Genomic DNA, 55,448 nt, shown 5'->3' on the forward strand with positions numbered 1-55,448 from the left:
TCGTGCCCGTCCGAGGTCATCAAGCTCGATCTCGGCCGCGCGGCCGAACGCCTGAGCGCGGTGCATGCCCCCCATGTTCGGGTGCTGAACTATTCGGGGTCGGGGATCGAGACGACCTTCACCGAGGGCGAGGATGCCTGTCTCGCCGCCATGGTGCCCGCGCTGCCCGAGGCGAACGCGAAATCCCTGCTGATCGCCGGTGCCCTGCCTGATGTGGTCGAGGACCAGATGCTGGGCCTGCTGCGCGCCATGGGAATCGAGGACGTCGCCTGCCTGCCCGCCCGCCGGGCCGAAGACCTGCCCGCAGTGGGCCCCGAGACCGTGGTCGCCCTGGTCCAGCCGTTCCTGGGCGAGACGCTTGCCGCGCTCACCCGCCGCGGTGCGCGCCATGTCGAGGCGCCTCTGCCCTTCGGCGACGAGGGGACGACCGCCTGGCTCTGGGCCGTGGCGCGCGAGATGGGCGTCGACGCCGACACCTTCGCGCGGGTGACCGAGGCGCCGCGCGCCCGGGCCCGGCGCGCCATCGCCGCGGCGTCCGAGACCCTGAACGGCAAGTCGGTCTTCTTCTTCCCCGACAGCCAGCTGGAAATCCCCCTGGCGCGGTTCCTGACCCGTGAATGCGGCATGGACGCGGTCGAGGTCGGCGCGCCCTTCATTCACCGTGCCATCGTCGGCCCGGACCTCGACCTGCTGCCCGAGGGACCGACGATCAGCGAAGGCCAGGACGTGGACAAGCAGCTGGACCGCGCCCGCGCCGCGCGGCCCGACCTGACGGTCTGCGGGCTGGGCTTGGCCAACCCGCTCGAAGCCGAGGGTCTGACGACCAAGTGGGCCATCGAGCTCGTCTTCACGCCGGTCCATTTCTACGAACAGGCGGGCGATCTCGCCGGTCTGTTCGCCCGCCCACTGCGCCGCAAGGAAAAGCTCCGGCTGGAGGCGGCGGAATGACCCATTCCATCACTGGTCTCCAAATACTCGACGCGAGCCGCACGCCATGAAGCTCAGCGTCTGGACATATGAAGGCCCGCCCCATGTCGGGGCGATGCGCGTCGCCACCGGGATGCGCGGTCTGCACTATGTCCTGCACGCGCCCCAGGGCGACACCTACGCCGACCTTCTGTTCACCATGATCGAGCGGCGCGACCGCCGTCCGCCGGTGACCTACACCACGTTCCAGGCGCGCGACCTCGGCTCGGACACCGCCGACCTGTTCCGCACCGCCTGCGAGGACGCCGTGGCGCGCTTCCGGCCCGAGGCGATAATCGTCGGCGCGTCCTGCACGGCCGAGCTGATCCAGGACGACCCGGGCGGCATGGCAGAAACCATGGACCTGGGCGGGATCCCGGTGATCCCGCTGGAACTGCCGTCCTACCAGCGCAAGGAAAACTTCGGCGCGGACGAGACGTTCTACCAGGTCGTCAAGCGGCTCGCCCAGCCGATGGAGCGCACGGCCCGTCCCACGGTCAACATCCTCGGGCCCACCGGGCTGGGCTTCCGCCACCGCGACGACGTGGCCGAGATCACGGGCCTGCTGGCCGACATGGGGATCGAGGTGAATGTCTGCGCCCCCATGGGCGCCACCCCCGCGGACATCGCGCGACTGGGCGCGGCGCATGCCAACGTGCTGCTCTACCCGGAAACGGGCGAGACGGCCGCGCGCTGGTGCGAGAAGACGTTGGGCCAGCCCTTCACGAAAACGGTGCCGATGGGCGTCGGCGCCACCCGCGATTTCATCGCCGAGATCCGCGCAATGCTGCCCGATGCGCTCGCCCCCAGCGAGGCGGGGCTGCGCCTGCCCTGGTACTCGGCCAGCGTCGACAGCACCTACCTGACCGGCAAGCGCGTGTTCCTGTTCGGCGACGCGACCCACGTGATGGCGGCCGCCCGGATCGCCCGCGACGAGATGGGGTTCGAGGTCTGCGGCATGGGCTGCTACAACCGCGAATTCGCGCGGCCCATGCGCGCGGCGGCCAAGGAATACGGGCTGAGCGCGCTGATCACCGACGACTATCTCGAGGTCGAGCGCGCGATCGAGGACGCCGCGCCCGAGATGATCCTCGGCACGCAGATGGAACGGCATATCGGCAAGCGGCTCGGCATCCCCTGCGCCGTGATCTCGGCCCCCGTCCACGTGCAGGATTTCCCCGCCCGCTATTCGCCCGTCATGGGGTTCGAGGGCGCGAACGTGATCTTCGACACCTGGGTGCACCCGCTGGTCATGGGGCTGGAAGAGCACCTGCTGCACATGTTCCGCGAGGATTTCGAGTTCCACGATGCCGCCGGCCCGTCGCATCACGGCGGCAAGGCCGTCGCGCGGGCCGAGGACGCCGGGGGCCAGCCCCCGGACCCCCGGAGTATTTCGGGACCAGTGATGGAAGAGACCGGCGCGGACGTGGTGACGTGGCTCGCCGAGGCCGAGCGTGAACTGAAGAAGATCCCGTTCTTCGTGCGCGGCAAGGCGCGCCGCAACACCGAGACCTTCGCGGCCGAGCGCGGCGTGCGCGAGATCAGCGTAGACACGCTTTACGAGGCGAAGGCCCATTATGCGCGATGACCTTGGCCATATCGACGCGGGCTACCGCATCGCCATCGTGACGCTGGACGCCCACGCCGCGGGCCCGGCCGCGCGGGTTCTGCCGCGCATGTCGCGCGACTTTCCGGGCCTGTCTGTCAGCGTGCACGCGGCCGCCGAATGGGCCGAGACGCCCCACGCGCTGGACGCCGCGCGCGAGGCGGTGCGCCATGCCGATATCGTCATCGTCACCCTGCTGTTCCTGGAAGAGCATATCTCGGCGATCCTGCCGGACCTGAAGGCGCGGCGCGATCATTGCGACGCCATGATCGGCATCGTGGCCGACCAGCAGATCGTGAACCTGACACGCATGGGCAGCCTCGACATGGCCAAGCCCGCCTCGGGCGTCATGGCGATACTGAAGAAGCTGAAGCCCAAGGCCGGCAAGCGCGCCTCGGGCGAAGGCCACATGAAGATGCTGCGCCGGATCCCGCGGATCCTGCGCTACCTGCCCGGCAAGGCGCAGGACCTGCGCGGCTATTTCCTGACGATGCAATACTGGCTGGGCGGCTCGGACGACAATGTCGAACAGATGCTGCGGCTGGCGATCTCGCGCTATTCCAGCCAGCGTGGCTGGCGTGGCGCAGCGGTGGCCGACCCGATCGAGTATCCCGAGGTGGGGCTTTACCACCCCGACCTGGCCGATCACCGCATCACCACCGAGGCCGCCGAATTCCCCCGGCCGGAGGGCGCGCGCGCCACGGTCGGGCTGGTCATCCTGCGCAGCTATGCGCTGGCCTCGGACACCGCGCATTACGACGCCGTCATCCGCAGCTTCGAGGCGGCGGGCCTGGCCTGCGTCCCGGTGTTCTCGGGCGGGCTGGACGCGCGCCCGGCGATGGAGCGGTATTTCCGCGACGCGGACGGTCACGTCTCGGTGGACGCCATCGTGTCGCTGACCGGTTTCTCGCTTGTGGGCGGGCCCGCCTACAACGACAGCGACGCGGCCGTCACGACGCTGGGCGGCTTCGACGTGCCCTACCTCTCGGCCCATCCGCTGGAGTTCCAGACGCTGGGCCAGTGGTCCGACAGCCGCACCGGGCTGGGACCGGTCGAGACGACCATGCTGATCGCCTTGCCCGAGATCGACGGGGCGACCAACCCCACCGTGTTCGCGGGCCGCCACGGCGCCGATGGCTGCGCGGGCTGCGCCCATCGCTGCCGTAACGGATCTGAGGTGAAAGCCATGGCGCCCTGCCACGAGCGGATCGCGGCCCTGACCGAGCGGGCCGGGCGGCTCGCCCGCCTGCGGCGGCAGGAGGCGGCCGAGCGCAAGGCGGCGATCGTCCTTTTCGGCTTCCCGCCCAACGCCGGCGCCATCGGCACCGCCGCCTACCTGTCGGTGTTCGAGAGCCTGTTCAACACGCTGCACGCCATGAAGGCCGAGGGATACGAGCTGGACCCACCCGAAAGCGTGGACGACCTGCGGCGGCTGGTGCTGGAGGGCAATGCCGCGCAATACGGGCAGGAGGCCAACGTGGCCGCCCGCGTCAGTGCCGACACGCTGGTGCGCCGCACGCCCTGGCTGGCCGAGATCGAGTCGGCCTGGGGCCCCGCGCCGGGCAAGGTTCAGAGCGATGGCAGCGGCGTCTTCGTGCTGGGCCACCGGTTCGGCAATGTCTTCGTCGGGGTGCAGCCCGCCTTCGGCTACGAGGGCGACCCCATGCGCCTGCTGTTCGAGCGCGGCTTCGCCCCGACCCACGCGTTCAACGGTTTCTACCAGTACCTGCGCGAGGATTTCGGCGCCGACGTGGTCCTGCATTTCGGCATGCATGGCGCGCTCGAGTTCATGCCCGGCAGACAGGTGGGCATGGGCGCGTCCGACTGGTCGGACCGGCTGATGGGCAACCTGCCCAACGTTTACCTCTACGCCGCCAACAACCCGTCCGAGGCGACACTGGCCAAGCGCCGCTCGGGCGCGGTCTGCGTCACGCACCTGACCCCGCCGCTGGGGCAGGCGGGGCTTTACAAGGGCCTGGCCGAGTTGAAGGACAGCCTTCAGCGCTGGCGCGCGGGTGACGGCGGTGCCGAGCTCGAGGCGTTGATCGAAAGCCAGGCGGCGGCGGTGGATCTTGGCGGCGTGGCACCCGGCGATTTGTGGCTGAAGCTGCTGGAGTTCGAGGACGCGCTGATCCCCGACGGGTTGCACGTGGTGGGCCGCCCCATGGGCGACGACCAGCGAGCGCGGCTTCTGGACCTGCTGCCCGACCAGTCCGAGGAGGGCCGCGCGGCGCTGGACGCCAAGCTGCGGCAGCAGACCGAGATCCCCGCGCTGATGGCGGCGCTGGGCGGGCATTACATCGCGCCGGTGCCGGGCGGCGACCTGATCCGGTCGCCCCAGATCCTGCCCACGGGGCGCAACATACACGCGTTCGACCCGTTCCGGATGCCGACCGCCTTCGCGATGGCCGACGGCGCCAAGCAGGCGCAGCTGCTGCTGGAGACCCATAAGACCTTGCCCAAGACCGTCGCGCTGGTGCTGTGGGGGTCGGACAACATCAAGTCCGACGGCACGCCCATCGCCCAGGCGCTGGCGCTGATGGGCGCGCGGCCGCGCTTCGACGGCTACGGACGGCTGTGCGGGGCAGACCTGATCCCGCTGGCCGAACTGGGCCGTCCGCGCATCGACGTGGTGATGACGCTGTCGGGCATCTTCCGCGACCTGCTGCCGCTGCAGACCCGCATGCTGGCCGAGGCCGCGTGGAAGGCCGCGACGGCCGAGGAACCGCTGGATCAGAACTTCGTCCGCGCCCATGCCCTGGCCTATGCCGAGACCATGGGATGCGATCTCGAGACGGCGGCTTTGCGCGTCTTCTCGAACGCGGAAGGGGCCTATGGCTCGAACGTCAATCAACTGGTGGACGGGTCCAGCTTCGACGACGAGGACGAGCTGGCCGATGCCTACGAGGCGCGCAAGAGCTTTGCCTACGGACGGTCTGGCAAGCCCGCCGCGCAATCGGCGCTGCTGCAGCGCGCGCTGGGCGACGTGGACCTGGCCTACCAGAACCTGGAATCGGTCGAGCTTGGGGTCACCAGCGTCGATCACTACTTCGACACGCTGGGCGGCATCTCGCGCGCGGTGAAGCGCGCCAAGGGCGGCCAGTCGGCGCCTGTCTATATCGGCGACCAGACCCGCGGCGCGGCCAAGGTGCGCACCTTGCAGGACCAGGTCGCGCTGGAGACACGGTCGCGCAGCCTGAATCCCCGCTTCTACGAGCCGCTGCTGAAGCACGGGGCCGAGGGCGTGCGCCAGATCGAGGCGCACGTGACCAACACGCTGGGCTGGTCGGCGACGACCGGCGAGGTCGAGCCGTGGGTCTACCAGCGGCTGAGCGAGACATTCGTGCTGGACGAGGACATGCGTCGGCGGCTGTCGGAGCTGAACCCGGTGGCGTCGTCGCGCATGGCGGGGCGGCTGCTGGAGGCGTCGGACCGCAACTACTGGCAACCCGACGCCGCGACGCTCGACGCGCTGCAGATGGCGGCGGACGAACTCGAGGACCGGATGGAAGGGATCGCGGCGGAATGACCGGGCGACGCGCATTCGGAAAGGCCGGACCGGGGCTCTGCCCCGGACCCCGGAGGTATTTAGGGAAAGATGAAGGACGGACCGTTCTTCGGGAAGGTGAGCGATGAGCCCCAGAGACGACGTGACCACCCTGCGCAAGGCGGCCGGCGTGCCCCGGCTGGGCGAAGACGGCGAAGGCTCGGTGCAGGTGCACCAGGACGCCAGCATGAAGATCGAGGGGGCGAAGGTCTTCTCGGTCTATGGCAAGGGCGGGATCGGCAAGTCGACCACCAGCTCGAACCTGTCGGCGGCGTTCTCGAAGCTGGGCCACCGGGTGCTGCAGATCGGCTGCGACCCCAAGCATGACAGCACCTTCACGCTGACCGGCAAGCTGCAGCCCACGGTGATCGACATCCTGAAGGAGGTCGATTTCCACGCCGAGGAACTGCGCCCCGAGGATTTCGTGACGACGGGCTTCAACGGCGTGCAATGCGTCGAGGCGGGCGGCCCGCCCGCCGGCACCGGCTGCGGCGGCTACGTCGTGGGCCAGACGGTCAAGCTGCTGAAGCAGCACCACATGCTGGAGGACACCGACGTGGTGATCTTCGACGTGCTGGGCGACGTGGTCTGCGGTGGCTTCGCCGCGCCGTTGCAGCACGCGGACCGCGCGGTGATCGTGACGGCCAACGATTTCGACAGCATCTACGCGATGAACCGGATCATCGCGGCGGTGCAGGCCAAGGCCAAGAATTACGGCGTCCGGCTGGCGGGCTGCATCGCCAACCGCTCGCGCGACACCGACGAGGTGGATCGCTATTGCGATACCGTCGGCTTCAACCGGATCGCGCACATGCCGGACATCGACGCGATCCGCCGGAGCCGCCTGAAGAAGAAGACGCTGTTCGAGATGCCCGACGAGGAGGACATCGTCGCGGCGCGGGCCGAGTACATCCGGCTGGCCGAGAAGCTCTATGCCGGGACCGATCCACTGGCGCCCGCGCCGTTGCCCGACCGCGAGATCTTCGAGCTGCTGGGATTCGACTGATGAACATGCACGCCCCGTCCACCGACCGTACCGCCACCGTGCCGCCCGCGTCCCGCGCGGGTGCAGGGGGCGTGCACGGCGGGGCCGACGGCGTGCATACCGTGTCCACGGGCCGTACACCGCCGGTGCACGGCGCGCAGGGCGGAAGGCCGACGGCGTATGATGCCACGCGCGACCGGGTCGAGCGGTATTTCGACGGAAGTGCCACCAAGGTTTGGGAGCAGCTGACCAGCGATGCCGAGGTCAGCCGCATCCGCGCCACCGTGCGGGCCGGGCGCGACCGGATGCGCGCCGTGATGCTGGGTCAGTTGCCCCGGGACCTGCGCGGCGCCCGCGTTCTGGATGCCGGCTGCGGCACCGGTGCGGGGGCGGCGGCGCTGGCCGCGCGCGGCGCCGACGTGGTGGCCATCGACATCTCGCCCCGGCTGGTCGAAATCGCCGCGCGGCGCCTGCCGGAGGGTCTGCCGGGACAGGTCGAGTTCCGCGCGGGCGACATGCTGTCGGCCGAACTGGGCCGCTTCGACGCGGTGCTGGCGATGGATTCGCTGATCTATTACGGCGAGCGGGACCTGGTGGCGGCGCTGGACGCGCTGTCGGCCCGTAGCCCGCGGCTGGTCTTCACCGTCGCGCCGCGCACGCCCCTTTTGATGGCCATGTGGCAGGCCGGGCGCCTGTTTCCGAAATCCGACCGCTCGCCCAGCATGGTGCCCCATTCGGCGCGGCGGCTGGCCGCCCGCGTATCTGGCGATCTGCGCCCGGTCGAGCGGGTGAGCTCGGGGTTCTACATCTCGCACTGCCTGGAGGTCGCGGCATGAGCCTGAAGCACCTCAGCCTGAAGGCCCTGCCATTCGCGGACGCGGCGAGCGAGGGGCTGCCCCTGGGCCAGCTTCTGCGGTTGTCGCTGTTCCAGGTGAGCGTCGGCATGGCGAGCGTCATGCTGCTGGGCACCCTGAACCGCGTGATGATCGTCGAGCTGGGGCTGGCCGCCACGCTGGTCGCGCTGATGATCGCGCTCCCGGTGCTGATCGCGCCGTTCCGCGCGCTGCTGGGCTTCCGCTCGGACACGCATCGCAGCGCGCTGGGCTGGAAGCGCGTGCCCTACCTGTGGTTCGGCAGCCTTTGGCAGATGGGCGGGCTGGCGCTGATGCCCTTCGCCCTGCTGGTGCTGGGCGGCGACACGGTGCACGACGTGCCCTTCGCGGGCGAGGTGCTGGCGGCGCTGGCGTTCCTGATGACCGGACTGGGGCTGCACATGACCCAGACCGCCGGTCTGGCGCTGGCCAGCGACCGGGCCGATGACGCCACGCGGCCCCGGGTCGTGGCGCTGCTTTACGTGATGTTCCTGCTGGGCATGGGCGCGAGCGCGCTGATCCTCGGGGGGCTGCTGGCCGAGTTCTCGGCTCTGCGGCTGATCCGGGTGGTGCAGGGCGCGGCTGTCGCGACGCTGGTGCTGAACCTGGTCGCGCTGTGGAAACAGGAGAAGGTGCGTGCCATGAGCGCCGCCGAGCGTGCCGAGCCGCGCCCCAGCTTCCGCGATGCCTGGGCCGATTTCGCCAGCGGTGGCGATGCCGGGCGGCTTCTGGCCGTGGTCTTCGTCGGCACCGTGGCCTTCACCATGCAGGACGTGCTGCTGGAGCCCTATGGCGGCGAGATCCTGGGCCTAAGCGTCGGTGCGACGACCGGGCTGTCGGCGGTCTGGGCCGGTGGCGCCTTGCTGGGCTTCGGCCTGGCGGCGCGCTGGCTGGCGCGCGGGCTGGACCCGTTCCGCATGGCGGCGCGGGGCATCCTGCTGGGCGTTTGCGCGTTTTCGAGCGTCGTGTTCTCGGCGCCCATGGATTCGCCCGTGCTGTTCGTTCTGGGCGCCTTCGGCATCGGGCTGGGTGGCGGGCTGTTCGCCATCGCCACGCTGACCGCGGCGATGACGCTGCCCGCGCGCGGCGTGGCGGGCCGGGGCCTGGCGCTGGGCGCCTGGGGCGCGGCGCAGGCCACGGCGGCGGGTGTCGCCATCGGGCTGGGCGGCGGGATCCGCGACGCGGTGTCCGGCTGGGCCGCCACGGGCGCGTTCGGCGATGCCATGGGCGCCTCGGCGCTGGGCTATACCACCGTCTACCACATCGAGATCGCGCTTCTGTTCGTCACGCTGGTGGTGCTGGGGCCGCTGGTGCGGCTGTCCTTCGTTCACCCCGTTCCCGCAACGCAATCGGACGGCAAGCTTGGTCTTGCCGATTTTCCAACCTGAGAGGAGGACATCATGGTCGGTGTCACGTTTTTCGGAAATTTCGATCTGGCCAGTGCCGCCATCTGGGGCTTCTGGCTGTTTTTCGCCCTGCTGGTCTACTACCTGCAGACCGAGAACATGCGCGAGGGCTATCCGCTCGAGACCGAGGACGGCGACATCGCGCCGAACCAGGGTCCGTTCCCGGTGCCGTCGCCCAAGACCATCGAGCTGCCCCACGGGCGCGGGTCCTACACGGTTCCCTCGGCCGAGAACGAGGCCGCGCACCGGCGCGAGAACCTCGCCATGGCCCGCACGGCCGTGGGCGAGGGCTTTCCGCACAAGCCCACGGGCGATCCGCTGATCGACGGGGTGGGCCCGGCCTCGTGGGTGCCGCGCCGCGACGTGCCCGAGCTTGACGGCCACGGCCACCCCAAGATCAAGCCGATGGACGGCATCGACGGCTTCTTCGTCAGTGCCGGACGCGATCCGCGCGGCCTGCCGGTGGTCTGCCGCGACGACAAGGTCGTCGGCACCGTCACCGACATGTGGATCGACGAGGCCGAACAGCTGGTCCGCTATGTCGAGTTCGAGCTGGAAGCCGAGTTCGGCGGCGGCAAGAAGCTGGCGCCCATGACCATGGTGAAGATCAAGCCGCGCTGGCTGGATATCACGTCGCTGGACAGCCACCGCATGGCCCAGATCCCCGGCATCGCCACGCCGGGCCAGATCAGCCTTCTGGAAGAAGAGAAGATCATGGGCTTCTTCGGGGGCGGCAAGCTTTACAGCTGAGCGATGACGGCGCGCGCGGAATAGCCACCGCGCGCGACATCCCGGGGACTGACAGAGGGAGAGACACCATGTCCTACAAGGACGATCCGGACTTCAAGTTCGAGCCCGTGCCGGGCCTGCCCGAAGCCTTGCCCGAGGGCGAGCGCATCCTGTGGCAGGGCCGTCCCGAGACCACCGCGCTGGCGCGGTCGTCCATGGGGCTGACCTGGATCGCGGGGTATTTCGTGCTGCTGTCCTTTGCCCGCGTCGCGGCCTCGTCGGTCGAGATGGGATGGGCGGGGGCCGCGCCGCTGGCCATCCCGTTCCTGGGCCTGGGTGTCGTGGCCTGCGCCATCATCTGGGGGATCGCCTGGGTGCAGGCGCGCGCCACCCTTTACACCATCACCACCCACCGCGTGGCCATGCGGGTAGGCGCGGCGCTGACGCTGACGCTGAACCTGCCGTTCCGCCGCATCGCGACGGCGCAGATCGCGGACGCGCCGGGCGGCACCGGGACCATCGTCTTCGACACCGAGGGCGAGACGCGGCTGAGCTATCTGGTGCTGTGGCCCCATGTCCGGCCGTGGCACATGAAGAAGGTGCAGCCCGCGCTGCGCTGCATTCCCGACGCCCGCGCCGTGGCCGCGATCTTTGCCGAAGCCGCCGAGATCCGCACATCCGAGCCGCAGATCAGCCGCGCGCCCACCGCCGTCGCGGCCGAATAGGGGGACCAGACCATGCCGAGCAACCGTATCGACACCGGCCTGTATTTCGACGCCGAGGCCCGCGAGATGGCCCGCCGCGACCGCGAGATGATCCCGCGCGGCCTGCTGATCGCGATGGTCAGCCTGGCGCTGGGGGCGCTGGCGCTGGCCACTTACGCGTCGGTCACTGACCGCGTCCCCTCGGCCCAGCCGCAGCCCGCCGCGGTCCTGGAAAGCCGCACCTTTTCGCTGGATGGCGACGGCGTGGCCGTCAGCGCCGTCCAGCCCGACGGCACCGTCCTTCTCGATACCGAGAACGGAGCCTTCATCGCCGTGGTTAACGATGCCCTAACGCGGGTGCGTCTAGTCCATGGAATCAAGGGCAATCCGCCCGTCACGCTGTCGCGTCTCGCCAACGGGCGGCTCGTGCTTTCAGACCCGGCCACGGGCTGGAGCGCCGAACTCACCTCCTTCGGGGCGGGCAATGCCCGTCACTGGGCGGTGCTGTTCGACAACTGAGAAAGGGAACCGACATGGGACTTCTGACCAGATACACCGAGACCGCGCCCTGCACGGTCGAGGTGGTGCATAAATTCGAGGAGCTGAGCGCGCATGTCCGGCTGGACAACGGCGCCACGATCAATCCCGGCGACAGCGTGCTGGTGCACGGCACGCCGGTGATGGCCCCCTGGGGCGAGGCGGTGAGCGAACAGCGCATGGCCACCATCACCCGCGCCAGCCTGATCGAGCGGCTGTGGACCCGCCTGACCGGCGATATGGAGTTCATGGAGCTGTGCGAGTTCTCGTTCTCGGACGAGACGCGCGCCACCGGCACCGGGGGGATCGCGGCATGAACGTTCAGACCCAACCCGCAAGCCACACCGCCGATGCCACCACGGTCGAGGAGGGGCTTGCCATCCAGCAGGCCCAGTCGAAGTTCGACAGCAAGGCCGCGACCGACCTGGCGATGCAGAACACGCTGCTGACGCCGCGCTTCTACACCACCGATTTCGACGAGCTCGACGCCATCGACGTCAGCCCGGTCCGCGCGGACTGGGACAAGCTGATGGAGCAGATGCGCAACGACCCCAACAAGGGCCATTTCCGCAAGACCGAGGACTGGGACGCCGTCGACTGGGAAAACATGGATCCCGAGCTGAAGGCCGAGGCGCTGGATTTCCTGATCTCGTCCTGCACCGCCGAGTTCTCGGGCTGCGTGCTTTATAAGGAGATGAAGCGACGCGGCACGAACGAGGACATCAAGGAGCTGTTTTCCTACATGTCCCGCGACGAGGCGCGGCACGCGGGCTTCATCAACGACGCCCTGCGCGAGGCGGGCGTAGCGGTGAACCTGGGCTTCCTGACGCGCGAGAAGAAATACACCTACTTCCGCCCGAAGTTCATCTACTACGCCACCTACCTGAGCGAGAAGATCGGCTACGCCCGGTACATCACGATCTACCGCCACCTCGAGGCGAACCCCGAGCATCGGTTCCACCCGATCTTCAAGTGGTTCCGCGAGTGGTGCAACGACGAGTTCAGCCATGGCGAGGCCTTCGCCCTGCTGATGCGCACCGATCCGAAGATCACCCAGAGCTTTGCCAACCGCCTGTGGATCCGGTTCTTCCTGACGGCGGTCTATTCGACCATGTGGGTGCGGGACCACGCGCGGCCGAAGTTCCACGAGGCGCTGGGCGTCGATATCGACTGGTACGACATGGAGGTCTTCCGCAAGACCAGCACCATCGCGCGCCAGGTGTTCCCGATCGAGCTGGACATCGACAACCCGCGGTTTCGGTCAGGCTGCGAGCGGATGAACCGCGCGGCCATCGCCATGGACGCGGCCAAGGCCCGCGGCGGTGTGGGCGGTCTGCTGGGACGGATCGCGGCGGGGGCCAACGCGGCCTTCGCCTTCGCCAACCTCTACACCATCCCGGTGAAGAAGAACGAGGTGCCCGAGAACGTCCGGCTCGAGCCGGCGTTTTGAGGCGCGGTCCGATCCCTCTGCGGAGGGTCGGACCTGGAAGGAGGAGAGACGCTTGACCAACCCCTGGATCGCCGCGGCCCTGGCGCTGTTCGTCTGGTGGTTTTCCACCGGCGCGATCCTGTGGGCGGTCAAGCGCGCCGACGGGCGCGGGCCGGGCGCCCATGGGCGAGTGGTCCTGCTGGGCCTGCCGCTGCTGGTGGCGGGCGTGGCCGGCGTGATCCTGACGCGCAACAGCGTGGGCGCCCCCGCGCTTTACGGCGGGTTCCTGTCGGCGCTGGCCGTCTGGGGCTGGATCGAGATGGCCTTCCTCACCGGCACGGTCACGGGGCCCGGGCGCGGGCCGCTGCCGTTCTGCATGACCGAGGGCCAACGGTTCCGCGCCGCCTGGGCGGTGCTGGCGTGGCACGAGCTGCTTTTGCTGGCGGGCTTCGTGCTGGTGGCGCTGGCGACCTTCGGCGCGGCGAACGACCTGGCCTTCTGGACCTACGCGGTGCTGTTCTTCGCCCGCATCTCGGCCAAGCTGAACATCTTCCTGGGCGTGCCGCGCATCAATACCGAGTTCCTGCCCGCCCCGCTGGCGCACCTGCCCAGCTATTTCCGGCAGGGGCCGGTGAGCTGGCTGTTCCCACTGTCGATCCTTGTGCTGACGCTGGCCGTCTTCTGCTGGATCGAACGGCTGGCCGTCACGGGCGAGACGCGCTTCGCCCTGCTTCTGACCCTGACCGCGCTGGCCCTGCTCGAACACTGGTTGATGGTGCTGCCGCTGCCCGACGCGAAACTCTGGCGCTGGATGATCCCGGCGCCGCGACCGACTGACGATTTGCCGAAAAGTGAGAAACGCCATGGATTTTGACGCGCTGTTCCGCACCCAGCTGGACGAGTTGAAGGACGAGGGGAACTACCGCGTCTTCGCCGACCTGGAACGGCGCTGCGGCGCGTTTCCCAAGGTGCGCAACCACGGGCCGGGGCCGGACAAGGTCACCGTCTGGTGTTCCAACGACTACTTGGGCATGGGCCAGCATCCGGACGTGGTGGAGGCCATGGTGGACACCGCGCGGAGATGTGGAACTGGCGCCGGCGGCACGCGCAACATCTCGGGCACCGCGCATCACCACGTGGCGCTGGAGTCGGAACTCGCGGACCTGCACGGAAAAGAGGACGCGCTGCTGTTCTCATCCGGCTACGTTTCGAACTGGGCGGCGCTGGGCACGCTGGGCGCGCGGATCCCGAACGCGGTGATCCTGTCGGACGCGCTGAACCACGCCAGCATGATCGAGGGCATCCGCCATTCCCGCGCCGACAAGGTGATCTGGAAGCACAACGACCCCGAGGACCTGGACCGCAAGCTGGCGGCCTGCGGCGACCGGCCCAAGATCGTCGCCTTCGAGAGCGTCTATTCCATGGATGGCGACATCGCCCCCATCGCCGAGATCTGCGACGTGGCCGAGAAGCACGGCGCCATGACCTATATCGACGAGGTGCACGCGGTCGGCATGTACGGGCCCCGCGGCGGCGGCGTGGCCGAGCGCGAGGGGCTGATGCACCGCATCGACCTGATCGAGGGGACGCTGGGCAAGGCCTTCGGCACCTTCGGCGGCTATATCACCGGCTCGGCCTCCCTGTGCGATTTCATCCGCTCGTTCTCCAGCGGGTTCATCTTCACCACTGCCCTGCCGCCCGCCGTGGCGGCGGCGGCCACGGCGTCGATCCGGCACCTGAAATCCAGCGGGGTCGAGCGCGACATGCAGAAACGCCAGGTGGCCCAGCTGCGCGCCAAGCTGGACGCCCACGGCATCCCGCACCTGCCGAACCCCAGCCACATCATCCCGGTGATGATCAAGGACCCGGTCAAGTGCCGCATGATCAGCGACATCCTGATGGAGGATTGGGGGATCTACGTGCAGCCCATCAACTATCCCACCGTGCCCAAGGGGACCGAGCGGCTGCGCTTCACCCCCGGGCCGCTACACAGCGACGCGGATATCGACCACCTGGTCGCCGCGCTGAACACGCTGTGGGGCCAGTGCGCCCTGGCCCGACGGGTGGCGTGACGTCGCATCGCGTTGATCGCCCGCGGGCCGTCTCTAACTCGTTCGTCGTAAGCGGGGCCGCCCGGCCCCCCAAGCCAGATGAAGAGTATGAGGACGTCAATGAAGATTACCCGTCGTAACCTGATCGCCTCGGCCTCGGCCGCCGCCATCCTGTCGCCCGCCGCGCTGCGCGCGCAAAACAGCGAGCCCACGGTCCACGAGGTCGAGATGCTGAACCGCGACCCCGACACCGGCGATATCATGGTGTTCCGGCCGGCCGTCATCAAGGTGAACCCCGGCGACACCGTGCGCTTCGTGGCCACCGACCGCGGGCACAATTCGGAAGCCTTCGACGATGCGGTGCCCGAGGGCGTCGAGGCCTGGAACGGCAACATCAACGAGGAGTTCGAGATCACCCTCGATACCGAGGGCGCCTATGGCTATCACTGCACGCCGCACCTGTCCGCGGGCATGGTCGGCATCATCCTGGTGGGCGACAATGTCGACAATCTCGACGCGCTGCGGGACGTCCGCGTGCGCGGCCGCGCCAGCGCGCGCTGGGAAGACTACATCGCCCGGGCCGAAGAGATGATGGCCGAGACGGCCAGCTGATCGGCGATCGTCATAGATAAAATGACCTGGCGGCGGCGGCGCGATTGCGTCGCCGTTTCCGTTTGTGCGGAAATTTTTCCGGCAAACCACTGGACTTGTGACACATGTACGCCATGCTCTGGACTCGGCGCGTCCGTAAGTCGCGGGCGGCGGCCCCTTGGCTTGCGCCATGGTGGCACCGTTCGGGACGCTTTAGCGTGCATCAGTTCGGAGGATTCCATGAAGACCCACGTCACTACCGTCATTGCCGCGGCATTGCTGTCGGCACCCGCCTGGGCCGAGAGCCATGTCAGCGGCGACGCCGCCGCGGGCGAAAGCGTATTCAACCAGTGCCAGACCTGCCACGTGGTGCAGAACGAGGACGGCGAAACGCTGGCCGGTCGCAACGGGCGCCAGGGGCCGAACCTGTACGGCGTCGTCGGCCGCCAGGCCGGGACCGAGGATTTCCGCTATGGCGACTCGATCGTCGAGGCGGGCGAAGCCGGGCTGGTCTGGGACGAGGAGAGCCTGACCGCCTACCTGCAGGATCCGACCGGTTACCTGCGCGAGTATCTCGACGACAGCCGCGCGCGCGGCAAGATGAGCTACCGTGTGCGGTCCGAAGAGGACGCGAGGGATGTCATCGCCTTCCTCGCGCAGTACGGCCCCGAGGACAGCGGAAGCTGATCCGATCGCACAGCGACACGACCGAAAAGCCGCCCCTCGCCGGGCGGCTTTTTCTTTGGCGCCCGCGCGAGGATCTCAGAAGTAGCTGCGCACCAGCGCGGTCGAGATCAGGGTCCAGCCGTCGGCCACGGCGAAGAAGGCCAGCTTGAACGGCAGCGACACGATGGCCGGTGGCACCATCATCATCCCCATGGACATGAGCACGGCCGCGACCACCAGGTCGATGATGAGAAACGGCATGAAGATGAGAAAGCCGATCTGGAAGGCGCGTTCGATCTCGGACAGCAGGAACGACGGCACCAGCAGCGACAGCGGCGATTGCGGGGTCAGCGGCGCGACGGGCTCGGGCCGCAGGGTCGACAGCGCCTCGAATGTGCGCGGGTCGATGCGCCCGGCCATGAAGTCGCGGAACGGGTTCAGCGCGCGCGGCAGGGCCTCCTCCACCGTGATGGCGCCGTCGACCAGCGGCGTGACCCCGTCGCGCCAAGCCGTGAGAAAGACCGGCTCCATCACGAAATAGGTCAGGAACAGCGCCAGCGTGACGATCAGCATGTTGGGCGGCGATTGCTGCAGGCCGATGCCCTGTCGCAGGATCGACAGCACCGTGACGAGGAACGGAAAGCAGGTGATCATGATGGCGAGCCCGGGCACCAGGCTCAGCACCGTGAGCAGCACCAGGAGCTGCACCGCCCGACCCGCAAGGCTGCCGTCGCTGCCGAAATCGATGCTGACCTCCTGCGCGGTGGCTGGGCCTGCCCCAAGGATGAGGCACAGCACCAACGCGGGCGCCATGAGGGCGATCAGGCGACGGGCAGCGCCCATGTCACAGGCCCGATTTCAAATCGGCCACTTCGGTCAGGCGCACGACGAGCTGCCCCGAACTGCCGCCCTCGAGCTCCTGCAAGGCACCGCGGGCGATGAGCCGGTCCCCGACATAAAGCTCGACCGGGTCGTCCACATGGCTGTCCAGCGGCAGGATCGCATCCTGCCCCATTCGCAGAAGGTCGCTGAGCCGCGGGCGGGCCTTGCCCACCGACACGGTGATTTCTACCGGGACCTGCGTGAACGGATGCTGGGACAGGGGCGTCGCCCCCTTGTCGTCCTCGGCGGCATCCATCGGTTGGATCGCGTCATCCATGGGCCAGTGTCTCCTTGTTGATGGTGTCCAATGCGGCGAAGGCGTCGTCCAGCACGCGGTCGAGCGCGCCGAGATCCAGCCGAAGCTCGCTCTCGGCGCCGAGCCGCAGGTGAAGCTCGCCGGGGGGCAGGTCCGCATCCTCGCGCGGGACGATCGGCAATCCTGCGACATCACGCAGGGATGGCGCCAGCGTCTCGGCCGCGCCGGGCGGCACGAGCAGCGTGATCTCGGGCGCGGCGCCGGCATCGATCAGCGCGTCGATCTCTTCGGCCAGGCGATGGGCCAGCGTCTCGTGCAGTATGCGCGGCAGGGCGTGGGACAGCGCCTGCATCAGGAGGGGCTGGACCGTGCGCATGACGTGCGCGCGCGCTTCGTGGAAGGTGAAGGTCAGGTCCTGCAGATGGGCGGCAAGCTCGGCCTCGGCGCCCTCGATCTCGGCCCGGGTGGCGGCGGCGCCGTCATCCCAACCGGCACCGTAGCCTTCATCGTAGGCGGCCAGCCGATCCTGCTGGGTCACCTCCTGGACCGAGGTCTCGGGCTCGGGCGCGAAATCATCGAAATTCTCGAGGGCAATGGGGCGGGCGGTCACGACTTCACCTCGTCTTCTTCCATCCAGCTGCGCAGGATCTGCAGCGATTCGTCCTGCCGTTCGTCGATCAGGTTGCGCAGCCGTTCGACCGCGCCGGGCGTCGCATCATCCGCGTCGTCGGACCCTCCGCCGAAGTCGGCCAGCGACTGGGTCTCTTTCAGGCTGGCGGGCGTGTCGTCGGGGTCGATCTCACCGAAGAGCGGCGCCGACATGAACGGGGGCGGCTCGAACCCGAGGGCGGGCGCTTCGGGCTCGGGCGAGGCGGCTTTCTGGGTTAGGATCGGGCGCACCACGAACAGGCCGAGGACCAGGGCCACCACGGCCAGGATGCCCAGCTGGATCAGGCGCATCGCGTCGATGGCCAGGCCCGCGCCCATGAGACCGCCGGGCCCGGTGCCGTCGTCGGGCAGGGGCTGGAACTGCATGGTCTGGATCGTCAGCTCGTCGCCCCGCTCGGCGTTGAACCCGACGGCAGCGGCGACCAGGGCGCGCAGGGCCTCCATCTCGTCCTCGGGGCGGGGGGCCCATGCGGGGTCGCCGTCGGGCCCCGGCGCGGTGATCCCGTCGACCAGCACCGCCGTGGTGATGCGGTCGATGGCACCGGGCGCGCGCAGGATCTCGCGTTGGATCTCGGAGACCTCGAAATTGGTGCGTTCGCGGGTTTCCGAGCTTGAGGCCTGGGATTGCTGTTCGCTTCCGCCGTCGGCGTCGCCATCCGGCAGGTTCGACGCCACCGTGACCGATGCGCCGCCCGTGCCGCTTTCGCTCGAGGTCGATTCGGTGCGGTCCTGGCTGATGGCCACGCGGCTGTCGGGTTCGATCCGGCGCTCGGTGATTTGCTCGCGGTCGGTGACGGTCTCGATGTTCACCTCGACCACCGCGTTTCCGTATCCCACCCGCGCCTCGAGCAGCCGTTCCACGTTGCGTTTCAGCGCGGCGGCGCGGTCGGCGGCGTCGCCGGCCGGTGTGTCGCCTTCGGGTCCTGCCAAGATGACGCCGCCATTGGAATCGATCACCGAGACGTTCTCGGGCGCGAGGCCGCTGACCGCCGAGGCGACCAGGAACCGCAGCGCACGCGCGTGGGCCGCGCCCAGCCCGCCCTGCGCCGGTGTGACCGTGACCGAGGCGGTCGGGGTCACGTCCCGCTGGAAGGGCTTGGTGCCCGAATTGGCGATATGGACCCGCGCGGCGGTGATCGCGGGGCTGGCGACGATCGTGCGGGCCAGCTCGCCCTCTTTCGCGCGCCAGTAGGCCGCGTCGAACATCTGGCTGGTGGTGCCGAAGCCGGTCATCCGGTCCAGAAGCTCGTAGCCCTGGCCGGAATTGGCCGGCAGCCCTTCGGCGGCCAGGGTCATGCGCAGCTGGTCGCGCTGGGTCGAATCGACATAGATCGCGCCGCCGCGGACGGAATAGGTCACGCCACGCTGTTCCAGCGCCGACACGACCTCGCCCGCCGCGCTGTTGTCGAGCTCGGCGTAGAGCAGCGCGAGGCCCGGCCGTGTCGCCATGCGCCCCAGTCCGATCACCATGATCACCACGGCCACCAGCGCGAGCGCGGCGACCACACGCTTCTGCACACTGAGGTCCGACCAGGTATTCGCCAATTGCTGCAAGACCGATCTCCTATCACCCGGGCGGCTTCTGCCGCGTCTTGTGCGACCCATTTAGATCGGCGCCGCTTAACAATCGGTTAGTTAAAGTCCGGCTATGCAGGCCCCCGACGAAAGTGATCGCAAAGGGGCGCAGACCATGGCGGATTCGGACGAAACGGCCGAGCAGCCGGCGGGGAAATCGGGAAAGATGGGCCTGATCCTCGGGGTTGTCGGTGCGCTGGCGGCCGGTGGCGGCGGGTTCTTCGCCGTGAGCCAGGGCCTGATTCTCGCCCCTCCTGCGGCCGAGACGGAAACCGCGCCGGAGGAAACGGCGGAATCGCCCGAGGCCGAACCGCTCCCCGATGTGGCCTTCGTCCCGCTCGAGCCGATCATGGTCTCGCTCCAGCCCGGCGGGGGCGCCACGCATCTGCGGTTCCGCGCCGAGCTCGAGGTGCCGGGCGACGGTGCCGCCGCTGTGACCGAGCTGATGCCGCGGGTGATCGACGTGCTGAACGGCTACCTCCGCGCGGTCGAGCCCAGCGTTCTGAGCGCACCCGACGCGCTGACGCGCTTGCGTGCGCAGATGCTTCGCCGCGTGCGGATGGTCGTGGGCGAGGACCGCGTGAACGACCTCTTGGTGATGGAATTCGTGCTGACTTGAAGGGGGCCGGAATGGACCTGATTGCGGATATGCTGTTGATCTTCGGCGCGGCGGGCGTCGCGTTCTACTGCTTCATTCTCTCGCGTCGGCTGACGCGCTTCACCAATCTCGAACATGGGGTCGGCGGCGCCGTGGCCGTTCTGTCGGCCCAGGTCGATGATCTGACGAAGGCCTTGGAGCGGGCGCGGGCGGAAACGGCCGAATCCGGCGCCGATCTGCGAGCATTGACCGAAAGGGCCGAGGTCGTGTCGCGCAAGCTCGAGCTGCATGTGGCGTCACTGCACGACCTGCCGGACGGGGGATCGCCCCCGCAGGCCGCGTCGTCTGCGCACGCGCCCGAACCGCGCTCCGCGCCCACTGCCGCGACGGCGGCGACCCCGTCCTTCTTCGCAACCAAGCGTAGCACGAAGGAGGTGGCGTAATGGGTGTGCGAGCTCGGAAAGTGCGTCGGAGAGGGACAAGGCTGCGCCGCGTGGGCCTCGGCGCGCTTCCGATCCTCGCCGGGCTGCTGATGGCGTCGGGCCTCGTGCGCCTGGGCGACGGTACCGCCAGCGCGGTTCTGCGCGGCCTTGGGGCCGTGGCTGTCGCGGCGACGCCTGAATCACCAGTGCAGGAAGAGGGCGCCGATGCCGGGCCGGACCTGGATGAGATCCTGTCCGCCCTGCGCGAGCGTGAGTCCTTGCTGGACGAGCGAGAGGCCCGATTGGCCGCGCGCGAGGCGCGTTTGTCCGAGCTTGAAGGCCGTCTGCAAGCCCAGATGACCGAGTTGACCGAAGCCGAGGAAAACCTTTCTCGACTTTTGAAGCTGGCGGAAACGGCCGCCGATGACGATCTGACCCGGCTGACGACCGTCTATGAGACGATGAAGGCCAAGGAGGCGGCGGCCCTGTTCTCGCAGATGGAGCCGGCCTTCGCCGCCGGTTTCCTGGGACGCATGCGCCCCGAGGCCGCGGCGGCGATCATGAGCGGGCTCGATGCCGAGACCGCCTATTCCATCAGTGTCATGCTGGCGGGCCGCCACTCGGCCCTGCGCAACGGCGAGTGACAATCGGGCTCTCTGGGGAACACTTCAAATGATCGGAATCATTGGAATCGTCGTGGTGCTGGGCATGGTGTTCGGCGGCTATCTGGCCGCCGGCGGCAAGATGGGCATCATCATCAAGGCCTTGCCGTTCGAGATGATGATGATCATGGGCGCCGCCGTGGGCGCATTCATCCTGTCGAACGACGCGGCTGGCATGAAGCACACGATGAAGGACCTGAAACGGGTCTTTGCCGGACCGAAATGGAAGCACTCGGACTACCGTGATCTGCTGTGCCTGCTTTTCGAACTGGTGCGCCTGACCAAGTCTTCGCCGCTGGAGGTGGAAGAGCACATCGAAAACCCCCAGGGCTCGTCGATCTTCGGCCGGTACCCGCGGATCCAGGCCGACCACGAAGCGGTCGACCTGATCTGCGACACGCTGCGCTCGGCCTCGATGAACTACGACGATCCGCACCAGGTGGAAGAGGTCTTGGAAAAGCGGATCGAGGCGCATTTCCATCACGCCATGCATTCCAGCCACGCCCTGCAGACCGTCGCCGATGGCCTGCCCGCGCTGGGAATCGTCGCGGCCGTGCTGGGCGTGATCAAGACCATGGCCTCGATCGACCAGCCGCCCGAGGTTCTGGGGGGCCTGATTGGCGGCGCGCTGGTGGGCACCTTCCTTGGCGTGTTTCTGGCCTACGGGTTCGTCGGGCCTTGCGCGGCCAAGCTGAAGGCGGTCATCGAGGAGGACGCCCATTTCTACCAGCTGATCCGCGAGGTGCTGGTCGCCAACATGCACAACCACAGCCCGACGATCTGTATCGAGGTGGGTCGCCAGAACACGCCCAGCCACATCCGTCCGGGTTTCAACGAGCTGGAGGAGGCATTGAAGGAGGCCAAGGCGGCATGATCGACCTGAATTTCCTCCGGTTGGGGCTTGTGGTGCTCGGCCTGACGCTGGCCGCCCAGGCGGCGGCGCAGGACGTGTCAGTGCGCAGCGCGGATCACCTGACCTTTACTCGTGTCGTGGTCGATTTCGAGGATGACGCCCCGCGTGACGTCTCGCGTGAAGGCGAACGGATCCTCGTTCGCTCGGAGGGGGGCGAACGTTTCGAACTCGACGGGGTTTATCGCCGCATCCCGCGTGAACGTGTCGCGCGCATCGTCGGTGACGGTCCCGGACAGCTGGTGATAGAACTGGCCTGCGACTGTCCCTTTGAAAGCTTCCGGTTGCCCAATGGCGGCCTGGTCATCGACGTGGCCGACCCGGGGCCGAACGGGCGCCCGCCGGCGATCCGCGAGGCGCGCGCCGAGGTCGCCACGCCGTCCCCGACCCTTGGCGAGGCGCTGGACCTTCCTCCGCCCCCCACATTCCTCCCGGGACTGTTGGCCAATCGCCTTGCGGACGATTCCGCGCCTCTAGCCGACGCTGCGACCGAGCTGCGCGCATCCTTGTCCGAACAGTTCGCCCGCGGTGCGGCGCAAGGTCTGATCCGGGCGGCCGTGCCATCGCAGGGCCCAGCCGACGCCGACACCGCTCCGGCGGCCCCGACGGCACCGGTGCCTGCGCAAGAACTGCCGAATTTGCGGGTGCAAACCCAGGTCGACCGGGACAGCGCTGGGGCAGGGCCATTGGCCGCCCGGGTGGCCTGCCTGCCGGAAGCGGTATCGGATGTCACCTTGTGGGGCGATGGTCGTGAGGCCGGGTGGCCGTCTGCGCCGGTCGACGCGCTTTACGACGATGTCGGTCGGCCGGTGGCGTCGGCGCACGCAACGCGCGCGCGCACCATGCTTTACCTGGGCTTCGGGGCCGAGGCACGTGCGCTTTTGCCCCGCGCAATGCTGGAACGGCAGGAAACCCGCCTGCTGGATGAAATCGCGCGTGTTCTGGATGGCGAGACGCCCGGTGCTCTCCTCTCGGGTCAGGCCGATTGTGACAGTTTTGCCGGGCTATTGGCCATTCTCGATCCTGAACTGTCAGGTGTCGAGGATCCCGATCCCGCACTGCGCCGCCTGGCCGATTTGCCGCGACACCTGCGCGACTTGCTGGGCCCTCGCGTGGCTGAACGGCTGGCGCGGATGGGCGCGACCGAGGCGGCGATCACCGCACGCAACAGCTATGCGCGAGGCACCCCGCCCGATCCCGTGGCCGACGCCTTCGCCGCCGATGCGCTGGATCGCGCGGCGGCGCCCGATGCAACGGCCAACCGCATGCGGCCGGTGGTCGAGACGCGCGCGCCCCGTGCGGCCGAGGCAATGCGCGTTCTGATCGCCGCTGTGGCCGGTGGCGAGGGGGGCGTGCCCTCCGATCTGCTGGAACAGGCTCGCGCCCTCGCGTTCGAGGCGGCGGATCCCGACCGTGCGGCGCTCGAAGCCGAAATCCTGCGGGCCGGCATCGCGGCGGGACGCCTTGCCGAGGTCGCGGACGAAATGGATGCCCTCGCGCGCGCGGGGCGGGGCCCTTTCCCGGCGGTGGAGCGCCTGCTGTTCCGGGCAATCGCAGCGCTGCCCTCAGACGCCGCTTTTCTGCGGGCCATGGTGCCGCTCACCGATCGCCCGGTGGCCGACGACGATACGCGGCTGGCCATCGCGACCCGACTGGCCGATCTGCGCCTGATGCCGGCCGCGGAGCGGGTGATCGACGCGTCGGGCCAAGTGCCCGTCCGGGCTGAACGTGTGCTGCGTGCCCGCATCGCCGCCGAGGACGGCAAGGCGCGGATCGCCGAAAGCTACATCACCGGGCTCGAAGGCCCCGAGATCGCAGCCCTGCGCACCGAACTGGCCGAAATCCAGGCGCCGCCCGCGTCCGAAGCACAAGCCGCGCCGGCCGAGACCGCGGCGGCGCCGCCACCAGCCCTGCAACGATCCGAGATCGCCGATGGCATCGAGACTCTGGCCCGCAGCGCGACCCTACGTGACGAAATCGACGCCCTGCTGTCCGAGGAATGACAGCGCGCTTACCCCGCACGAAATTCCGGGACTGGTCCCCGGACAGGTTTAGAAGGACCGCACATGATCGCCCACTCGTCCCGACCGGAAACTTGCCGCCGTCCCATGTGCCTTCGGATCCGGAAGGTGCGCCGTGACGCTTGACCTGCGCTCGATCTTCCAACCAACGATCCTGCTGGCCCTGGCGCTGATGGCGGTGATCGTGATGATGATCCTGCCCATGCCGGCCCGGGTGCTGGACGCGGGCCTGGCGGCATCCTTCGCGCTGGCCATCACCATGTTCACCACGACGCTCTTCATCGAGCGGCCCCTTGATTTCTCGTCCTTCCCGACGATCCTGCTGGCGTCGCTCATGCTGCGGTTGTCGCTGAATGTATCGTCCACCAAGCTGATCATCGGCGAGGGTCATACCGGCACCAACGCCGCCGGCGAGGTCATCGAGGGCTTCGCCATGTTCGTCATGGGTGGCAGCGTCGTGCTGGGCCTGGTGGTCTTCGGCGTGCTCCTGATCGTGAACTTCATCGTGATCACGAAAGGCGCCGCGCGCATGGCCGAGGTTGGCGCGCGCTTCGCCCTGGACGGGATGCCCGGCAAGCAGCTGGCCATCGACAGCGACATGAGCGCCGGCGCGATCGACCACGCCGAGGCGAAACTGCGCCGCGAGACCGAGCAGCAGGAGACGACCTTCTTCGGCTCGCTCGACGGTGCGTCCAAGTTCGTGAAGGGCGACGCCATCGCAGGGCTGTTGATCACGCTGCTGAACTTGGTCATGGGGTTGATCATCGGGCTGGCGATCCACGGGATGCCGCTGGGTCGCGCTTTCGAGACCTACGCCATCCTCACCGTGGGCGACGGGCTGGTCACCCAGATCCCCGCCGTCATCATTTCGATCGCCTCGGCGCTGCTTCTGGCGCGGGGCGGGGCCACCGGCTCGACCGACCTGGCGGTGGTTTCGCAGCTGGGCCGGCACCCCGCCGCGCTGATTACCGTGGCGGTTCTGCTGGGGCTATTCGCGCTGGTGCCGGGCCTGCCTTTCCTGCCGTTCCTGGCCGGGGGCATGGTCATGGGGTTCGCCGGTTGGCGCGCGGCCCGCGCGCGCGAGGCCGCGCGTGCGTCCCCCGAGACTGACGATGCGGCAAGCGCGGCCGTGCCCACCGGCCCGAGCATGGGGGACGTGCTGGATCTCGACGATATCCACCTAGAATTCGCGTCCGACCTGGTGCCCATGGTCCTGGATCCGGCCAACGGGCTGGACGCGCGGATCGGCAACATGCGCCACCACGTCGCCGCCCGTTTCGGGCTGATCCTGCCCGAGATCCGGCTGACCGACGACGCGGGCCTGCCCCCGGGCCGCTACGTGATCCGGGTTCACGGGGTCGAACGGGTCAGCGACACGCTCTACCCCGAACAGGTCTTGGCGCTCGTGCCGGAAGACTCGGTCACCCTTCCGCCCGGCACCGACGTGGACGAGCCGGTCTACGGCGCGCCCGCCCGCTGGATCGAACCCGGCGACGGCGACGAGCTGGCGACCACGGGCCTGACCATCGTGTCCCCGCCTGAGGTGCTGGCCACCCACCTGCTGGAGGTCATCAAGCAGAACTTCCCGCGTCTTCTGACGCTGAAGGCCCTTCGCCGACTGCTGGACGAATTCGTGCAACCCAGCGATCCCGACCGGGCGGCGGCCAACCGCAAACTGGTGGACAGTCTCGTGCCCGAGAAGGTGCCGGTCGAGCTTCTGTTGTCGGTGTTGCGCCTGCTGCTGGAGGAGCGTGTGTCGATCCGAAACCTGCCGGTGATCCTCGAGGTCGTGGCCGGTGCGCGCGGCACGGCCGTCTCGCCCGAGGCGATCTGCGAGCTGGTGCGTCAGCGCCTGGGCTATCAGATGGTGGCCGAGCTGAAGCGGCCGGACGGAACCGTGCCTTTGGTGCAGATGGCGCCCGAGTGGGACCAGGTCTTCACCGCGCATCAATTGGACGGCGACGAAGCGGGTCTGAACGTCGCCCTGCCCCCCGAAGACTTCAATCGGCTGGTCGAGCATACGGCCGAACGCTTTGCCGCCTTGGCCGAGCAGGGCGTGTCGGCGGCGCTGGTCACGCCCGCGCGGCGGCGGCGGTTCATGCGGATGGTCATGTCCGCCCGCGGAATCACGAACCCCGTGCTCAGCTTCGAGGAACTGGGGACCGAGGCGCGGCCGGCGCTGGTGGGCATGGTCGCGGCATGAGCGAGGACCTCGCCCTTCTGCTCGATACGGCGCGCGCGGCGCTGTGGACCGGGTTCGTGGTGTTCCTGCGCGTGGGGGCGATCATGGCGCTTCTGCCCGCCTTCGGTGACCGGATGATCCCGATGCGGGTCCGGCTGGTCCTGGCGCTGGCCTTCACCGTCATCACCGCCCCCGCCGTGGTGCCGCTGATCGACCCCGCGATGTTCGACCGGCCGGGATGGCTGCTGGCGACCGAGGTGGTCATCGGGCTGGGTCTCGGCGCCGCGCTGCGGCTGTTCGTCCTGGCGTTGCAGATCACCGGCAGCATCGCCGCCCAGTCAGTCTCCTTGGCGCAGATCTTCGGTGGCCAGAGCATCGATCCCCAACCCGCGATCGGCCACGTGATCGTCATCTCGGGCCTCTGCCTGGCCGTGTTGTCGGGGCTGCACGTGAAGGTCGCCCAGATGATCGTGTTTTCCTACGACCTCCTGCCGGCCGGCGACTTTCCGGATCCCGGTGATTTCCTGGCCTGGGGGATTTCGCGGACGGCGCAGGCCTTCGCGCTTGGGTTCACCCTGGCGGCGCCCTTCGTCATCACCTCGCTGATTTACAACCTGGCGCTGGGCGTCATCAACCGGGCCATGCCGCAGCTCATGGTGGCGTTCGTCGGCGCCCCGGCCATCACCGCCGGGGGCCTGATCCTGATGGCGCTGGCCCTGCCGCTCATGCTGCAGGTCTGGCTGCAGGCGATGGATAGCTTCATCGCCGATCCCGGGGGGACGGGTCCGTGAGCGAAGAGGAAGAAGGCGCAGACAAGCCATACGACCCGACGCCGAAGAAGCTCGAGGACGCGCGCGCCAAGGGCGAAGTGCCCCGCTCGACCGACCTCATCACCACCGGCTCCTATGCCGGGCTGCTCCTTGCCGGGGTCGCGGCGGGTGGCAGCGCGCTCGACTCGATGGGGCGGCTGCTTGCGGGCTTGATCGCCCGCGCGCCCGAACTGGCCGCGGATATCGGCGCGGGCGGCGGGCTGCCGATCGTGGGGGGCGTCATGGCGCGGACCGGAACAGCGCTGGCCGCCTTCGTATTGCTGCCCATGGGACTGGCGTTGGGTTCCGTCGTGGCGCAGCGGGCGTTCACAGTGACCGGGTCCAAGCTGCAGCCCAAGCTGTCGCGGGTCTCGATCCTGTCGAACGCGCGCAACAAGTTCGGCCGCAACGGCCTGTTCGAGTTCGCCAAGTCGACGGTGAAGATGACGATCTACACGGCAATCCTGCTGTGGTTCCTGGCGCGTGCGATGCCCGAAATCCTCGCCTCGGTCGCAATGGGCCCGCATCACGCGGTCGCGCTACTGCTGGAGTTATGCCTGCGGTTCTTCGCATTGGTGCTGCTGATCTCGGTCGTGATCGGCGGCGCCGATTTCCTGTGGCAGCGGTCCGAGCATCTGCGCAAGCACCGCATGTCGCACAAGGACATGACCGACGAGCAGAAGCAGGCCGAAGGCGACCCGATGATGAAACAGCAGCGTCGCCAGCGCGCGCAGGACATCGCCATGAACCAGATGCTGGCGGATCTTCCGGGTGCGTCGGTGGTGGTGGTGAACCCCACTCATTTCGCCGTGGCGTTGAAGTGGTCGCGCGCGGATGCGGGCGCGCCGCTCTGCGTGGCCAAGGGCGTGGACGAGGTGGCGGCGACCATCCGGCGCATGGCGGTCGAACACGCGGTGCCGATCCACGAAGACCCGCCCACCGCCCGCGCGCTGCACGCAACCGTAGAGATCGGGCAGGAGATCCGGCCCGAGCATTTCGCCGCCGTCGCGGTCGCGATCCGCTTTGCCGAGGAAATGCGCAAGAAGGCTGCGGACCGATGAGCGGGCGACGCGATGGCAATCTCGCGGGTATGGCCGACCTGGCCGGCATGATCCGGGACAGTGAACTGGCCAAGGTCGCGCGGACGCTGCAGCACATGGCGCGGATCGAGGCTGACATCGCCCGGCTGCGCGACAGCCTGGCCAGGCGGGGCGCCGAGGGCGATCTGGATGCCGCGCGCCAGACGGGGATGGACCTGGTCTGGGCGGGCCAAGTCGATGCGCAGATACGCCGCAAGCTCGGTCAGCTTGCGGCCCTCCGGGCCTCGCATGAGGCGGCTTTGAGCGATGCGCGCCGGGCTTTCGGCCGCGCCGAGGTCCTTTCAAAGCTGTCCGAGGCCGCGCGCCAAGGCAAGAGGCGGTAGGGTGCGCCCGAGCGTGTCGCCGGATGCAGGTCGTCGTGCTTGCCTGTTCCGCCCCCGCGGCTGAGCCACTGTCTTGCGGGCCGGGAGATAGTCATGAGACTAAGCTCCCAGCGGGTTGCGCAGAGATCGCTGGCAGTGCGTCAGGGTACCTGCACCGCAACGCTTGGCCGCTTTCAATAATCCTGTCTGTTGATGTCGAGGATCAGGACATCGTGGATGCCGGCCGGGAAGCTCGCGGCCGCGAAGTCCACGAAGCCGCGGCGCAAGGTTTCCATCGAGCCGTTCGAGGTGAATTGCCCGTCGAATCCGCCGATATTGGCATGATCGAGCATGATCCGCAGGAACCCGTCGCGCAGCTTGGGGATACGCGCGGTCACGATGTCCTTCATCTCGGGCGCGACTTCGATCGTCAGTCGCATGACCACAAGCGCGGTGACCTTGTCGTCCTCGACCACGGGGATCACGAACTGTTCGGGGAACTTCACGAACTCCGACAGCGCCGCCGCCTCGGCCGGGGCCAGCTCGGGTCCTGCGCCGAGGTCGTCCGAGGCTGCGTTCGGGTCGATGCCACAGGGATCGCCCGTGTCGGCCATCGCGCCATCTTCGGGCAGGTTGGCCGGGTCAGGGTCAGGCCGCAAGGCAATGCCCGCCCCCACGCCGGCACCGGCACCGGCCAGGATCAGGACCAGCGGAAGGAGTTTCTTGATCATCGGGGCACCGGTCAGAAGGGAAGGATGATGTCTGCGATCTGCTGGCCATAGCGCGGCTGTTGCACATCGGTGATCTGGCCGCGGCCGCCATAGGAAATACGGGCTGCGGCGATCTTGTCGTAGGTAATCTCGTTCTGGCGGGCGATGTCCTCGGGGCGGACGAAGCCGGAAACGATCAGTTCGCGGATCTCGAAATTGACGCGCACCTCCTGACGACCCTCGATGGCGAGCGTGCCATTCGAAAGGACATCAGTGACGGTGGCCGCGACGCGCAGCGTCAGGCGTTCGTTGCGGCGCACCGATCCGTCGCCGCCCGAGGACGACCCCGAGCTGGCCGAAACGGCATCGGCCATGGTTGCGCCCTCGGGCAGGTTCTCGTCGATACGCTGGGGCAGGCCCAGAAAGGACGGGATCCCCATGGATTCGTTGGCCGAGCGCGAGCGGGCGGTCGAATTCGAGATCTCGGCCCGATCGTCGATCTCGATCACGACCGTCAGGATGTCGCCACGCGTCTCGGCACGACGGTTGCCGAGAAGCGACCCGCGATCCCCGCTCCAGAGCGAGGCTTGATCCACGGGGCGGTTCGGCTCGAGCCGGACGGGCAGACCGGGACTGCGCATGGCCGCGAGTTCGGGACTCTCGGACACGGGCGTGAGATCGGGCGCCTGGCCGAGATGGCCGAGCCGACCGCAGCCCGCGAGCCCCATGGCAAGAGTGCAGATGGCAAGAAGGGTGAGACGTGTCACTGGAAGGCCCCCGTAACCAGGAGTTGACCATCGGACTGCACCACCGCCGAGACGATGCTGCGCGAAGAGAGGTTCATGACGCGGAGCCGGTCGCCAACGCCGGCGCGGTCCAAGGCGCGGGCCTCTGCCATGATGGTGATCGCGCCGTTCGAGTAGGTCAGGTTCACGATCTGGTTCCGCTCGACGATTGCGGGCGCGCCGAGGTCATTTGCCCGGATCGGACGCCCGGCATAGAGCGTGACGCGCGCCTCCTGGCCGATGGCCTGGTCCGGATCGGTCAACGCGCCGGGCCGGTCGCCCGGGACCAGGGCCAGGTCGGACGGTGCGAGAACCGTCTGCGCGCGGATCGTGTGGGCGGCGACCAGCGTGTCGGCGGCGGTTGGCGAAGCTAGGGCCAGCGAGAGAGCGATGGCGCGGATCATCGGATCTGCGTCGTTGCGCCGAGCATCTGGTCGGCGGCGGTGATGACCTTGGCGTTCAATTCGTATCCACGCTGCGCCTCGATCAGCTGGGTGATCTGGCGGACGGCATCGACCGAACTGTCTTCGAGATAACCCTGTCGAAGGGTCCCGAGGCCATCGGTGCCAGGATTCGATACCAGGGCCGGACCCGATGCGGGGCTTTCCACGAAGAGGTTCGATCCGATGGCTTCCAGCCCTTTCACGTTGCTGAAGCCCGAGAGGGTCAGCTGGCCCAGAAGCTGCGGTTCGACCTGGTCGCGGAAATCGGCATAGACCTCGCCCGCGGAATTGATGGAGATCGACACCGCGTCAGCAGGGATGGTGATATCGGGCGCGACCGCGTGTCCGTCGGACGTGACGATCAGCCCGTCGGCACTGCGTTTGAGCGCGCCATCGCGGGTATAGGCGGACTGGCCGGACGGCAGCGTGACTTCCAGAAATCCGGCGCCCTCGATGGCCACGTCCAAATCGCCGCCGGTCTGGATCAATGCACCCTGCGCGACGGTCACCGACACGGCGGCGGGACGTACGCCCAGCCCCAGCTGCACGCCAGTGGGCAGCTGCGTGCCTGTGGTGGCGTTGATCGTGCCCGGCCGCGCCATCTGCTGGTAGTGCAGGTCGGCGAACTCGGCGCGGCGGGCGTTGTAGCCTGTGGTGCTCATGTTGGACAGGTTTTGCGAGATCACCTCGACCCGCATCTGCTGAGCCGACATGCCCGTGGCTGCAATGGAAAGAGCGCGCATGGAAAATCTCCTTACGGACGGCCGAGGGTGGACAGGACATTGCGAATGCGCCCGTGTTCTTCCTCGAGGAAGGACTGGCCCAGTTCATAGGCGCGCTGCACCTCGATCATGCGGGCCATCTGCGAGATCGGGTCGACGTTCGAGCCTTCGAGAAAGCCTTGCAGGATCACGCCGTTCTCGACCGGTTCGGGCGGGTTCCGGAGGGTGAATAAGACGCCCTCGCGGCGGACAAGGTCGGTGTCGTCGGCCGGGCGCCACAGACCGATCTGCGACAGCGGGCGACCATCGGCGCTGAGCGTGCCGTCGGCGGCGACCGACAGCGATTGCGCGTCGGGCGGGATGAAGATGGGCGCGCCGCCCGCATCGAGCACGCGCAGCCCGTCGGAGGTTACAAGCTCACCGGTGTCAGATGGGGTGAAGCTGCCTGCGCGGGTCAGCGCGTCGCCCTCGGGCGTCTCGATCAGGAAGAACCCGTCACCCTGGATCGCGAAATCGAAGGTGCCGCCGGTCTGTTCCACGCCGCCCTGCATCGACGATGCGAAGCGCGCGTTCCCTGCGGCCATGGACAGCGACGGCGCGGTGCCGTCCAGGGCGCTGATGTATTCCGAGAAGACCATGTTCTCGGACCGGAACCCGCCGGTCGAGGCGTTGGCGATATTGTTGGCGATGATCTGCATCTCGCGCATGAGCGAAGAATGCCGCGTCAGCGTCGTGTAACCCGCGTTCTCCATGGTTCAGCTCCCGACGATGAGCGGCACCACGGTGCCGTCGAAATAGGAAACGAGCGACTGGGTCATGAAGCCCATGGTCGCCCAGAAGACACCCACGATGGCCAGCAGCTTGGGCACGAAGGTGAGGGTCATTTCCTGCACCGAGGTCAGGGCCTGGAAGAGCCCGACCGTCAGACCCGCGGCCAGCGCCACGGCGAGGATCGGGGTCGAGATTTCGACGGCGACCCACATGCCCTGGCGCAAGGTGTCGTAAAAGATCAGGTCGGTCATGGGTCAGACCGGCATCCGCAGGATTTCCTGGTAGGCCTCGACGACCTTGTCGCGCACGGCCACGGCCGTCTCGACGGCGAAGCGGGTCTCGGCCATTTTCTGGACCAGCGTGTGGGTGTCGGTCCCGCCCGTCAGGGCCGAGGTTCCCGCCGCCTCGGCCTGACCAAGCGTGGCGGCGAAGTCGCCGGCCAGCCGTCCCGCGGCGGCAACGCTGGGATCGGGTGCAGTGGCGGGCCGGGTCGCGGCATAGCCGCGGGCGGCAAAGGCGGCATTCATGTCCATTCTGGACCTCCTGGATCGGGGTGGTTGGAAGGGTTAGCGGCGCAGAAGCTCCAGCAGGCCGTCGGTCATCTTGCGGGCCTGGTCGAACATCCGGAGATTGGCCTCGTATGAGCGCTGTGCCTCGCGCGCGTCGGCGATCTCGATCACCAGGTCGACGCTGGATCCGTCGTAGTGCCCGGTTTCATCGGCCATGGGATGGTCGGGATCGTAGACGCGCGGCAGCTCGGCCTGGCTGAGTGACAGGCGCCCGGCCTCGACCCCGCCGCCATCCACCATCTCGCGGAAGGGAATGGTCTTGCGGCGGTAGCCGGGCGTGTCGGCATTGGCGATATTTTCAGACGTGTGGCGCAGACGTTCGGCCTGGGCCTGCATGCCGCTGGAAGCGACGGAAAGGGTGCGCAGGATATCGGTCATGGCGATCGGGTCCCCTCTTTAGCGGCGGCCCAGCGTGGCGCCGAGGATCTGGCGCGCGCTGGAATAGATCGACAGGGCGGTGTCGTGTTCAGCCTTGGCGGCGGTGGCGTGCATCATCTCGGTCTCGAGCGAGACGGTGTTCCCGTTAGGCGATGCCGCCGACGCACGCGGCGTTGCACGGGTTGCGCCGATCCCGCCATCGGTCGGCGGAAGGTGGCCGGGACGGGTGCGCCGAAGCGGGGTCACAGGCTCGCGCAGCGTGTCGGCGAAGCTGCCGATGCCCTGGGCGCGGTAGCCCGGCGTGTCGGCATTTGCGACGTTGCGCGCGATCTGAGCCTGGCGCGCCGCGGCGTGGCGGGCCGCATCGTGCACCATCTTCATCAGGCCGTTTCCGTCCATGCCCGAACCCTTTCTGTCTCGGATGAAACGAAGGTTTAACGGCGATTCGTTTAGAAACCGTTTCGCCACACCGAAGGGAGCGAACGATGGACCAGGCAGGATTCGAGAACGTCGCGGCGGCGTTGGACGAGGTTCGGATCAGCCGCGCCGTGGGGCGGGTGACCGGCCTGGGCGGCGGGCTGATCCAGGTGGGCGGCCTGTCGCGCGTGGCGCGATTGGGCGACCGGGTGACCTGCCGGATGGCAGGCGGTGCGTCCCTCGCGGGCGAGGTCGTCGGGCTGGAGCGTGATGCCGTGTCGGTTTTGCCCGACGGGGGCGCCGCCGGTTGTGCCATCGGGGACGCGGCGCTTCATGGCGGGGCGGCGAAGCTGGCGCCCGGCGACCACTGGATGGGCCGCGTGATCGACCCGCTGGGGCGTCCTTTGGACGGGCGCCCGCTGCTGCCGGGTCGCGCCCCTCGGCTGGTCGAGGGTCCCGCGCCGTCGCCGACGCAGCGCAGGGGGCTGGGCGCACGGTTGTCCACCGGGTTCTGCGCGTTCAACACGCTGCTGCCCATCGTGCGCGGGCAGCGCATGGGCGTGTTCGCGGGCGCCGGTGTCGGCAAATCCACCCTTCTGGCCGGACTGGCGCGCAAGGTCGATGCCGATGTCGTGGTGATCGCCATGGTGGGCGAACGGGGGCGTGAGCTGCGCGACTTCGTGGCAAACGTCCTGGGACCCGAGGGGCTGTCGCGCGCGGTGATCGTCGCGGCCACGTCCGACACGGCGGCGGCGCTGCGGCGGCGCTGCGCGCCCGCCGCCATGGCGGTGGCCGAGCATTTCCGCGACGCGGGCAAGCAGGTGCTGCTGCTGTGCGATTCGGTCACCCGGTTCGCCGAGGCGCACCGCGAGATCGCGCTGGCGCAGGGCGAGCCGGCATCGCTGTCTGGCTTTCCGCCGTCGATGGTGGCCCGGATCACCGGGCTGTGCGAGCGGGCCGGGCCGGGCATCGACGGGACGGGCGACATCACCGCGATCTTCACCGTCCTCGTGGCGGGGTCGGACATGGACGGGCCGGTCGCCGATACGTTGCGCGGCGTGCTGGACGGGCACGTGGTGCTGGACCGGTCGATCGCCGAGCGCGGACGGTTCCCGGCGGTGGACCTGTTGCGGTCCGTGTCGCGGGCCCTGCCCGGGGCGGCGAGCGAGCAGGAAAACACGCTGATCACCGAGGCGCGGCGCCTGATCGGGGCCTACGAGAGGTCCGAGATGATGATCCAGGCGGGGCTCTATTCCACGGGCAGCGACCGCACCGTAGACGCCGCGATCCAGGCCTGGCCGCGGCTGGATGCATTCCTGGGCAAGTCCGAGCCGCGCGATATCCGTGACAGTTTCAAGGGATTGGCGCGGTGCCTGTCGGGGCGGAATGAGCCGGGAGACCAGACACCTGCGTAGTGCGGGAGGACGGTCCGATCCCCGAGGTGCGGCGGCGCTTTGCACGCGCCCGTAGCGAGATTCCCGATGAACGGTGGCAGCTCAGCACATTCGGTCGATCTGTCGCGCCGGATGGGCGACCAGCGGGTGACGCCGTCTCAGAAGCCCTGCGAGCCGTTCGTCAGAAGGGTCAGCGCCGTACTGGCCGGCGTTGCAGGCCCTGACAGGCCATTGGCCACCTGGGCGCGGACGAGGAACAGGCGGCGCAGCTCTTCCTGCCGCTCGGGATCGGCGAAATCCGCGATCTCGGAGACGCCGAATGCGGATTGCGCCTTGGCGCGGAAGCCCTCCAGCTGACGGTCGAGGTCAAGCGCGCCGAAGCTTTGCGGCAGGCCCAGTGCCGTTTCGAAGACCTGCCGCAACGGCTTGTTGGCCATCACGTTGAACCAGGTCGCGTCCGGGCTGGCACCCTTGTCGATGATCTGGCCCAGTTCACGCTCCAGCCCCATGGCCAGTCGCATGGTCTGGTCCTGCTCGCCGACCGCGATCTCGAACTGGCGGGTGGTGTAGGCCTCGACGATGCGGTCGGCGAACCCGGGGAGCCCGACCCGTGGCCCGAGCACATCGCCGAAGCCGAACGCCTTGGCCATCGTCTCGTAGCGCTTGTCGGCGAGGCGGGAGGTGAGCGCCTCGGGGTCGGCAGTGTTGGAAGACAGTACCTTCTGGATCAGAAACTTGTTGTTGATGTCCTCGTCCAGGCCAAAGGCACCCAGCGTCACCTGTAGCAGCTGGTAGTCTTTCACCAACGCTTCGGCGCTGGTGATGCCGGCGATGCGGTCGCGGAACGCGTCGACATTGCGCTGAACCGACGCGCTTTGCTGGAAGGTCTCGAGCTGTCGCTCGCGGGTCCGTTCGAGAAACGCGTAGCCGGCCGCGCCAGAGAACGGGACGAGGGGCTGAAAGGTCACGGCCGCGGCCTCTTGAGCAGCGCGTCCTCGCGCGGGATGAGCCTCCTGAGCGATTTCAGAAGACCGTAGGCCTGGCCCTTGAGCAGCGCCGTCTTGGCCTCGGCCAGGGTCGCCTGGCTGTCGCGATCGGTCATGGCGCGGCTGAGTTGATCCAGCCCGCGCGAGATGTCGTCCCGCAGGTCGTCGAGCCCCGCATCACCCGACAGGAGCAGCTGCGCCATGTAGGCGAGGCGGCGTACCGGCGTCTTGGTTTCGGTCGGATGGATCGCGTCGCGCAGGCGCAGGATGTTGGCGCCGGGCGTCACGATGTTGAGCCGCGATCGCCGGTTACCATTCTCGATGACGGCGCCATTGATCAGGACGCGCTCGTTCGGCCCCAGCTTCAGAACCAGCCCGGTCATGTGGCCCGCGCCCGGTCGCCCCGGAGCCCCCGCATGATCGACGTATTGATGTCGACCAGCACGTCCACGTCGCCGCCCCCCGTCAGCACCTTGGAGGAATGCTGCGCGGTGAACTCCGCGAGGTAGAAGATCTGCGCCCGCAATTCCGTGGGAAGCTGGTTCCCGATGCCCGCCACGTCCGAGGCGAGGATCGACCAGAGTTCGCGGTTGCGGTGGATGGCACGCGCCTTGTCGTGGATGGTTTCCGCGCTTCGGAGAGCCGATGTGACGCGGGCGAAGGTGTCGTATTCCTGTCCGGTTGCCGTGCGGGTCGGTCCGGACCGCGCGGCATAGGCATTCTGGGCGAGCAACGAAGTATTCACGTCTTGTCCTTCTCGAGACGGGCATGGTCGAGGCCATGGGAAAATTCAGACGGAAATCCGGGGCGCGAGGGCGGACGAGGTCCGCGATCCCGCGCCCCGGGGTCAGCTTACCGGAACAGCGACAGGAGCTGCTGCGGCGCCTGGTTGGCGATGGACAGCGACTGGGTGCCCAGCTGCTGTTGCACCTGCAGCGCCTGCAGGCGGGCCGAGGATTCCTCCATGTCGGCATCCACCAGCGAGCCGATGCCCGACTTCAGCGCGTCCGTCAGCTTGCCGACGAATTCGCTTTGGTTCGAGATACGGTCCGCCGATGCACCCAGCGCAGCCGCGCCGTCGATGGCGGTCTGCAGGAAGGTCTCGATCTCCCCCAGGGCCGTGGCGGCCGTGGCGCTGTCGGTGATCGCGGTCAGGTTGGTGGCCAGATCGAGGTTCGCCTCGAAATCGACCGTCGCCACCGAGAAGGTGGTGGTGGTCGGTGCGCCCGAGCCCACGCGGTCAAGCGAGGCAAGGACCGTCAGGCCGGTGGCGCCGGCGCCGTCCACGTCGGTGGCCAGCAGGTTGGCGCCGTTGAACTGGGCGCCGCCGATGATCGACGACACAAGCGCCGAACGTTCGTCGATATCCGCCTGGATCTTGGCGAAATCGACGTTCTCGGAGGTGCCGGAGACGATCACCTCTTTCATATCCTTCAGGATATCGGTGATCTGCTCGGCCGAGGCCGAAGCCACGGCGACGGTGGATTCGCTCAGCGACAGCGACTTCGAGATCGCCTTGAAGCCGCTGACATCGGATTCCATCGTCTTGGAAATGGCCCAGATCGCCGAGTTGTCCTTGGCGGTTGCCACGGCCTTGCCGGTCGAGATCTGGGACTGCACTTCGCCCAGGTTCTTGTTGATGCCCTTCAGGGTTTGCAGCGCGACCATGGCGCTGTTGTTGGTCAGAATGCTGGACATTCGCTTTCCTCGGATTTGGGGACGCTTTTGCGCCCCAATGTCGTGTTGGCCCGCGCGTCGCGCGCGGGGCCGGGTGAAACGCCATTCTGACGGGGGCGGCCCGCGTTCCGGCCCGCCTGTCCTGCTGGACATGGCGACAAGATCGGCCGGAAGGGCTAAGGAAACGCTAATCCCGCAGGGGGCTTTGCGCCGGATTTGAGATTAACGCGCGGGATCGCCCAGCCGGATCACCGGCCCGGCGGCGGCCGCCGCGTCGTCGGCGTCGTGGGTGACCATGACCACGGGCAGAGACCGCGCGCGGGCGGTGTCGAACACCATGGCGCGGGTGCTTTCGCGCCGCGCGGCGTCGAGCCGCGAGAACGCCTCGTCCAGCAGCAATGCGTAGGGATCGGCCAGCAGCATCCGCATCAGGGACACCCGCGCGCGCTGCCCGCCCGACAGCGTGGCCGGGTCGCGGTCCTCGAACCCCGCCAGACCGACCTCGTCCAGCGCGGCGGCGATGCGCTCGCGCCGCGCGGCCCGGTCGCCGCCGGCCAGCCCGAAGGCCAGGTTGCCGCCGACGCTGAGATGCGGGAACAGCAGATCGTCCTGGAAGAGAATGCCCATGCCGCGCCGCGCGGTGGGCAGATCGGTCACGTCACGGCCATTCAGGATGACCCGGCCCCGCGCGGTGAACGCGGGATCGAGCGTGCCGATGAGGTAGGACAGCAGCGTCGACTTGCCCACGCCGGACGGCCCCATGACGGTCAGGACCGTGCCGGGCGGCACATTTCGGTCCAGCGCGATCAGGGGATGGTCGCCCTTGCGGATCTCGACGGCCTGGATGGTCAGTCCCTCAGCCATGGAGCCCCCTGCGGTTGCGCCACAGAGCCAGGGGCAGCAGCGTGGCCAGCGCGAATGGCAGCAGTGCGGCACCCGTCTGCGCCAGCGCGTACACGCCGATGGCGCGCCGGTCGCCGCCCGAGGCGAGCGCCACCGCCTCGGTCGTCAGGGTGGCGACCCGGCCGCCGCCGATCAGCAGCGTCGGCAGGTATTGTCCGACGCTGACCGCCGCGCCGACCGCCGCGGCGACGAGGATGGGACGCAGGAGCATTGGCAGCCTGACCCGAAGGAACACGCGGCCGGGCGATGCGCCCAGCGCGGCGCCGACCGTTGCCTGCCGCGTGTCCCAGGCCCGCCACGGATCGCCCAGCGACAGGAACACGTAGGGCAGGACGAAGACCAAGTGCGCGGCAATCACCGGCAACGCCCCGCGATCCGCACCCAGCCGCAGAAGCAAGGTCTGGAGGCCCGGCAGGAACGCCGTCTGCGGCACGATCAGCGGCAGGTAGAGCAGCCAGATCCCCGCGCGACCGATGGGACGGCCACGGCGGAACTCGGCCTCGAGACAGCCAACAGTCAGTGCGACGGCAAGCGCGACCGCCACCAGCGCAACCAGCGCCGTGTCGCCCACCGCCGCGCCCAGCCCGTCGGCGTGACGCATCCAGCTGCGCGCGGTCAATGCCTCGGGTAAAGCGTCGGGAAACCGCCAGCCTGCCGCGACGGACCACAGCGCCATCGCCGCGATCCCGCCGAGAACCGCCAGCGCCGACAGCCCGCCCAGCCCCAGCCCGAGCGGGCGCAGCGGGTCGAGCATCGCGCCGCGCCCGCCGCCCGTGGCCCAGGCGATGCCCCAGCGGCGCAGCGCGATCTCGCCCCCGCGCCACGCGGCGAGGGCCACCAGCACCAGGGCGAGCTGTAGCAGGGCCGCGGCCGAGGCCACCAGCCGCATGGACAGGTCCGGGTCCGACATCCAGCGCACGATCTGAACCGACAGGGTGGCGGGGGTCGAGGGGCCGAGGATCAGCGCCATGTCGACCACCGACATGGAGTAGGCCAGCACCACGAAGACGGGCAGGCGGATCTGGGCATAGACCGCCGGGAACACGACCTTGAGCCACGCGGCGATTCGGCCGTATCCCATGGCCTGTGCCGAGATCAGCATGGCGCGCGCGCGCACCTGCCCCAGCGCGGCCAGCGTCATCAGCAGCAGGAACGGCACCTCTTTCGCGACCAGCCCGGCGGTCAGCGACAGGCCCCACGGGTCGCCCGGGATCAGCCAGTCGGGCGGCCGGTCCCAGCCGGTGATGCCCGGTGAGGCCAGTCTGGCCAGCCAGCCCGACGGCGCGATGAGGAAAGCGAGCCCCAACGCCGCGGCGGCGTGGGGCACGGAGAGGAGCGGAGACAAGGCGCGCTCGATCCAGTTGTAGGGCCGCGTGCCCCACCAGCCGGCGACGATCAGCGTGACGATGGCCAACGATATCAGCGTGGCCAGAAGTCCCGTGACCAGCGACAGCCGGATCGAGTCGCCCAATCCCGGCCACGCCCCCAGCGGGCTCCAAGCCTCGAGCGACGGTCCGATGAAACCGGCGGCGGGCAGGTGCCCCATGGCGGGCAGCAGCGCGCCCCACAGCCCGGCCGCCACCGGGCCCAGCATCGCCAACAGCATCAGCGTGGGTAGAAGGGCGAGCGGACGGGACAAGACCGGCCCCGGGGGCTCAGTTCACGCCGTAGCGGTCGATCCAGGCGTCCTGGATGGCGGTGGACCAGCTGGAATGGGGCTCGGGCAGGACCGGGCCCAGCTCGGCCGGCGACAGGGTGGCGATGCCCAGGTCGAGATCCGCGAAGGCCTGCCGCATCTCGGGCGACAGCGCCGCCATGTCCAGCACGGTGCCGTAGCCCAGGATATCGGGCGTCTGTGCGCGGAGTTGCGCCTCGGGCGACAGAAGAAGGTTCGCCACGACCATGGCGCCTTCCTTGGCGCCCGAGTTGAAGGGGATCGCCACGAAGCTCGCGTTGCCGATGGTCCCGCCCTCGGGGACGAAGGTGCGGATGGTATCGGGCAGCTGGAAGTTGGCGATGGCGGCCGAAGCCTCGGACGGCGACAGCGACGGGGCGATGTCGATCTCCTCGTCGGTGAGCAGCTGGAACTGCGCCGGGCCCGAGGTCGGGTAGGCGTCGCCGCCGCGCCAGAGGTTCGGCTGCAGCGCGTCGAGATAGTCCCACAGCGGCGCGGTGACGGCGTCGAAATCGGCCTCGTCCACCGGCGATCGCAATGCGTCGCTGTCCACCTGGCTGACCAGCACCTGTTTCAGGAAGGTCACGCCGAGGAAATCGGGCGGCTGGGGATAGGTGAAGCGGCCCGGGTTGGCCGCGGCCCAGTCCAGAAGCCCGTCCATGTCCGCGGGCGGCTCGGCATCGGCGCTGTCGTACATGAAGACGAACTGCGCCTTGGCCCAGGGGCTTTCCATGCCGTCCACCGGGGTGCCGAAATCGGTGGTGATCGCCTCGTCCTCGGCGACGAGGTCATAGTTCGGCAGCTGGGTGGCGAAGGGGCCGAACAGCAGGTCGGCGTCCTTCATCGCGGCGAAGTTGGCCCCGTTGATCCAGATCATGTCGACCGCGCTGTCGTCGGTCTGGCCCGCCTCGCGCTCGGACAGGACACGGGTGACGGCGTCGGCGGTGTCGGTCAGTTTCACGTGTTCCAGCGTGACGCCGTGGCGCTCGGCCACCTGCTCGCCCAGCCAGGCGATGAAGTCGTTGGTCTGGGTCGATCCGCCCCAGGCATGCCAGTAGACCGTCTGCCCCTCGGCGGCCGCGAGCACGCTGTCCCAGTCGGACGGATCGGGCGCGGTCTGACCCGAGGCAAGCCCCGGAGTGAGGGAGGCGAGGGCGGCAAGAAGCAGACGCATGGGCATACCTTTCAGGGGTCGTGTCAGGAATGGAACAGGTGATGGGCGGTGCGCAGGCGCAGGACCGCCGTGGCCAGACATAGCGCGCCGAAGATCCAGGCCAGCGGCGCGAAATACATTGGAAGCAGGCAGATCAGGACGAAGAAGCCGATGGTTTCGAACCCTTCGAGCAGCCCGTTCGAGTAGAAAAGCGATTTCTCGCCCTGCGCGTCGGTCTCGATCCCGTGCTTTTCGGCCAGGATGGCGAAGCCCAGGAAGCTCGTGCCGTTCACGTAGAAACTGGCCAGCAGGAAGGCCGCGGCGATGGCGTTCGTGGCCGGGTCCGCCACGGCGAAGGCGAGCGGGATCGCCCCATAGAAGGCGAAATCGGCGACGATATCCAGGTATCCGCCGAAGTCGGTCTTGCGGCTTGCCCGCGCGACGGCCCCGTCCAGCCCGTCGGCAAGGCGCGAGGCCAGCAGCGGCAGCAGGGCGATGAGGTAGGCTTCGACGGCGATGCAGACAGCAGCAAGCAGGCCCAGGCCCAGGCCCGCCAAAGTCACGGCGTTCGCACCGATGCCCGCCTGCGCCACGCGCGCGCCCAACCGGTTCAGCGGAGGGTCGATGATCGGTCTGATACGGGCGTCGAACACGGTGCCGGCTCCTCCTTGTGGCGAAGGTATGCCGAGCGGCACCGCACGTGGCAATCACTGTGCCGCAAAAGTGAGCAGGGCGCCCCAATCGTTTCAAAGGGCGCCGTTATAGGCGATTCAGGCCCGTTTCTGCAGCCGGTTTTCCGGGGGGCGAATGACCTCGCGCGTGCCGTTGGCCGCATAGGCATGGATATCGCGCCCGCGCCGGATCGCGTCGAGCCGATCGCGCGCGGCCTCGATCCCGCGCCCGGCCGCGTCCACCAGTGCCTGGTTGCGGTCTGCCTTCCGGCGCAGCGTTTCGACTTCGTCGGCGGTGGGCTGGCGCGCCTGCAACGCGGCGATCAGCCGTTCCTTGGCATCGGCCAGATCCGCGGCCCCGCGCACGTCGCCTCGCCGCAGGAAGTCGCGTTCCCGGTCCAGCAGGGCAACCATGCGACGGTAGGGGCCGTCAAACATTGCGGGCCTCTCGTTTCATGAGCGCATCGAAGATCTGTTCCGTCAGCCCGATACCGCCTGCCTCGACCAATTGCCGTGCCCGCTCGTCTCGCATCAGGGACGCGAACTGGTCCTCGCCCGCGCCCCCGCCGAACGGTCCGGCCTGCGGTGCGAGACCAGCATCCTTCAGCATCAGCGACAGGAACGTCGCCTCAAGCGCCATGGCGGTTTCGCGCAGCTCTGCCCGGCGCGCGGACTCCACCGCTGGCGGGCTCGAAGGCGGGGAAACTGGAATCGGTGTCATCGGCGTCTCCTTGCGTCTCAAGGTCAGAAAATCCGATGGCGGTAAAGAAAAGGTAAGCTTTTGCGCGGAGTCTCATCCGCAGCGAGAGGACGGAACTCCAATGGTTCAGATCGAGACAATCGCATCGCAAGGCGCGCCAGTTCGGCCTCCCCGGTCCGACGCGCTACGCGGCGACGTGGCGGGTTTCCATCGGCTGATTGACCAATCCGGCGACCAGCGAACGTGGCATGATGCGGAACATCGCGGCAGCGGCGCGAAAACCGGCCGAGGCGCGCCAGCGGGCGACGCGCGCGGCCCGGCCGACACGGCTTCTGCGCCCGCGCGCGATGCGGCGTCGCCGGATCATCCCGGCGCTGACCCCGCCGATGGGGACGCCCGGTCGGAAACCGTCGCGCGTGTCCCCGCCCCACTGGAGTCAGACGTCGAGGCGGCCGTTCGGGCCCTGATCGGAGGACCGCGACCCGACGGCGGGAGTCCGGCCGACATCGGTGACGAAGGCATGTCAGCCAGGCAACCGCATCCGGACGGGCCGCGGGACCCCGTGCAGAACCACGTTGCGGAACAGGGGGTGGACCAAGGTCTGCCCGCTGTTCCGCAAATCCCCGATCGGCTGCCCGAGACGGAGATCCCATTGGGTCCCGCGCAAACGCAGGCATTTGCGTTGCCCCGGTCGCCGCGGTCCGAGGTGAGCACGGTCCGCTTGGACGGCGCCAACCCGCTATTTCAGCCGACGAAAGCCGCCGGCGCGTCCGTGCAGGTGCCCGTCTCCACATCTCCGGCGCGCTCCCTCAACGCGGACGACACCATGTCCGCCAAGACCCAGGAGATCGTTCTCGACCCCGCCGGGTTCGCAAGAAAAGCGTCTTCATCGGAACGGATCCAAGGGGCCGGCGGCGATGCCGCCGCGGCTGCCCGGGTTTTCGACGACGGGCGCTTGATGATCCGGCCAACCTCGGCTGCGACGATCGACGACGTCATGGCGAAGGCCGACGGACTGATCCCTAAGACCGCGGAATCCGCAGCCACCAAGGCCGGGACCATCCGGCCGGAAGTCACTACTTCCGGGCTCTCAGCCAGCCCGACGCCACCTGCGCGGGCCGTCGAAAGCGGGAAGATTCCATCACCCTCCGGGCAAGGCGGTTTTGCGGCGCAGCGCGGAGACGCTGTGCCTCTCGGGGCCACGGCACGTGCTGATGTGCCGATGACGGCCGGTCGTGAAACCCGGACGGTGTCAGTTCGCCCAGAAGCTTCCACGATGACCGTGGGCCCCAGCGTGTCCACGAAGGCTCCGGCGGTCGGCTCGCCAGGCCTTGATCAAGACATCGCACGGGCCGGGGGGGCGGTTCATCAGAACGGCCCGTTGGGTATTGCCCGTGATGCCGCCCGTCAGGAAGAACCTTCGGGCGCGATGTCATCCCGCGCCTCGGCATTCGCCGCGGACCCGGATGGACGAGCGGCGGCCCTCCCCTCCGGTCGGGGCGCCGCCAAGCTGACATTCCAATCCGCGCGTCCAACCGGATCGGAAACCCGCGATCTTGGGCCATCGGTCAAGGCGGTGTCCGAGCCGGGCGACACGCGATTGCAGGGCGGAATTCCGCCCGCTGCGCCCGGCCACGGCCGCATCGAAGCCTCACCGGCGGTGGTGCAAGCCATGGACCCGTCGAATGTTGCCGCGCCGGGAGATCATGCAAGGAAGTCGGTCCCGCCGCTAGGGATCATCGCGCAGGATGAGCGGGTTCTGGCGAGCGACGTCACGGTCGGCGCAGAGCGCCCGGCCCGTTCCGAGCCTGCACTCGCGGCCACACCATCCGCCACGCCGAACGCGACGGCGCCCCGGCCCGTACCGGCACAGATCGCGGTGGCCGTGGCGTCCGCGCCGGCCGGGACCTCGTCGATCGAGCTGTCCCTCGCGCCCGAGGAACTGGGACGCGTCACGATCACGCTCAATCGCGGCGAGGCGGGCCTGTCGGTCGTGCTTTTGGCAGAGCGGGACGACACGATGGCGATGCTGCGCCGCCACGGCGAGCAATTGCGCGAGGCATTCACGGCCCTGGATCAGGGCAGCGTCGACATTTCCTTCGCCGGCGGGGGCGCTGACCCCGAGCGACGGCGCGATGAGACCGGGCCGCGGTCCGAAGCAGGGTCGTCCGACCTGTCGGGCCATGCGGTGGCGGCCCAACCCAAAAGCCGGCCCGGCGCCCCGGACGGCCGTCTCGACTTGCGGATGTAGGAGAAGAAGATGATGGATCTCGGTCCCGTTTCGACCCGGAATTCGGGCGCACAGGCACAAAGCGGCTCCCAGGCCGCCGCCGCGGCGGACAAGCTCAGCTCGGATTTCGAGACATTCCTGCGGTTGCTCACGACCCAGATCAGCAGCCAGGACCCGCTGGACCCCATGAAGCCCGAGCAGTTCGCCTCCCAACTCGCCACGTTCTCGACGGTCGAGCAGAGCGTTCGGACCAATGATCTGCTGGAGCGTATCCTTGCCGGGCAGGGCGCGGGCGGATCCGGCGACCTTGCGGGCTGGATCGGCCGCGAGGCACGGGCGCCGATGGCGGCTCGTTATGACGGTGCGCCGGTGACACTGTACCCCGAACCGGCCGCCGCGGGCGACCGTCACGCGTTGGTGGTACTGGACGCATCGGGGACAGAGATCGACCGCCGAGTGATCGATGGCAGCGGTGACCCGGTGGCCTGGGATGGCCGACTGCGAACCGGCGGAGCGGCGCCCGACGGGGTCTATCGCTTCGTCGCCGAAAGCTATGAGGGCGAGAGCCTCGCCGCCAGCGCACCGGTCGAGACATATGCCCGCGTGTCCGAGGTCCGATTCGCGCCTGACGGCGCACGGCTGATTTTCGCGGGGGGTGTCGAGATCGGCGTAGAGCACGCTACGGCTCTGCGCGCGTTGGATTGACCGGACGGGCTGCTCTGCCGCGACCGACAGGGCCTGCTTGCGCGGCCGGGCAACGCCGGCTCGAGAAAAGGATTTGAAAGGAACTGCATGGGGAGGCCATTGGCTGCGTGGCGACAGGAGAAGAACTGCGAGACTCGCCGGCTTCGCGCTGCCACGACATCACGGCCTCGCCGCGAAGCGGCGATTGGCCGGAGAGGCGGCCGTTAAACGCCACGTCGTCGGGGGCCGCGAAGCGTGGCGTACGAGGGCGCGCACTCCGTTGCCGGCCAGGGCGCGGGCAGGTGCCTTGCCGCGTCGATGCTTGTCTGGGTCGTCGAGACGCTGGTCGCTTCCAACGAGGATCTCGATTGCTCGACTCGCATATTGTTCCGCCTCCGCCCGCAAGGGAATGCCTGTCGAATCGGGGGGCATGGCGATAGCTAGACGCCATGTGCCCGTCCGGACCCCGTCACGCCAACATGAACTGCCACGCACCCGCGCTGGCGGCTTGGCTGGCCGAGCGCGGTGTGATGTCAAAGGAGACACGTTGGACGCGCGTCCGAGCCGGGCGCAGCAACCGCGTGTGGCGCCTGGATTCGCCGGTCGGCGCGCCGCTGATCTGCAAGCTCGGGCTGCCCGACCACGCCACACCCATCTTCCCCAATGACCCGGCGGCCGAGGCGGCGGGGCTGGATCACCTCGCCCAAACCGGCCTGGCGCCCGCACCGGTGGCCGCCATTGCCTCGCCCTGGGGGGCGGTGCTGATAATGGAGGCATTGGCTGTCACCGGTCCCGCGACGCCCGCTGCGGTCGGCGGGGCGCTGGCCCGACTTCACCGGGTCCCGGTTTTGCCGGGAGCGCGAAGGCTTGTTCTGGACGGCGCCGTGCTGCTGGCGGAAGCGGAGGCAATGCTGGCAGCCGCGCCGCCGGTTTTGAGGGCCGCGATCAGCGCCATCCCTCCCGACACCCCTGCGCCTGAGACCGGATCCATCCGACTGCTGCATGGCGACCCGGCACCGGACAACGTGCTGGCGACAGCGGCGGGCATTCGGTTCGTCGATTGGCAATGCCCGGCCACGGGCGATCCGGTGTTCGACCTCGCCTGTTTCGCGGCGCCCTCGATGCGATTGGCAGCGGGCGTCGATCCGCTCTCCGACCACGAGCTAGACGATCTGCTGCGGGGCTACGGAGACGGGGCGATCGCGGCGCGGTTCAGACGCTGGCGGGCCTGCCTGTCCTACCGTTTCGCGGCGCATGCTGCCTGGCGGGCGGGGCATGGACACCCGGATTACGCGGCGGGCGCGCGGGCCGAGGTCTACCTGCTAGAGCATCTGTCCCGCTAGCACCCCGATCCCCATGGCCCCCAGTGTCAGGGCGGCGCCCAGCACGACCCAGGGTAGACGGGCGGGGCGCTGCGGTTCGGCCGGGCGGGATTGCGCAATCAGCGCGGCCTCGGCGATGCCGGGCAGCTTGGGGCCGAAACGGGCCAGCACCACGGCGGTCTTGCGCAGGTCGCGGACAAGCGCTTTCGGCCCGATATTGTCGCGGATGTATTCCTCGACCACCGGGCGGGCGACCTCCCAGATGTTGATCTGCGGGTTAAGCGAGCGCGACACGCCCTCGACCACCACCATCGTGCGTTGCAGAAGGATCAGCTCGGTCCGGGTTTCCATGCCGAACCGCTCGGTCACCTCGAAGAGATACGACAGCAGCCGGCCCATGGAGATACGGCTGGCATCCATGCCGAAAATCGGCTCGCCGACCGAGCGAAGGGCGCGGGCGAATTCGTCCACGTCGCGGTCGGCGGGGACGTAGCCGGCTTCGAAATGCACCTCGGCCACGCGCTTGTAATCCTTGCGGATGAAGCCGAACAGGATCTCGGCGTAGACGCGACGGGTGTATTCATCCAGCCGCCCCATGATCCCGAAATCCAGCGCGATGATGTCGCCGTCGGGCGCGATCTTGAGGTTCCCCTGGTGCATGTCGGCGTGGAAAAACCCGTCGCGCAGGGCATGTTTCAGGAACAGCTGCAGCACCCGTTCGCCCAGGGCGCGTCGGTCGTGGCCCGCGGCCTCGATGGCGGCGATGTCGTTGGCGGGAATGCCCTCGGCCCAGCCAAGCGTCATCACCCGGCGCGCCGAGGCGCCCCAGATGATGGCGGGCACGCGGAAGCCCTCGTCGCCTTCTGTGTTGGCGGCGAACTCGGCCAAGGCGCTGCTTTCCATGCGCAGGTCCAGCTCGCCCTGCACGACGCCGTCGAAATGCCGGATCACGTCCATGGGTTTCAGGCGGCGGGCCTGCGGGGCCAGCAGATCGACGATCCGCGCGGCGAGGTAGAAGGCATCCACGTCCTTGCGGAAGGCGCGTTCGATGCCCGGGCGCAACACCTTCACCGCGACCTCCTGCCCCGTTTCGGCCAGCCGGGCGCGGTGCACCTGGGCGATGGACGCGGCGGCAACCGGTTCCGAGAAGCTGGAGAACAGGGTGTCGGTCTCGATCTCGAGCGCGCGTTCGACGGCCTCGCGCGCCTCGGACAGCGGGAAGGGCGGCAGCTTGTCCTGCAGCACCCGCAGCTGCGCGGCCAGCTCGTCGCCGACCACGTCGGGCCGGGTCGACAGCACCTGCCCGAACTTGATGTAGGCGGGCCCCAGAGCGGTCAGCGCGCGGGTGGCGGGGGGCTGCGAGGGGTCGCCCTTGTAGCCCAGCCACTTGAACGGCCAGCCGAGGATTCGCGCGGCCAACCGGACCGAGGGCGGCGCCGAGAACGCCTCGAGCACGACGGGCATCGCGCCCGTGCGCTCCAGAGTGGCGCCCGTGCGAACGAGCCGCCAGATGTTGTGGGGTCCGCGCACGTCCTAGAGCTTCCAGCCGGAGTGGAGCGCGGCGATCCCCATGGACAGGTTGCGATAGCGCACCTGCTCGAACCCCGCGTCGCCTATCATGTTGGCGAAGGTTTCCTGATCGGGAAAACGGCGGATCGATTCGACGAGGTACTGATAGCTGTCACGATCGCCCGCGATGACCTGCCCCATGCGCGGGATGATGTTGAAGGAATAGAGATCGTAGATCCGCTGCATCATGTCGTTGGGGATCTGGCTGAACTCCAGCACCATCAGCCTCCCGCCCGGTTTGAGGACGCGGAACGCCTCGGACAGCGCATCGGGGATGCGGGTGACGTTCCGGATGCCGAAGCTGATCGTGTAGGTGTCAAAGCTGTTGTCGTCGAAGGGCAGGGCCATGGCGTCGCCGACGACCCAGTCGAGCTTGTCGCCCAGCGCCTCGGCCTCGGCGCGCTTGCGCCCCTCGACCAGCATGGGCTCGGTCAGGTCCAGCACCACGGCGCTGGCGCCCGGCGCACGGCCGAGGAAGCGGAACGCGATGTCGCCGGTGCCGCCTGCCACATCCAGAAGCCGCTGGCCCGGCCGGGGCGCCAGCCAGTCCATCATGGCGTCCTTCCACAGGCGATGGATCCCCACGGACATGACGTCGTTCATCACGTCGTATTTCGACGCCACCGAGGAAAAGACGCCGTGCACCCGGCCCGCCTTTTCCGATTCTGGCACGGTCTGGTAGCCGAAATGGGTGGTGGTGTCGTCGCGTCCGTCGCTCATCAAGTGCGCCCTTCGTGGTTCCGTCTTGCCATATAGCCCGACGGCCTCGATATAACGACCCGCCCGAAATCGGAAAGCACCGATGCCCGAATTGCCCGAAGTCGAGACCGTGCGCCGCGGCCTGACGCCCGCCCTCGAGGGCCGGGTGATCGCGCGCGCCGAGATCCGCCGCCCCGATCTGCGCTGGCCGTTCCCCGACCGGATGGCCGAGCGGCTGACGGGCGCGCGAATCGACGCGCTGGGGCGGCGGTCGAAATACCTGCTGCTGCACCTGGACCGGGGCGAGACGCTGATCGTGCACCTGGGCATGTCGGGCCGCATGGTGGTCGAGGACGCGCCGGTGGGGGTATTCCACCTCGAGACCGGGCGGCTGGCGCAGCACGACCACGTGGTTTTCCACATGGATCACGGCGGGCGCGTCGTCTTCAACGACCCGCGCCGCTTCGGGGCCATGGACCTGGTGGCGACCGACCGGCTGGAGGACCACTGGCTGCTGGCCAAGCTGGGACCCGAGCCGCTGGGCAACACCTTCGACGAGGACCACCTGGTCCGCGCGTTCCGGGGCAAGGCGACGCCGGTGAAGGCGGCGCTGCTGGATCAGCGGATCGTGGCGGGCCTGGGCAACATCTATGTCTGCGAGGCGCTGCACCGCGCCGGCATCGCGCCCACGCGGCGCGCGGGCCGTATCGCGGCGGCGCGGGTGCGGGGGCTGGTGCCGGTCATCCGGCGGGTGTTGGACGACGCCATCGCGGCGGGCGGATCATCGTTGCGCGACTACCGCCAGGCCGACGGCGCGCTGGGCTATTTCCAGCACACGTTCCGCGTCTACGACCGCGAAGGGTGCCCCTGCGTGACCGACGGATGCGACGGCACGGTGCGCCGGATCGTGCAGTCCGGGCGCTCCACATTTCATTGTCCGGTGTGTCAAAGATAGTTTGACCGCCCGGCGGGCGCTGTTAAGGCTGCTGATCTGATGAAACAGTGAGGGGCCATCTCAATGGCGTTCAAGTCCATCATCGTCGAGATCGAAGACCACGTCGCGCTGATCCGGCTGAACCGGCCGGATGCGATGAACGCGCTGAACAGCGCGCTTCTGGGCGAGCTTGGCCAGGCGGTCCGCGAAGCCGACCAGAACGAGAAGGTGCGCTGCATCGTCATCACCGGGTCGGAAAAGGCGTTCGCCGCCGGGGCCGACATCAAGGAGATGGCCGAGAAATCCTTCGTCGATGTCTACAGCGACAACCTGTTCGGCGACAGCTTCACGCCGCTCGAACAGTGCCGCAAGCCGATCATCGCCGCGGTGGCGGGATACGCGCTGGGCGGTGGCTGCGAGCTGGCCATGGTCTGCGATTTCATCATCGCCGCCGACACCGCCAAGTTCGGCCAGCCCGAGATCAACCTAGGCGTCATCGCGGGCCTTGGCGGCACGCAGCGCCTGACACGGCTGGTGGGCAAGTCCAAGTCCATGGAGATGCACCTGACCGGTCGGTTCATGGATGCCGAGGAGGCCGAGCGTGCGGGGCTGGTCAGCCGCGTGGTGCCCGCCAAGAAGCTGATGGAGACCGCCATGGCGGCGGCCCAGAAGATCACCGAGAAGTCGCAGCTGAGCGTCGTCGCCTGCAAGGAGGCGGTGAACCGCAGCTACGAGACGACGCTGGCCGAGGGGATCCTCCACGAACGCCGCCTGTTCCAGTCGCTGTTCGCCACCAACGACCAGACCGAGGGCATGGCCGCCTTCCTGGAGAAGCGCGAGGCGCAGTTCCGCGACCGTTGAACCGATACCGCACCGCAGGGGGTTCACAAGCGCCCGGCGCTGGTGTATGCGCCCCGCCATATGCGCGTGAGACCCGCCCTGGTCGGATTGCCCGGTCGCCTTGAGCACCCGGGGTCGGAGTCTTCCGTGCGCCAAGACATGCTGATGACCCGATAAGGATCCGATACAATGGCCAACACGCCGCAATCCAAGAAGCGCGCCCGTCAGAACCAGACCCGCGCCCTGATCAACAAAGCCCGCCGTTCGCGTATCCGCACCCACCTGCGCCGCGTCGAAGAGGCGATCGCCTCGGGCGACAAGGACGCCGCCACCACCGCCCTGCGGTCGGCCCAGCCGGAACTGATGCGCGGCGTGACCAAGGGCGTCTTCCACAAGAACACCGCATCGCGCAAAATGTCGCGTCTTTCCGCCCGCGTGAAAGCGCTCGGATAAGCGGCAAATTGCGAAAATGTCACGGTTGAGAAAGCACGCCACGGCGTGCTTTTTTCGTTCTATGCGTGTGCTTGAACCGGTTTCCACGATGTTTCAAAGGGCTACGAGATTCGGGTCCACGAAAGCGTGAGTCAATCCGAATTGTGTCATTGCGAGAGCGTGAAGCCGCGGTCTAACTTCGTGTTGCGATTCACGATTGGGGGGACATGGGGCGGCCTCGCGCCGGAAGGTTCCGAAAGAAAAACAGGACCTGACCCCGCCGAACCGAAGAAAATCGCCGCTGCAGGATGTGTGTGCTGCCTCTATGGGCCCTGCTCGGTGAACGCTTTCGGGACGGTTAATGTCCAAGTTAGGAACGGGCAGTGGTGTCTCGCGCCGAATGGCGCGATGGCTGATTTGTTTCCGAAGCGTGGCGGATTGCCGGCTCTGGCCGGTCATCGACTGTTGCCACCGCCTTTCAACCCCTGCGTGTATTGCGGCGCAGAGGCCCGCGGGGGCATGGGTTACGGCAACAGGGACAGAAAGATTGGAAATGACTCAGGAGATTTGGACGCGTGTGTGTGAGCGGCTTGAGGGCAAGGTCGGGCGAAACAACTTCGTGGCCTGGATCGATCCTCTGCAGTTCGACAGCCTGTCGGACGGCGTGCTGACCTTCGGAGTCCCGTCCAACTTCATGGGCAACTGGGTGGATCGCTACTTCCGCGATTCGATCCTACAGGAGGTCCACGCGCAGACCGGGCAGGACGTGCGCCGTTTGGCCTTCAACGTTCAGCGCCCGGCCAATGGCAAATCCCGTCCCACGGCGCGCGCCACGGGCCCGCAGACCGCAGCCCACCGCCAGCCCGATGCGCCCCGGCCCGCGGCATCGACCCCCGCGCCGGCGGCCGCGCCCGCTGCGACCCCCGGAAAGGTCGCCCGCGCCCCGCTTTCGGACCAAGGCGCGCCGCTGGATGAGCGTTTCACCTTCGACAACTTCGTGGTGGGCAAGCCGAACGAGCTGGCCCACGCCGCCGCCCGCCGCGTCGCCGCCGGTGGGGCCGTCTCTTTCAACCCGCTGTTCATGTATTCGACCGTCGGTCTGGGGAAGACCCACCTGATGCACGCCATCGCCTGGGAGCTACGCGCCAAGCGGCCGGACCTGCGCGTGCTCTACCTGTCGGCCGAGAAGTTCATGTACCAGTTCGTGCAGGCCCTGCGCGACAAGCAGATGATGAACTTCAAGGAGCTGTTCCGCTCGGTCGACGTGCTGATGGTGGACGACCTGCAGTTCATCGCCGGCAAGGACAGCACCCAGGAAGAATTCTTCCACACGTTCAACGCGCTGATCGACCAGCGCAAGCAGGTGATCCTGTCCGCCGACACCGCGCCCGGCGACATCGAGGGCATGAGCCAGCGCATCGTGTCGCGCCTGCAGTCGGGGCTGGTGGTGGACCTGCACCCCACCTCGTACGAGCTGCGCCTGGGCATCCTGCAGCAGAAGGTCGAGCAATTCTCGCCCGAGTTCGCCGGCGTGACCTTCGACGACGGCGTGCTGGAGTTCCTGGCCCACCGCATCTCATCCAACGTGCGCGAGCTCGAGGGGGCGCTGACCCGGCTGTTCGCCCACGGCGCCTTCATGGACCGCGTCGTGGACGTGCCGCTGGCGCAGGAATGCCTGCGCGACGTGCTGCGCAGCTCGGAAAAGCGCGTGACCATCGACGAGATCCAGCGCACCGTGGCCGACCATTTCAACATCCGCCTGTCGGACCTGCTGGGCCCCAAGCGCAACCGGGTCTACGCCCGCCCGCGCCAGATCGCCATGTACCTGTCGAAGGTGATGACCGAACGCTCGCTGCCCGACATCGCCAAGCGTTTCGGCGGCCGCGATCACACCACGATCATGCACGGTGTCCGCCGGATCGAGGACCTGCGCCAGGACGACGTCCAGATTGAGGAGGATCTGACCCTTCTCATGCGGGCGCTGGGCAACCGCTGAACCGCGGGTCGGGCGGTTTGCGCCGTGCCGCCGCCCCACCGGTGTCGCGAGCTTAGCAATCGGGCCACAGGGGCCGGTTTTTTCGTGCCTTTCCCGTTGCATCGCGGCCTGTTTCGGCTAGCGTGACCGTCCCGACACATGCGTGTCGCCTTGACGTGGGAGCGTGACATGAAAACCAGCATCGAGCGTGGCGCCCTGCTGCGCGCCGTGGCCCGGGCCCAATCGGTGGTCGAGCGGCGCAACACCATCCCGATCCTTGCCAATGTGCTGATCGAGGCCGAGGGCGACACCGTCACGTTCCGCGCCACCGACCTGGATATCGAGGTGGTCGATCACGCCCCGGCGAAGGTCGAGCGGGCGGGCGCCACCACCGTGAACGCCGTGACCTTTCACGACATCGTCCGCAAGCTGCCCGACGGCGCGCTGGTGAACCTGACCGACGACGGCGCCTCGGGGCGGCTGGCGGTCGAGGCGGGACGGTCGAATTTCGCGCTGGCCACGCTGCCGCGCCAGGATTTCCCGGTCATGGCCACCGCCGAGTACACCGCCAATTTCACCGCGCCGGCCCCCGTGCTGCGCCGCCTGTTCGACAAGTCGAAATTCGCCATCTCGACCGAGGAGACTCGGTACTACCTGAACGGCGTCTACATGCATGTCGCCGATGGCGAGGGCGGGCAGGTGCTGCGCTGCGTGGCCACCGATGGCCACCGCCTGGCGCGCGTGGACGCGCCGCTGCCCGAGGGGGCCGAGACCATGCCCGGCGTCATCGTGCCGCGCAAGGCGGTGGGCGAGCTGGGCAAGCTTCTGACCGACGACGACACCGAGATCTCGGTCTCGGTCAGCGAAACCAAGGTGCGCTTCGCCACGCCCGAGATCACGCTGACCACCAAGGTCATCGACGGCACTTTCCCCGACTATACCCGCGTCATCCCCACCCAGAACGCCCGCAAGCTCGAAGTCGACGCCAGCGACTTCGCCCGCGCGGTGGACCGGGTCGCCACCGTCAGCAGCGAACGGTCGCGCGCGGTGAAGATGCAGCTGGAGGACGACCGGCTGATCCTCTCGGTGAATGCGCCCGACGCAGGCAATGCCGAGGAGGAGCTGGTCGTCGCCTATTCCGACGATCGGCTCGAGATCGGATTCAACGCCAAGTACCTTCAGGAAATCGCCAACCAGGTGGACCGCGAGAATGCGGTGTTCCTGTTCAACAGCGCCGGCGACCCGACGCTGATGCGCGAAGGCGACGACACCTCGGCGGTCTACGTGGTCATGCCGATGCGCGTGTGACCCGGACGGGCCTTGGGGGGCCAGCCCCCCGAACCCCCCGGAGGTATTTCAAGAAAGATGAAGCCGGGGGCGCGCACCCATGCACGTGACGCGCCTGGAGCTTTCCCATTTCCGCACCCATTCCCGCACCGTGCTGGACCTGGACGGGCGCCCACTGGCGATTTTCGGGGCGAACGGCGCGGGCAAGACCAACCTGATCGAGGCCGTGTCGATGCTGAGCCCCGGGCGGGGTCTGCGCCGCGCCACCGGCGACGACATGGCGCAGAGGCCCGCCGCTTTGGGCTGGCGCGTGGGCGCCGAGGTGGTTCGCGGGCCCGAGACCCACGAGATCGACACCCGCACGGCGCCGGGGCAGGGGCGATCGCTGCGCGTCGACGGCAAGGCCGCGCCGCAATCGGCGCTGGGGCGGCTGGTGCCGATGACCTGGCTTCAGCCCAGCATGGACCGTCTCTGGATCGAGGGGGCCGAGGGGCGGCGGCGGTTCCTGGACCGGTTGACCCTGAGCTTCCTGCCCGGTCACGCCGAGGTCTCGCTGGCCTACGAGCGCGCGATGCGCGAGCGGAACCGGCTGCTGAAGGACGGGGTGCGCGACGCGGGCTGGTACGCCGCGCTGGAGGCCCGGATGGCCGAGGCGGGCGCCGATATCATCGCGGGTCGCGCCATGGCGGTCGCGCGGTTGCAGGCGGCGCAGGAGGACGCGGCGACGGCGTTTCCGGTCTCGGACCTGGCGATCGCCGACCCCGAGGATGCGCCGCCGTTCTCGGCCGAGGCGCTGGCGGCGGGGCGCGGGCGCGACATGGCGGCGGGCCGCACGCTGACCGGGCCGCACCGGGCCGACCTGACGGCCGTGTTCCGTGCCAAGGGCGTGCCCGCCGCGCAATGTTCCACCGGCGAGCAGAAGGCGCTGCTGATCTCGTTGATCCTGGCCAATGGCCGCGCGCTGCGGGCCGAGACGGGGCACGCCCCGCTGGTCCTTCTGGACGAGGTCGCCGCGCATCTGGATGCCGGACGGCGTGCCGCGCTT

General features: G+C 68.4%; 59 protein-coding genes (2 of these 59 cut by a window edge). 34 read left to right on the forward strand and 25 right to left on the reverse strand.

The annotated features are described in order from the left end of the window. The 15 genes from BMX96_RS16560 to BMX96_RS16630 form a co-directional block, all read left to right on the forward strand. On the forward strand, positions 1-948 hold the 3' portion of the coding sequence (locus BMX96_RS16560; protein WP_091846548.1) for a ferredoxin:protochlorophyllide reductase (ATP-dependent) subunit N. It extends 327 nt beyond the left edge of the window; 948 of the gene's 1,275 nt are visible here — the last part of the coding sequence; its start codon lies off the left edge, out of view; it ends in the stop codon at positions 946-948. Positions 949-994: 46 nt separating this feature from the next. Then, complete coding sequence (gene bchB, locus BMX96_RS16565) at positions 995-2,554, forward strand: ferredoxin:protochlorophyllide reductase (ATP-dependent) subunit B (protein WP_073127634.1); 1,560 nt, start codon at positions 995-997, stop codon at positions 2,552-2,554. Continuing rightward, positions 2,544-6,101 (forward strand): magnesium chelatase subunit H, encoded by a 3,558-nt coding sequence (locus tag BMX96_RS16570; RefSeq protein WP_091846491.1) that lies wholly within the window; start codon positions 2,544-2,546, stop codon positions 6,099-6,101. Before bchB ends, BMX96_RS16570 begins: the two co-directional genes overlap by 11 nt. A 103-nt stretch (positions 6,102-6,204) precedes the next feature. Continuing rightward, positions 6,205-7,125: a ferredoxin:protochlorophyllide reductase (ATP-dependent) iron-sulfur ATP-binding protein gene (gene bchL / locus BMX96_RS16575; RefSeq protein WP_073127638.1), complete on the forward strand. Its 921-nt coding sequence runs from the start codon at positions 6,205-6,207 to the stop codon at positions 7,123-7,125. After that, positions 7,125-7,940, forward strand: a complete 816-nt coding sequence (gene bchM / locus BMX96_RS16580; protein ID WP_236737107.1) for a magnesium protoporphyrin IX methyltransferase — start codon at positions 7,125-7,127, stop codon at positions 7,938-7,940. The genes bchL and bchM overlap by 1 nt, the downstream gene beginning before the upstream one ends. Beyond that, the gene (locus BMX96_RS16585; RefSeq protein ID WP_073127642.1) at positions 7,937-9,364 is read left to right on the forward strand and encodes an MFS transporter; all 1,428 of its coding nucleotides are present in this window, start codon (positions 7,937-7,939) and stop codon (positions 9,362-9,364) included. Before bchM ends, BMX96_RS16585 begins: the two co-directional genes overlap by 4 nt. Positions 9,365-9,376: 12 nt before the next feature. Further along, the gene (puhA, locus tag BMX96_RS16590; protein ID WP_073127644.1) at positions 9,377-10,132 is read left to right on the forward strand and encodes a photosynthetic reaction center subunit H; all 756 of its coding nucleotides are present in this window, start codon (positions 9,377-9,379) and stop codon (positions 10,130-10,132) included. Between the two features lie 68 nt (positions 10,133-10,200). Next, on the forward strand, positions 10,201-10,836 hold the full coding sequence (gene puhB / locus BMX96_RS16595) for a photosynthetic complex putative assembly protein PuhB (protein ID WP_091846492.1): 636 nt from the start codon (positions 10,201-10,203) through the stop codon (positions 10,834-10,836). Between the two features lie 12 nt (positions 10,837-10,848). After that, the gene (gene puhC, locus BMX96_RS16600; RefSeq protein ID WP_091846493.1) at positions 10,849-11,334 is read left to right on the forward strand and encodes a photosynthetic complex assembly protein PuhC; all 486 of its coding nucleotides are present in this window, start codon (positions 10,849-10,851) and stop codon (positions 11,332-11,334) included. 14 nt (positions 11,335-11,348) lie between these two features. After that, positions 11,349-11,669, forward strand: a complete 321-nt coding sequence (locus BMX96_RS16605) for a hypothetical protein (RefSeq protein ID WP_091846494.1) — start codon at positions 11,349-11,351, stop codon at positions 11,667-11,669. Continuing rightward, entirely contained in the window at positions 11,666-12,802 is a 1,137-nt protein-coding gene (gene acsF / locus BMX96_RS16610) for a magnesium-protoporphyrin IX monomethyl ester (oxidative) cyclase (RefSeq protein ID WP_091846495.1), read from the forward strand. The genes BMX96_RS16605 and acsF overlap by 4 nt, the downstream gene beginning before the upstream one ends. A 52-nt stretch (positions 12,803-12,854) precedes the next feature. Next, positions 12,855-13,655, forward strand: coding sequence for a putative photosynthetic complex assembly protein PuhE (gene puhE, locus BMX96_RS16615; protein WP_091846496.1), 801 nt, complete (start codon positions 12,855-12,857; stop codon positions 13,653-13,655). Beyond that, positions 13,645-14,853, forward strand: coding sequence for a 5-aminolevulinate synthase (hemA, locus tag BMX96_RS16620; protein WP_091846497.1), 1,209 nt, complete (start codon positions 13,645-13,647; stop codon positions 14,851-14,853). The genes puhE and hemA overlap by 11 nt, the downstream gene beginning before the upstream one ends. Positions 14,854-14,952: 99 nt before the next feature. Continuing rightward, positions 14,953-15,444: a pseudoazurin gene (locus tag BMX96_RS16625; RefSeq protein WP_236737108.1), complete on the forward strand. Its 492-nt coding sequence runs from the start codon at positions 14,953-14,955 to the stop codon at positions 15,442-15,444. Positions 15,445-15,663: 219 nt separating this feature from the next. After that, complete coding sequence (locus BMX96_RS16630) at positions 15,664-16,110, forward strand: c-type cytochrome (protein WP_091846498.1); 447 nt, start codon at positions 15,664-15,666, stop codon at positions 16,108-16,110. A 75-nt stretch (positions 16,111-16,185) separates the two neighbouring features. On the opposite strand, the gene fliP is transcribed toward BMX96_RS16630, so the two are convergent. From fliP to fliF, 4 genes are read right to left on the reverse strand one after another with little or no spacing between them, the layout of a single operon-like run. Next, positions 16,186-16,932, reverse strand: coding sequence for a flagellar type III secretion system pore protein FliP (gene fliP / locus BMX96_RS16635; RefSeq protein ID WP_407944677.1), 747 nt, complete (start codon positions 16,930-16,932; stop codon positions 16,186-16,188). Between the two features lies 1 nt (position 16,933). Next, positions 16,934-17,227, reverse strand: coding sequence for a FliM/FliN family flagellar motor switch protein (locus BMX96_RS16640; RefSeq protein ID WP_091846552.1), 294 nt, complete (start codon positions 17,225-17,227; stop codon positions 16,934-16,936). A gap of 13 nt (positions 17,228-17,240) precedes the next feature. Continuing rightward, on the reverse strand, positions 17,241-17,837 hold the full coding sequence (locus BMX96_RS16645; protein ID WP_091846499.1) for a FliH/SctL family protein: 597 nt from the start codon (positions 17,835-17,837) through the stop codon (positions 17,241-17,243). Beyond that, on the reverse strand, positions 17,834-19,501 hold the full coding sequence (gene fliF / locus BMX96_RS16650) for a flagellar basal-body MS-ring/collar protein FliF (protein WP_236737109.1): 1,668 nt from the start codon (positions 19,499-19,501) through the stop codon (positions 17,834-17,836). The genes BMX96_RS16645 and fliF overlap by 4 nt, the downstream gene beginning before the upstream one ends. Positions 19,502-19,586: 85 nt before the next feature. Here fliF and BMX96_RS16655 point away from each other — a divergent pair, with 85 nt between their 5' ends. The 9 genes from BMX96_RS16655 to BMX96_RS16695 all read left to right on the forward strand — a co-directional run bounded on the left by BMX96_RS16655 (position 19,587) and on the right by BMX96_RS16695 (position 28,498). Next, complete coding sequence (locus BMX96_RS16655; RefSeq protein WP_091846501.1) at positions 19,587-20,090, forward strand: flagellar basal body-associated FliL family protein; 504 nt, start codon at positions 19,587-19,589, stop codon at positions 20,088-20,090. Between the two features lie 11 nt (positions 20,091-20,101). Beyond that, on the forward strand, positions 20,102-20,512 hold the full coding sequence (locus BMX96_RS16660; protein WP_236737110.1) for a hypothetical protein: 411 nt from the start codon (positions 20,102-20,104) through the stop codon (positions 20,510-20,512). Positions 20,513-20,562: 50 nt separating this feature from the next. Beyond that, a complete protein-coding gene (locus BMX96_RS16665; RefSeq protein WP_236737111.1) occupies positions 20,563-21,135 on the forward strand; it encodes a MotE family protein in 573 nt (190 codons plus the stop codon). Positions 21,136-21,163: 28 nt separating this feature from the next. Beyond that, positions 21,164-22,027, forward strand: coding sequence for a flagellar motor stator protein MotA (gene motA, locus BMX96_RS16670; RefSeq protein ID WP_091846503.1), 864 nt, complete (start codon positions 21,164-21,166; stop codon positions 22,025-22,027). Next, complete coding sequence (locus BMX96_RS16675; protein ID WP_091846504.1) at positions 22,024-24,066, forward strand: hypothetical protein; 2,043 nt, start codon at positions 22,024-22,026, stop codon at positions 24,064-24,066. Before motA ends, BMX96_RS16675 begins: the two co-directional genes overlap by 4 nt. A 190-nt stretch (positions 24,067-24,256) precedes the next feature. Next, positions 24,257-26,287 carry a flagellar biosynthesis protein FlhA gene (gene flhA / locus BMX96_RS16680; protein ID WP_236737112.1) on the forward strand — a complete coding sequence of 677 codons (2,031 nt, stop codon included), beginning with the start codon at positions 24,257-24,259 and terminating at the stop codon, positions 26,285-26,287. Beyond that, positions 26,284-27,057 carry a flagellar biosynthetic protein FliR gene (locus tag BMX96_RS16685; RefSeq protein WP_091846506.1) on the forward strand — a complete coding sequence of 258 codons (774 nt, stop codon included), beginning with the start codon at positions 26,284-26,286 and terminating at the stop codon, positions 27,055-27,057. Before flhA ends, BMX96_RS16685 begins: the two co-directional genes overlap by 4 nt. Next, the gene (locus BMX96_RS16690) at positions 27,054-28,136 is read left to right on the forward strand and encodes an EscU/YscU/HrcU family type III secretion system export apparatus switch protein (protein WP_091846507.1); all 1,083 of its coding nucleotides are present in this window, start codon (positions 27,054-27,056) and stop codon (positions 28,134-28,136) included. The genes BMX96_RS16685 and BMX96_RS16690 overlap by 4 nt, the downstream gene beginning before the upstream one ends. Positions 28,137-28,165: 29 nt before the next feature. Continuing rightward, positions 28,166-28,498: a hypothetical protein gene (locus tag BMX96_RS16695; RefSeq protein WP_139210128.1), complete on the forward strand. Its 333-nt coding sequence runs from the start codon at positions 28,166-28,168 to the stop codon at positions 28,496-28,498. A gap of 173 nt (positions 28,499-28,671) precedes the next feature. Here the strand turns inward: BMX96_RS16695 and BMX96_RS16700 are convergent, their stop codons facing one another. Genes BMX96_RS16700 through BMX96_RS16740 form a run of 9 tightly spaced genes read right to left on the reverse strand, consistent with a single transcriptional unit; the run spans position 28,672 to position 33,254 of the window. Continuing rightward, positions 28,672-29,208 carry a hypothetical protein gene (locus tag BMX96_RS16700; RefSeq protein WP_091846509.1) on the reverse strand — a complete coding sequence of 179 codons (537 nt, stop codon included), beginning with the start codon at positions 29,206-29,208 and terminating at the stop codon, positions 28,672-28,674. 11 nt (positions 29,209-29,219) lie between these two features. Continuing rightward, positions 29,220-29,915: a flagellar basal body L-ring protein FlgH gene (flgH, locus tag BMX96_RS16705; protein WP_236737113.1), complete on the reverse strand. Its 696-nt coding sequence runs from the start codon at positions 29,913-29,915 to the stop codon at positions 29,220-29,222. Between the two features lie 35 nt (positions 29,916-29,950). Continuing rightward, positions 29,951-30,373 carry a flagellar basal body P-ring formation chaperone FlgA gene (gene flgA / locus BMX96_RS16710; protein WP_175481776.1) on the reverse strand — a complete coding sequence of 141 codons (423 nt, stop codon included), beginning with the start codon at positions 30,371-30,373 and terminating at the stop codon, positions 29,951-29,953. After that, on the reverse strand, positions 30,373-31,158 hold the full coding sequence (gene flgG / locus BMX96_RS16715; protein WP_091846512.1) for a flagellar basal-body rod protein FlgG: 786 nt from the start codon (positions 31,156-31,158) through the stop codon (positions 30,373-30,375). The genes flgA and flgG overlap by 1 nt, the downstream gene beginning before the upstream one ends. A gap of 11 nt (positions 31,159-31,169) precedes the next feature. Next, positions 31,170-31,889 carry a flagellar hook-basal body complex protein gene (locus tag BMX96_RS16720; protein WP_091846513.1) on the reverse strand — a complete coding sequence of 240 codons (720 nt, stop codon included), beginning with the start codon at positions 31,887-31,889 and terminating at the stop codon, positions 31,170-31,172. Between the two features lie 3 nt (positions 31,890-31,892). Next, complete coding sequence (locus BMX96_RS16725) at positions 31,893-32,159, reverse strand: flagellar biosynthetic protein FliQ (RefSeq protein WP_091846514.1); 267 nt, start codon at positions 32,157-32,159, stop codon at positions 31,893-31,895. 3 nt (positions 32,160-32,162) lie between these two features. Then, positions 32,163-32,441 (reverse strand): flagellar hook-basal body complex protein FliE, encoded by a 279-nt coding sequence (fliE, locus tag BMX96_RS16730; RefSeq protein WP_091846515.1) that lies wholly within the window; start codon positions 32,439-32,441, stop codon positions 32,163-32,165. Between the two features lie 33 nt (positions 32,442-32,474). After that, positions 32,475-32,855, reverse strand: coding sequence for a flagellar basal body rod protein FlgC (gene flgC / locus BMX96_RS16735; RefSeq protein ID WP_091846516.1), 381 nt, complete (start codon positions 32,853-32,855; stop codon positions 32,475-32,477). A gap of 18 nt (positions 32,856-32,873) precedes the next feature. Then, a complete protein-coding gene (locus tag BMX96_RS16740) occupies positions 32,874-33,254 on the reverse strand; it encodes a FlgB family protein (RefSeq protein WP_091846517.1) in 381 nt (126 codons plus the stop codon). Between the two features lie 86 nt (positions 33,255-33,340). Here BMX96_RS16740 and BMX96_RS16745 point away from each other — a divergent pair, with 86 nt between their 5' ends. Continuing rightward, complete coding sequence (locus BMX96_RS16745) at positions 33,341-34,687, forward strand: FliI/YscN family ATPase (RefSeq protein ID WP_091846518.1); 1,347 nt, start codon at positions 33,341-33,343, stop codon at positions 34,685-34,687. Positions 34,688-34,824: 137 nt separating this feature from the next. Here BMX96_RS16745 and BMX96_RS16750 read toward each other — a convergent pair whose 3' ends face one another. From BMX96_RS16750 to BMX96_RS16795, 10 genes are all read right to left on the reverse strand, one after another. After that, positions 34,825-35,634: a DUF1217 domain-containing protein gene (locus BMX96_RS16750; protein WP_175481772.1), complete on the reverse strand. Its 810-nt coding sequence runs from the start codon at positions 35,632-35,634 to the stop codon at positions 34,825-34,827. Beyond that, positions 35,631-36,035, reverse strand: coding sequence for a flagellar biosynthesis repressor FlbT (gene flbT, locus BMX96_RS16755; protein WP_091846520.1), 405 nt, complete (start codon positions 36,033-36,035; stop codon positions 35,631-35,633). The genes BMX96_RS16750 and flbT overlap by 4 nt, the downstream gene beginning before the upstream one ends. Next, a complete protein-coding gene (gene flaF / locus BMX96_RS16760) occupies positions 36,032-36,397 on the reverse strand; it encodes a flagellar biosynthesis regulator FlaF (protein WP_091846521.1) in 366 nt (121 codons plus the stop codon). Before flaF ends, flbT begins: the two co-directional genes overlap by 4 nt. 107 nt (positions 36,398-36,504) lie before the next feature. Continuing rightward, positions 36,505-37,350: a flagellin N-terminal helical domain-containing protein gene (locus BMX96_RS16765; RefSeq protein ID WP_091846522.1), complete on the reverse strand. Its 846-nt coding sequence runs from the start codon at positions 37,348-37,350 to the stop codon at positions 36,505-36,507. 201 nt (positions 37,351-37,551) lie between these two features. Then, on the reverse strand, positions 37,552-38,193 hold the full coding sequence (locus BMX96_RS16770) for an ATP-binding cassette domain-containing protein (protein ID WP_091846523.1): 642 nt from the start codon (positions 38,191-38,193) through the stop codon (positions 37,552-37,554). Continuing rightward, positions 38,186-39,838, reverse strand: coding sequence for an ABC transporter permease (locus BMX96_RS16775; RefSeq protein ID WP_091846553.1), 1,653 nt, complete (start codon positions 39,836-39,838; stop codon positions 38,186-38,188). The genes BMX96_RS16770 and BMX96_RS16775 overlap by 8 nt, the downstream gene beginning before the upstream one ends. A 49-nt stretch (positions 39,839-39,887) precedes the next feature. Further along, positions 39,888-41,081 carry an ABC transporter substrate-binding protein gene (locus BMX96_RS16780; RefSeq protein ID WP_091846524.1) on the reverse strand — a complete coding sequence of 398 codons (1,194 nt, stop codon included), beginning with the start codon at positions 41,079-41,081 and terminating at the stop codon, positions 39,888-39,890. A gap of 23 nt (positions 41,082-41,104) precedes the next feature. Next, complete coding sequence (locus tag BMX96_RS16785; protein WP_091846525.1) at positions 41,105-41,713, reverse strand: CDP-alcohol phosphatidyltransferase family protein; 609 nt, start codon at positions 41,711-41,713, stop codon at positions 41,105-41,107. 117 nt (positions 41,714-41,830) lie between these two features. Next, entirely contained in the window at positions 41,831-42,169 is a 339-nt protein-coding gene (locus tag BMX96_RS16790; RefSeq protein WP_091846526.1) for a hypothetical protein, read from the reverse strand. Next, the gene (locus BMX96_RS16795) at positions 42,162-42,452 is read right to left on the reverse strand and encodes a rod-binding protein (protein WP_073127666.1); all 291 of its coding nucleotides are present in this window, start codon (positions 42,450-42,452) and stop codon (positions 42,162-42,164) included. The genes BMX96_RS16790 and BMX96_RS16795 overlap by 8 nt, the downstream gene beginning before the upstream one ends. Positions 42,453-42,552: 100 nt before the next feature. On the opposite strand from BMX96_RS16795, the gene BMX96_RS16800 reads away from it, so the two are divergent. From BMX96_RS16800 to BMX96_RS16810, 3 genes are all read left to right on the forward strand, one after another. Continuing rightward, positions 42,553-44,682, forward strand: coding sequence for a flagellar hook-length control protein FliK (locus BMX96_RS16800; RefSeq protein ID WP_175481773.1), 2,130 nt, complete (start codon positions 42,553-42,555; stop codon positions 44,680-44,682). Positions 44,683-44,691: 9 nt separating this feature from the next. After that, the gene (locus BMX96_RS16805) at positions 44,692-45,366 is read left to right on the forward strand and encodes a flagellar hook capping FlgD N-terminal domain-containing protein (protein WP_091846528.1); all 675 of its coding nucleotides are present in this window, start codon (positions 44,692-44,694) and stop codon (positions 45,364-45,366) included. 458 nt (positions 45,367-45,824) lie between these two features. After that, positions 45,825-46,688, forward strand: a complete 864-nt coding sequence (locus tag BMX96_RS16810; RefSeq protein ID WP_175481774.1) for an aminoglycoside phosphotransferase family protein — start codon at positions 45,825-45,827, stop codon at positions 46,686-46,688. Here BMX96_RS16810 and ubiB read toward each other — a convergent pair. Together ubiB and ubiE are read right to left on the reverse strand one after the other, a co-directional pair. Then, complete coding sequence (ubiB, locus tag BMX96_RS16815) at positions 46,668-48,197, reverse strand: 2-polyprenylphenol 6-hydroxylase (RefSeq protein ID WP_091846530.1); 1,530 nt, start codon at positions 48,195-48,197, stop codon at positions 46,668-46,670. The genes BMX96_RS16810 and ubiB overlap by 21 nt on opposite strands. Positions 48,198-48,200: 3 nt before the next feature. After that, positions 48,201-48,956: a bifunctional demethylmenaquinone methyltransferase/2-methoxy-6-polyprenyl-1,4-benzoquinol methylase UbiE gene (ubiE, locus tag BMX96_RS16820; RefSeq protein ID WP_091846531.1), complete on the reverse strand. Its 756-nt coding sequence runs from the start codon at positions 48,954-48,956 to the stop codon at positions 48,201-48,203. 82 nt (positions 48,957-49,038) lie between these two features. Here ubiE and mutM point away from each other — a divergent pair, with 82 nt between their 5' ends. The 6 genes from mutM to recF all read left to right on the forward strand — a co-directional run. Continuing rightward, positions 49,039-49,890, forward strand: coding sequence for a bifunctional DNA-formamidopyrimidine glycosylase/DNA-(apurinic or apyrimidinic site) lyase (gene mutM / locus BMX96_RS16825; protein ID WP_091846532.1), 852 nt, complete (start codon positions 49,039-49,041; stop codon positions 49,888-49,890). 63 nt (positions 49,891-49,953) lie between these two features. Next, positions 49,954-50,730, forward strand: a complete 777-nt coding sequence (locus BMX96_RS16830; protein WP_091846533.1) for an enoyl-CoA hydratase — start codon at positions 49,954-49,956, stop codon at positions 50,728-50,730. Between the two features lie 168 nt (positions 50,731-50,898). Next, on the forward strand, positions 50,899-51,162 hold the full coding sequence (gene rpsT, locus BMX96_RS16835) for a 30S ribosomal protein S20 (protein WP_091846534.1): 264 nt from the start codon (positions 50,899-50,901) through the stop codon (positions 51,160-51,162). Between the two features lie 532 nt (positions 51,163-51,694). After that, positions 51,695-53,137, forward strand: coding sequence for a chromosomal replication initiator protein DnaA (dnaA, locus tag BMX96_RS16840; RefSeq protein WP_091846535.1), 1,443 nt, complete (start codon positions 51,695-51,697; stop codon positions 53,135-53,137). 168 nt (positions 53,138-53,305) lie between these two features. Continuing rightward, positions 53,306-54,424: a DNA polymerase III subunit beta gene (gene dnaN, locus BMX96_RS16845; RefSeq protein WP_091846536.1), complete on the forward strand. Its 1,119-nt coding sequence runs from the start codon at positions 53,306-53,308 to the stop codon at positions 54,422-54,424. A gap of 79 nt (positions 54,425-54,503) precedes the next feature. Continuing rightward, on the forward strand, positions 54,504-55,448 hold the 5' portion of the coding sequence (gene recF / locus BMX96_RS16850) for a DNA replication/repair protein RecF (protein WP_091846537.1). Its footprint extends 138 nt past the window's final position; 945 of the gene's 1,083 nt are visible here — the first part of the coding sequence; the start codon lies at positions 54,504-54,506; its stop codon lies beyond the right edge, outside the window.

The sequence above is a fragment of the Palleronia pelagia genome (genome assembly GCF_900110115.1).
Taxonomy (GTDB): Bacteria; Pseudomonadota; Alphaproteobacteria; order Rhodobacterales; family Rhodobacteraceae; genus Palleronia; species Palleronia pelagia.

Bases quoted from the DNA above. Each gene is read 5' to 3' on its own strand.
- motA (WP_091846503.1), top strand. From the start codon at position 21,164: ATGATCGGAATCATTGGAATCGTCGTGGTGCTGGGCATGGTGTTCGGC.
- flgG (WP_091846512.1), bottom strand. From the start codon at position 31,158: ATGCGCGCTCTTTCCATTGCAGCCACGGGCATGTCGGCTCAGCAGATG.
- BMX96_RS16830 (WP_091846533.1), top strand. From the start codon at position 49,954: ATGGCGTTCAAGTCCATCATCGTCGAGATCGAAGACCACGTCGCGCTG.
- BMX96_RS16700 (WP_091846509.1), bottom strand. From the start codon at position 29,208: ATGATCAAGAAACTCCTTCCGCTGGTCCTGATCCTGGCCGGTGCCGGT.
- acsF (WP_091846495.1), top strand. From the start codon at position 11,666: ATGAACGTTCAGACCCAACCCGCAAGCCACACCGCCGATGCCACCACG.
- flbT (WP_091846520.1), bottom strand. From the start codon at position 36,035: ATGACCGGGCTGGTTCTGAAGCTGGGGCCGAACGAGCGCGTCCTGATC.
- flhA (WP_236737112.1), top strand. From the start codon at position 24,257: ATGGCGGTGATCGTGATGATGATCCTGCCCATGCCGGCCCGGGTGCTG.
- BMX96_RS16570 (WP_091846491.1), top strand. From the start codon at position 2,544: ATGCGCGATGACCTTGGCCATATCGACGCGGGCTACCGCATCGCCATC.
- BMX96_RS16655 (WP_091846501.1), top strand. From the start codon at position 19,587: ATGGCGGATTCGGACGAAACGGCCGAGCAGCCGGCGGGGAAATCGGGA.
- puhA (WP_073127644.1), top strand. From the start codon at position 9,377: ATGGTCGGTGTCACGTTTTTCGGAAATTTCGATCTGGCCAGTGCCGCC.
- fliE (WP_091846515.1), bottom strand. From the start codon at position 32,441: ATGGACATGAATGCCGCCTTTGCCGCCCGCGGCTATGCCGCGACCCGG.
- BMX96_RS16720 (WP_091846513.1), bottom strand. From the start codon at position 31,889: ATGGAGAACGCGGGTTACACGACGCTGACGCGGCATTCTTCGCTCATG.
- ubiE (WP_091846531.1), bottom strand. From the start codon at position 48,956: ATGAGCGACGGACGCGACGACACCACCACCCATTTCGGCTACCAGACC.
- BMX96_RS16740 (WP_091846517.1), bottom strand. From the start codon at position 33,254: ATGGACGGAAACGGCCTGATGAAGATGGTGCACGATGCGGCCCGCCAC.
- BMX96_RS16745 (WP_091846518.1), top strand. From the start codon at position 33,341: ATGGACCAGGCAGGATTCGAGAACGTCGCGGCGGCGTTGGACGAGGTT.
- BMX96_RS16780 (WP_091846524.1), bottom strand. From the start codon at position 41,081: ATGCGTCTGCTTCTTGCCGCCCTCGCCTCCCTCACTCCGGGGCTTGCC.
- flgH (WP_236737113.1), bottom strand. From the start codon at position 29,915: ATGGGGCTCGCGGGCTGCGGTCGGCTCGGCCATCTCGGCCAGGCGCCC.
- rpsT (WP_091846534.1), top strand. From the start codon at position 50,899: ATGGCCAACACGCCGCAATCCAAGAAGCGCGCCCGTCAGAACCAGACC.
- BMX96_RS16675 (WP_091846504.1), top strand. From the start codon at position 22,024: ATGATCGACCTGAATTTCCTCCGGTTGGGGCTTGTGGTGCTCGGCCTG.
- BMX96_RS16790 (WP_091846526.1), bottom strand. From the start codon at position 42,169: ATGTTTGACGGCCCCTACCGTCGCATGGTTGCCCTGCTGGACCGGGAA.
- BMX96_RS16585 (WP_073127642.1), top strand. From the start codon at position 7,937: ATGAGCCTGAAGCACCTCAGCCTGAAGGCCCTGCCATTCGCGGACGCG.
- mutM (WP_091846532.1), top strand. From the start codon at position 49,039: ATGCCCGAATTGCCCGAAGTCGAGACCGTGCGCCGCGGCCTGACGCCC.
- dnaA (WP_091846535.1), top strand. From the start codon at position 51,695: ATGACTCAGGAGATTTGGACGCGTGTGTGTGAGCGGCTTGAGGGCAAG.
- BMX96_RS16640 (WP_091846552.1), bottom strand. From the start codon at position 17,227: ATGGATGCCGCCGAGGACGACAAGGGGGCGACGCCCCTGTCCCAGCAT.
- BMX96_RS16725 (WP_091846514.1), bottom strand. From the start codon at position 32,159: ATGACCGACCTGATCTTTTACGACACCTTGCGCCAGGGCATGTGGGTC.
- BMX96_RS16685 (WP_091846506.1), top strand. From the start codon at position 26,284: ATGAGCGAGGACCTCGCCCTTCTGCTCGATACGGCGCGCGCGGCGCTG.
- fliP (WP_407944677.1), bottom strand. From the start codon at position 16,932: ATGGGCGCTGCCCGTCGCCTGATCGCCCTCATGGCGCCCGCGTTGGTG.
- BMX96_RS16800 (WP_175481773.1), top strand. From the start codon at position 42,553: ATGGTTCAGATCGAGACAATCGCATCGCAAGGCGCGCCAGTTCGGCCT.
- BMX96_RS16630 (WP_091846498.1), top strand. From the start codon at position 15,664: ATGAAGACCCACGTCACTACCGTCATTGCCGCGGCATTGCTGTCGGCA.
- flgC (WP_091846516.1), bottom strand. From the start codon at position 32,855: ATGACCGATATCCTGCGCACCCTTTCCGTCGCTTCCAGCGGCATGCAG.
- bchM (WP_236737107.1), top strand. From the start codon at position 7,125: ATGAACATGCACGCCCCGTCCACCGACCGTACCGCCACCGTGCCGCCC.
- BMX96_RS16770 (WP_091846523.1), bottom strand. From the start codon at position 38,193: ATGGCTGAGGGACTGACCATCCAGGCCGTCGAGATCCGCAAGGGCGAC.
- bchL (WP_073127638.1), top strand. From the start codon at position 6,205: ATGAGCCCCAGAGACGACGTGACCACCCTGCGCAAGGCGGCCGGCGTG.
- BMX96_RS16805 (WP_091846528.1), top strand. From the start codon at position 44,692: ATGATGGATCTCGGTCCCGTTTCGACCCGGAATTCGGGCGCACAGGCA.
- BMX96_RS16765 (WP_091846522.1), bottom strand. From the start codon at position 37,350: ATGTCCAGCATTCTGACCAACAACAGCGCCATGGTCGCGCTGCAAACC.
- BMX96_RS16660 (WP_236737110.1), top strand. From the start codon at position 20,102: ATGGACCTGATTGCGGATATGCTGTTGATCTTCGGCGCGGCGGGCGTC.
- puhB (WP_091846492.1), top strand. From the start codon at position 10,201: ATGTCCTACAAGGACGATCCGGACTTCAAGTTCGAGCCCGTGCCGGGC.
- dnaN (WP_091846536.1), top strand. From the start codon at position 53,306: ATGAAAACCAGCATCGAGCGTGGCGCCCTGCTGCGCGCCGTGGCCCGG.
- puhC (WP_091846493.1), top strand. From the start codon at position 10,849: ATGCCGAGCAACCGTATCGACACCGGCCTGTATTTCGACGCCGAGGCC.
- fliF (WP_236737109.1), bottom strand. From the start codon at position 19,501: ATGGGTCGCACAAGACGCGGCAGAAGCCGCCCGGGTGATAGGAGATCG.
- BMX96_RS16810 (WP_175481774.1), top strand. From the start codon at position 45,825: ATGAACTGCCACGCACCCGCGCTGGCGGCTTGGCTGGCCGAGCGCGGT.
- BMX96_RS16605 (WP_091846494.1), top strand. From the start codon at position 11,349: ATGGGACTTCTGACCAGATACACCGAGACCGCGCCCTGCACGGTCGAG.
- BMX96_RS16625 (WP_236737108.1), top strand. From the start codon at position 14,953: ATGAAGATTACCCGTCGTAACCTGATCGCCTCGGCCTCGGCCGCCGCC.
- BMX96_RS16775 (WP_091846553.1), bottom strand. From the start codon at position 39,838: ATGCTGTTGGCGATGCTGGGCCCGGTGGCGGCCGGGCTGTGGGGCGCG.
- bchB (WP_073127634.1), top strand. From the start codon at position 995: ATGAAGCTCAGCGTCTGGACATATGAAGGCCCGCCCCATGTCGGGGCG.
- hemA (WP_091846497.1), top strand. From the start codon at position 13,645: ATGGATTTTGACGCGCTGTTCCGCACCCAGCTGGACGAGTTGAAGGAC.
- BMX96_RS16795 (WP_073127666.1), bottom strand. From the start codon at position 42,452: ATGACACCGATTCCAGTTTCCCCGCCTTCGAGCCCGCCAGCGGTGGAG.
- BMX96_RS16695 (WP_139210128.1), top strand. From the start codon at position 28,166: ATGGCCGACCTGGCCGGCATGATCCGGGACAGTGAACTGGCCAAGGTC.